The following is a 43,211-nucleotide window of genomic DNA, read 5'->3' as shown; positions in this document are numbered from 1 at the left end:
AATGGTGACGCGGGGTGGAGCAGCCCGGTAGCTCGTCAGGCTCATAACCTGAAGGTCGCAGGTTCAAATCCTGCCCCCGCAACCATGAACTTACCCCCCCCACACGCACATTACCCAACGGTCCAGGCAAGCGCGCGCCTTGGCGCCGCACACGCGGCAGCAGAAGCCAATGCGCGGAGCAGGCAGCAGGGACGGCGCAACGCGCGTACAACTGGCTTTACGCCGACGCGCCCGGCAACTGGATCTCGTCTTTCCGAACTCATCGCCGACAGAAGATACCCCGCACGCGCTGGAGAACTCTCGGAGACCCGGATCGCATCGACTCCATCGCAGGCTCGGATAATACGTGAGATCATGCTGCCATGACCGACGAACAGTTTGTTGATACCGCGGAAGGTGAAAACGCACGTAAGCGCTGGCCCCTAATCCGTCGGTCGCACGGTTTCTACCGCTCCGAGGACGGCACCATGGAGGCGTAGATCTATGATTCCGAGGCCGATGGCAAAGAGAGTTTCGTCATTGCAGAGCCCTGCTGGGGCTGCACACGTGTCTCAGGGCTGTTCAAGGGCAGCGAAGCGGCACATCGCTGATGCTTCAGCCACACTTCCCTGGCTTCGCCTCGGTCTGACGAAGACGGGATGGCCTCTTCAGTTCATCATACTCACGCCAACTTCCATGGCGGGCGTCCTCTGCAGCCGTCAACTGCGCCGGAGCCATACCTGCCGCAGTCGGCGGCGAATGGGTTCGTCCCAGAACTTGTACGCGGCCCAGGCCACCGCCAGCAGCAACGGAACCAGTGCCAGGCCGATGACGGTCATGCGCGCATCGGACGGCTTGTCGTTGGCGACGTAGTTCATCCAAACATAGAGGAACGGGAAGTGCGTGATGTAGAGCGGGTAGGAGATGCGCCCGCTGGCCTTGCAGAGGCCCATCATGCCTCGGCCTGCTTCCGAATGGCTGCCGGCGTGAACGATTACCGGAAACAGCAGCACGACGCAGAGCGCTTCGAACAGGCCGTTCATGGAAATGCCGGCCACGGGTGCCAGCGTGGGGGCCGCGGTAATGGCGGTCATGAGCGCCGTCAGCGGCAGCCAGCCCAGCCGGATCGATGGAAGGCTGGCTCTGACCCGATAGAGCCAGAGGCCCGTGACGAACGGGAAGCACAGCCGCACCGGCGCCATCCAGAATGAAGGCCATGCCGACCCCTGGTCGATGCTGCCCAGCATGGTCGTGCAGACCACCAGCAGCGCGCCGCTGAGCACGGCCAGAATCCCCAGCGAACGCGTCCCCATGTGGCGCAGCGCGAAGGCATAGGCGATGTTGCCGATGTATTCCTGAAACAGACTCCAGCACGGGCCGTTGAAAGGATGGGTGTCCCCCCAGCGATTGGGCAGCGAGGGTGACGGCAGCAGCAGCAGCCCCAACGACAGGGCGAGCAGCAGCTCTCGCACCGGAACGTTCTGCGCGGCGCCCGCGAAGGGATCGACCAGATAGCTGACGAGGCCAAGCGCGGTGCCGAGTATGACCAGCGGGTGCAAGCGGATCAGCCGCAGGGTCATGAACTGGCGTGCCGTCATCTGCCCCCAGCGATCGTCGTAGGCATAGCCGATCACAAAGCCGGAGAGCATGAAGAAGAAATCGACGGCGAGGATGGCGTGGTGCAGGATGATGCGCGCCCCCTCCCACGCAACGGTGATACCCTGGATATGGAACAGGACCACCAGGATCGCCGCGGTGCCGCGCAATCCGTCCAGAACTTCGAAATGCGCCTTGCCGGTGGCCGTGCGGTCGAGCCTGGGTGCGTTTTGCGCCTCATGCCGGGCTTCCGGTGTTGCCGTAAGCCGTGGCCTTGCCAATCGATCCAACTTGTCCGCTCCCGCAGTCGCTTTTCTTGTTGCGGTCGGACTGGGTGATTTACCGTTAAATCACAAGAGCCTTTTTCAGCCCGATCCGCGATCCGCGCGCGGTTTGGCATGAAGCGCCAAGCTCCTGCAATGGCCGGCATTCGGGCCGCCGATGGAGAGATGAAACGGCCATAGCGCTCCTTAAGCGGGGCTTCGCGGTCTTGCGGGCAGAGCCTGGGTGGCGAATAGGCCTGCACGTTATTGCATGATTGATTCTCGTTTGTGCTGGTTTCACGCCGGCCAATCCTGTAGGCGGCGCTTATGACGAAAGAGATTCCTTCCGCCCGGCGCGAACTGATCGAGTCCCGGCTTCTGGCCGGGGAAGCCGTCAGCAGTACGGCGCTTGCCAGCGAATTCGCGGTTTCCGAAGATGCGGTGCGGCGCGATCTGCGGGCGCTGGCGGCGCAGGGCACATGTCGGCGGGTCTATGGCGGCGCCGTGCCCATAGGCGCGGGCAGCACCCCGATCGCAGCGCGTTTGAGTGAGGACTCGGAAGAGAAGCGTGCTCTGGCCAAGGCGGCGATGACGCTCATATCGCCGGGAAGCTTCGTTTTCATCGACAATGGCAGCACGAATGTGCTGGCCGCGGAGTTCCTGCCGGACGATGCCGATCTCTCGGTCGCGACCAATTCCGTCCATGCGGCGGCAAGGCTGGCGACGCGCCAGGACGTGCCCTTCGTGCTGCTCGGCGGCGGCGTGGACCTGGCGATCGGCGGCTGCGTCGACGGCACGGCCATCGAAGCCTTGTCGCGTCTGAACATCGATCTCTGCTTGCTTGGGGCCTGCGCGGTCTCTGCGGAGCGGGGCGCCAGCGCTTTCGACGCGGCCGATGCGGCGTTCAAGCGCGCGCTCGTCGGGCAAAGCCGGTGCAAGGTCGTGCTTGTTTCGAACGACAAGCTGACCGCAACGGCGCCGTTCACGGTTGCCGATCTGGACAGCATCGACCACATCGTGCTGTCCCACGACGCCCCCACCTCCCAGGTTGCCGAGCTTGAGCGGGCCGGTGTAAAAATCCTGCGCGCTGCGGCACCGCAGGCGAATTAACGGAAATCACCGATCATGACACACGATGCCGGCTCCCGGTTCGCGACCCGTGCTGCCTTTCTCGTGGCCGGCTTCGGCCTTGCCTGCTGGGCCCCGCTCGTCCCGTTGGCGAAGGCGCGCCTTGGCGTGAGCGATGGCACGCTGGGGCTGCTGCTCCTGTGCCTGGGACTGGGCTCGGTCGCCGCCATGCAACTTGCCGGCCCGCTGACCTCGCGCATGGGCGCTCGTCCGGCGGTGATCGTCGGCGGAGCAGGGCAGGCGGTGCTGCTGCCTTTCCTGGCCTATGCGCCCGGCGTCGGATCGATGGCGCTGGCGCTGCTGCTGTTCGGGGGCTTTCTTGGCGTGATCGAAGTGGGCATGAACGTGCACGCGGTGGAAGTCGAGAAGCGCGCCGATCGTCCGCTCATGTCGGGTTTCCACGGACTCTTCAGTGTGGGCGGCTTTGTCGGCGCATCGATGATGACGCTTGCGCTTTCGGCCGGACTGGCGGCCGTGACCGGCGCGATCGTCGCCGCGGCGCTCATGATCGCGGCGCTGATCCTGGCGGCGCCCCGATTCATCGCGACGCCCCGCGCGCAGGAGGCACCTCTCCTTGTGGTGCCGCGCGGCATCGTCGTCCTGCTTTCTCTGCTGGCCGCGCTCACTTTCCTGACCGAGGGCGCGATCCTCGATTGGGGCGCGCTCCTGCTGAGCGGCAAGGGGCTGATGCCGGCAGCGCAGGCGGGCATCGGCTATAGTGTCTTTGCCGTAGCGATGACGTTCGGCCGCCTGACCGGCGATGCCGTGGTGGCGCGGCTCGGCGATCGGCATACCATGTTCTGGGGCGGACTGCTCGCCATTGCCGGCTATGTCGTGCTGCTGACAGCGCCGGTCGCGCCGCTTGCTTTCGCGGGCTTCCTGCTGATCGGGCTTGGCGCATCGAACACGGTGCCGGTGCTGTTCCGACTGGCCGGGGCGCAGAAGGCGATGCCGTCGGGCCTGGCCATCGCCTCGGTCACGACGGTGGGCTATGCCGGTATCCTGGTCGGCCCGGCCGCCGTAGGCTTCGTGGCGCAAGGCATCGGACTGCCGAACGCCTTCTGGATCCTTGCAGCGATGCTGCTGCTGGTGCCGCTCTGCGCCGGCCTTGCCACTGGCCCGGCTGCGCGCGGGTCCTGATCGGGCGGCCCTGAACTCGGGGTAAGTGCCCATTCCGGCGACCCGGGAATATAGCCATTCTCGAAAGCGAAATGGCCCCGCCTGCTTCCTTGTCCGGCTCACCCGGCGGCGCGTCCTGCGGTAGCCGGGAGCCGTGGGGGCGGCTCTGGATGACGGCGCTGCTCCTGCCCCTTGGGCTCACTCTTGCGACCGGGACCGCCAGCGCCGCCGGTCCGAACGACCAGATGGACGAGATCGACGAGCAGGCGACCGCGGTGGCCGAGGCTGCCAGGGCCGGCACCGGGAAGAAGGGGGACAAGGACGTGCTGGCCGTGCCCTTGCCCATCACCAGCCCGGTGCTGGGCGTCGGCCTCGTCGTGGCCGGCGTGGTGTTCTACAATCCGAACGGCGCGCCTTCGCCCTGGATCAGCGGCGCCGCGGCGATGAAGACCAACAACGACAATTGGCTGCTGGGCGGCTTCCACAGCATGTCGCTGGCAGACGACCGCTTTCGCTTCACCGCCGCCGTCGGTGCCGGCAAGCTCGTCACGGACTACTACGGAACCGGCGACGCTGCCGGAGACCGGGACGTTGCCGCCCAACTGGACGAGAAGACCGTCGCGCTGCGGCTGCAGCCCCAGATGCGAGTGCTGCCCGGGCTCTATGCCGGCGTGCGCGCCCTGGCCATGCACGTGAAAGTGAACCCGCGGGATGCGGACCCGGCCTTTCCGGATCTGGTCATTCCCCAGGACCAGCGCAACAGTACCCTCGTCCAGCTCGGCCCCGCCGTGACATACGACCGGCGCGACGACAGCCTGAACCCGCGGCAAGGCGCATTCCTGCATGCCGAATGGCTCTGGGGGATCAAGGCGCTGGGCAGCGATTACAAGGGCGGGAAATTCACGGCGGGCGCCAGCGTCTACGTTCCCTCGGGCACCAGGACGGTATGGGCGTTCCATGCCGGTCTCTGCGATGCCGCGGGCGATCTGCCTTACTTCGACTTGTGCCTCTATGGGCAGAAGAACGATCTCAGGGGGTACAAGGCCGGGCGCTACCGCGACGGCATGAGCTGGGCGCTTCAGGCGGAATGGCGGCGGCACTTGTTCGGCCGCGTGGGCATGGTGGCATTCGGCGGGATCGGTGGGATCGCTCCCAGTCTTGCGCAGCTTGGCAGGACCGATTTCCTGCCGGCCGGGGGCGTCGGGCTGCGGTTTCAGCCTTCGCGGGCCACCAACATCAACCTTCGGCTCGACCTTGCGGTGGGGAGGGATTCGCAGGCCGTCTATCTCGGGATTGCCGAGGCCTTCTAGCGCCTGGCCCGCGACGCCCGCCAGATGGCGCCAGATGGCGCCAGATGGCGTCAGAACATCACGCCGAGACCCAGGATCCCCACATTGGCGTTCGGTTCGCCGTTGCCCACGAAGAGGTGCTTGAATTCCACTTTGGCATAGAGCTTTTCGGTCAGGTTCTGCTCCCAGCCGGTTCCGAGCCCGACGGCATTGCCGCAGTCCCGGCAATCCTTGGACTGCCAGTTCAGGCCCACGAAGACTTTGCTTTGCGGCAGGACTTCCGCTCCGGCGCGGCCGCCGATACCCCAGGCGACGCGGGTGCCGTCCGTCAGCAGCTTCTCGGCCGTGCCTTCGACGCCGACGAAGAAGGTCTCGTTCAGATCGACATCGTAGCCCAGGGCCACGCCGGTGATGGCATCGGTTTCCTCGTCGTTCCAGTTCACGCCGCCCGTGACTTCGACATAGGCCTCGTCGGCCCATGCGGGCGTGCCGGCGAGCATCAGGAGGAGAGCGAAAGGAACTGCTGCGCTGCGCATGTTTCGGGACCGTCCATAGGATTGGCGGCCCCAACCCTAGCAGCCCTGTTTGGCGAACGATCTCGGGGTTTCCACCGCTATCCGGGCGGACGATGCCCCACCCCGCCTAACCGCGCGCGTGGTCACGCCAGCGTTTGCAAGGCGCCGCCCTGCGCTGCGGACGCGCGCATGGCGTCCATGATCCGCATGCATTCCAGGCCGTCGCGGAACGTCGGCGCCGCCACGCCGCCCGCCTGGGCCTGTCCGGTGATCCGCGCTTTCAGCGCCTCGGCGAGACGGGTGAAAGGCGCCAGTTCGAACGGCGGGGCGCGACCGGAGGCGGCGGGATCGGACGGGGCGGGATCGGACGGGGCCGGAGCCTGCGGGAGCGCCAGTTCGGGGGGCACCTCAAGCTGGCGGGTGCCGGTGCTGTCGGCCAGGAACACCTTGCCCCCATCGATCCAGACGGTGCCTTTCGATCCCGCGCAACGGCAGAGGCTCGCCGGTTGGCCCCAGGCGCCCGCCGATTGCTGCATCGAACCTTCGACACCGGTCTTCGTCACGAAGCGCACCGAGTAGGAATCCTCGGCCACGTCCTTTCGGTCGGACACGGTCAGGAGGTTCGCGCTCAGCGCATGGATGTCGCCCAGCCAGGCGCGGACCTGGTCGATCAGATGGGAGCCCCCGGCGCCCAGCCAGCCGCCACCGGCCTCCGCGTCGAACCACCAGCGCGGGAGCCGGGCGGCAGGATCCGCGCAAAACGGAATGAACTGGTCCATGACCAGGAAGCGCGGCTCGCCGATCAGGCCGTCCCGGATGGCCTGGCCGAACAGCGCCCGCTCGGGCAGCCAGCGGAATTCGTGCGAGACCATGTGCACGATCTGCCGCTCGTCCGCGGCGTCCAGAAGGGCGGCGCCTTCGGCCGCATTCAAGGCGAAGGGCTTTTCGCAAAGGACATGGCATCCGCGGGCGATGGCCCGGTGGGCCAGGCTTGCATGCGTGTCGGGCGTGGTGGCGATCGTCACCACTTCCGCGCCGGTGGCGGTGATCGCTTCGTCGAGATCGGTGAACCAGGCGGGAACCCCGCTGTCGGCGGCCTTCCGGGCGAGCCTTTCCTCGTTCCGCCCGACCAGCGCGGCGACTTCGAACCCAGCGGCGCGCAAGGCCGGAACATGGATGCGGCAGCCGAAACCGGTGCCGACGACGATGGCTGGGATGGTCTTCATGCACGATTCTCCGCGGAGCGGGCCGGCTCCGTAGTCTTGACGCCAGCGGCGCATTTCCGCCGCCGATTGTTCACAAGAAAGTGCGTACTGTCGATGCCGGGCAGGCCGGATCCACCGCGCTCGCGGCGCTATTCGCCGGTGCGATGTCTCCCTTGCCGCGGTCAGGGCGCTTTACCTCGGCTTGTTTCGCCGCCACCCCGGAAGGCCGCCAAGGCAGTCGGCGCTCTCATGGAGCGGCGCCCGCCTTTCACCTTCGCAGCGGCGCCGGGCGGTCCGCTGCGCACGCTCGATCGGGACCAGGATGCGGCCGGTAAGTCTTGAATTCGTCAGCACCTTCGGCCTGCCGCCCGTAGAGTCCGTGCAACTGGCGGCGCGGCTCGGCTATCAGCATGTCAGCACCGTGCTGGAACCGTTCCGCGAGAGTCTGGAGGGCCACCCGCATTTCTCGCTGCGCAGCGACGCGGCGCTGCGGCGGGACCTGCTGGCGGCGATGACCGACACCGGCGTCACGATTGCCTCCGGGGAAGGCATCGCCGTGCTGCCCGGCCGCGATGTTCGGGATCTCTACGCCGGGGACCTCGAAATCATGGCCGAACTGGGCATTCCCAGGATCAATGTGGTGAGCCTCGATGGCGACCTTGCGCGGACATTCGACCAGCTTGGGCGGCTGAGCGAAATGGCCGGTTCCTTCGCCATCGAAACCCTGATCGAATTCGTCCCCATCTTCCCGATCCGCGACGTGGAGACGGCGATGTGCGCGATCCGCCATGTCGGCCGCAGGGATTGCCGGCTCACGTTCGACATGATGCATTTCTTCCGCACAGGCGGGCGAACGCAGGACATTGCTGCAATCGACCCGCAGGCGATCGGCTATATCCAGCTATGCGATGCGCCCTTCACGCCGGTCATCGCGGACTACATGGAAGAAGCCGTGTGCGAGCGGGCCGTGCCCGGGAAAGGCGAGTTCCCCCTGGCAGAGGCACTCGCACAGCTTCCCGCGGACCGCGTGGTGGGGATCGAGGTGCCGCAACGATCGGCAGGCGCTGCCGGGGTCTCCCTCGATGCCAGAATGGCGCACTGCCTGGCGGCGGCACACCGGCTTCTTGCATGAGGAGCGGCCGGGAAATCCTTCAACGCCCAAGCGATGGTTGCGCGCCGGGGCTGCGCCTGTGCCGATGTCCGGCGGGCGGAAATTGACCCTGCGCGCGCCCCTGCGCTAAACATCCGTTCAACAGTGGAGAGGTGCCGGCAATGGATCTGGAAAGCGAAGTCGCGGCCCTCAGGCGCAGCGTGCAGCACATCAGGGACCGGCAGGAGATCCTCGATGTCATCGTCCGGGAATCGCGGGGGCGGGACCGCCACGACGAGGCGCTGACGGCAAGTTGCTACTGGCCCGAGGGTGCGGACGAACACGGCCCCGTGCCGCTGCCCGCAACGGAATATCCCGCGAAGGCCAATCGCGGGCATGCCGCGATGTTCGCGATGAACCAGCACAACCTGGCCAACCATTCCTGCGAGATCGACGGCGACACCGCCTATTGCGAGACTTACGTCATCGGCACCCTGCTTTCGCACGACGGCCTGACCTGCACGATGGCGGCGGGTCGCTACATGGACCAGATGGAGCGGCGGGACGGCGAGTGGCGGATCCTGTGGCGTCGCTCGACGGTGGAGGCCGCGATGCAGGGCGATGCCTCGTGGTTGCAGACACCGGCCGTGAAGGGCTTCCTCAAGGGACGGCGCGACCGGGACGATCTTTCCTACGACCGCCCGGTCGCAGTGGGCGCGGCGGGTACGCGCTGGTGAGGCGCGCACCGGTATAGGGGGCTGGCCAAGCAGCCCTCCTGCCGGAAATCAGCGGATAATCAGGGGGTGGTGGCGGTGCGGCGCCACCTTGTGGGTATCGCGGTATGACGGCGGCTGGCGGCCGCCCTCGTCGGTCAGCCCGTATCGCACGGCCATTTCCGCTCCGATCACGGTTTCCCCGTTGAGCGCGGCCAATTCGGGATCGTTGTAGAGCGCCCAGATCACATGGCCGGTAAATTCCGGCGTTTCGATCTGGCCGCGAAGATAGCCGTACTTTTCCGGATCGGCGGCGATCATGGCCAGCAATCTGTCGGTCGCCAAAGCCCCCATCCAGATCGACAAGGCCGCGACGCGGGTACCTGCCGCCTTGAAGTCCACCGCCATGTCGAAGGCCATCTTGTCGATCCCGGCCTTGTGCGCGCCATAGGCAGGCCCCATCGCGTAATGCGCGGCGCCCGAGGCCGAGGTGAAGACGATCAGCCCATGGTCCTTCGCGGCCATGCCCGGTGCCGCCAGCCAGCTCGCCACGTAGCTGCTGCGTATCCCGACATCGATCATGTCGGCAAGTTTGCGCGGCTTTTCCCAGAACTGCCCGGGCATGGACAGCTCGTCATAGACGGCGGCGGCATTGTTGACGAGAATGTCGATCCGGCCTTCGTCCGCCAGGACCTGATCGAACAGCGCCTCCACCTGGGTGTCGTCGCCATGATCGCAGCGCACGGCGATGCCCTTGCCCCCGGCGCGCGTCACCGCCTCGGCGGTTTCGTAGATGGTGCCGGGCAGGGCATGATCGCCCTGCCGTTCCGACCGGCCGGTGACGTAGACGGTGCATCCGTGGCTGCCCAGCGCAATGGCAATCCCGCGTCCGGCACCCCTGCTGGCGCCGGTGACGATGGCGATGGTCCGCTCTGTCATGTGCCGTTCTCCCTCAGGCCGCGCGACCGGCCAGCGAGGCTGGCTGCCCGATGGGGGTATAAGCGCGGTAGGCAAAGCGCCATTCGCCGCCCTCCCGCACGAGGCGGTCGGTATAAAGGCCGGTCATCGTCATGCCGCTTCCGGATTTCAGCGCGATGGTCTCCAGCACGGTGGAGAGCACGCTGGCGCCGTCCTGCGTGAAGGCGATCGGGCCGATCTCGTTGAAAGGCGTGACGCTGCGGAAATCGGTCCAGGTCGCGGTCCACATCTGCTCCAGCGCGGCATGGCCGGCAACTTCGAACTGGGGCGTTTTCCAGGTGGCGTCCGCGGACCAGCAGCCCAGCCAGTCGGCGCCGTCCTGGCGGACGACGGCCATGGCATAGCGCCCGTAGACTTCGCGGATGAGCAGCCGGTCTTCGATCCTGCTATCGGACATGTCCTGCGTTCTCCCGTTCCCGCCCCGGCCTGCGCGGTGTCCGCCGATTTGCGAGCGGGCGGCGCGGCTTGTCAATGCGGGCATCCCAGAGCGCGCAGGGGCGATGCCAGAGGCCGGGACCAGACCCTTTCAGGCGGCGGCTGGCGGCACCGTCAGCGGGCCTTCTCCAGGAGATCGTAGCGCTGGATATAGTCGCGGAACGGCTCGCGGGCCTGGTCCGCGGTCATGCCGAAATCGGCGATGTCATACTTGTGCGTCCCGCGCGCGAGTTCGGGTTTTTCCGCAATCCGCTTCGCCAGCCCCGGCCGGAGGGTTTCGGGAATGTCCATGTCGATGAAGGCGTAGATGCGTTCGAGGACGGCCATCGGATCGGCATGGAAGTCGGCATGGACGACATCGAGGACCTGCTCGGGAAAGCGGCTGCGAACCCGCTCGGCCTTCTCGACCGCCTCGGACCACTTGGCCACTTCCCGGATCAGCATGTTTTCCGACCGCTCCTGCCGGCGGCCTTCCTCGAAGAGCGGGTGAAGGTTCGCCATGAGCGACACGAGCGAAGGGATCGCCTTGCCGGGATCGCGGTGCGTCTGGATGATCTTCGCATCGGGGAACACCGCAAGCAGCAGGTCGAGGTTCTCGATATGCCCCGGGTTCTTGAGCAGCCACCGGCGATGGGGCTCGTTGCTGCCGATCAACTGCACGCAGGCGCGGAAGTAATCGTAGGAGGCCGCTTCGGACTGGCTGCGCCACCAGGCGTCGTAAGTCTGCGCGGAGGGCCCGGCGCAGGCCAGGATGTTCGAGGTGAAGCCGTGCCACAGGATCATGCAGCATTCGTGGACTTCCTCGGCCGCGCGGAAATGGGCGGCCTGGTGATCGGGCGCGGCGGCGTGCTGGGCATCGATGCCGGCCATGGTCTTGCGGAACTGCGGATAGTCGGCCCAGGTTTCGATCGACGGGCGGGGCATCGGGGAATCGATCAGCCAGGTCTGAAGCCCCTGGAAGCGGGGATCCACGGCCATCAGGCGGTGCAGCGCCGTGGTTCCGGTGCGCGGAACGCCAGTGATGACGACCGGGCTCACCACCGGATGGCGGTCGAAACCGGGATGCTGTTTCATCGCGCGATAGGCATGTGCCCGGCCGCGCAGGATGGCCACGATCTGGCCCCAGGCCGCGCGCCGTCCCTGTTCGTGAAAGCGGGGGTCGTAGTCCATGGCATGAAGGTAGGCATTCAGCCCGGGGCGATAATCGTCCGGGCCGAAGTCGCTGCTGCCGATCTCCGCGGCGACGAGTTCGTGCAGGGCATCGCCGGCATGGCGGAATGCGCTGGGGGGATCGTACGTCAGGTCCATTCGAAATCATCCTCGCCCGCGGCCGTTCTTGCGCGAGGCACCATGTTCGATCGGCGATTCAAGACAGTCAAGACTATCTAGCTTGGCCGGGCCGATATCCTGCCTGCGATGTGGCGGGGCTGCTCCCGCCAGAAGGCTTGCGGCGTCGCACTATGACAGTGCATGCTTTCCTCGGCGCGATGCCCGGCCCGACGCGGTGCCGGGACGGCCGCACTTCGACGGGACCGGACAACCGGACGCTTTCAGCAGAAATCCATGCCGCGAAGACCCCCGGGTGGGCGCGGAGGGAATGGGTGAGGATATCGTATGGGTCCTTCAATAGAACCGCTCGCCAGCTACCTGGCCCCTCTCGAAGAAGCGGCCGCGGAGCTGGCGAACACCTGGCACCCGGAAGACCCGGCCTATCGGGCAGAAGTCTGCCGGCAGGCGCTGATGAACCTGTCCTACGGCTATTTCGTCCATTTCAACGCCGATGCCGAGCATCCGGACTGGAGCCCGCTCTACAACCCGGTGTTCCTGTGCCAGCCCAATCCCGACGACATCTACCTCTTCAGCCCGCTGCGCGATGACCTGACCTACCGCGTCAGCGGCGACAGGGGCACCGTGAGCAAGCTGATCTTCGTCACCCAGCGCGGGATTCCCGGCACGCTCGAAACGGTGGGTGAATATGGCGCGGCCAGCAGTTTCGACGATTCGGACTTCACCGTCGGCCCCGACGGGCGGATCGACATCGTGTTCAGCGCCGTGCGGCCCGAGGGATACGAGGGCGACTGGTCGCAGCTGAAGAGCGGGGCCGACTGCATCTTCGTGCGCTATCGCATGATCGACTGGAGCTGCGAGGTCGATCCGCAGCTCACCATCGAATGCCTGGACGAAGTGCCGATGAAGCCGCGTCTCTCGCCCGAAGCGATCGCCGCGCGCCTGGGCCGTCAGGCCGCGGTTCCCCGCAACCAGAACCGGCTGTTCTACACGATGCAGAACCAGATCCTGGAGGCGGTCGGCCAGAACAGGATCCATCCGGTGCGGCTGCCCGGCCTCGACAAGCAGCTCTACTGGCCCGCGGTGTTCTCCTTTGGGGAGGACGAGGCGCTGATCGTCGAGACCGAGATGCCGGCGGTCGCGCGCTACTGGAACATCCAGCTCAACGACCCTTTGTTCAACGCGGTCGAATATGTCTACCGGCAGAGCAGCCTCAATGGATCGACCGCGATCATCGACGGCGACGGCAGGCTTCGCATCGTCATCGCGCTGACCGATCCCGGCGTGCACAACTGGCTGGACCCTGCGGGCTATACCGAGGGAACGCTTTACGGGCGCTGGTACGATTGCTCCAGCCTGCCGATCCCCACCATCACGACCGTCAAGCTGGCCGACCTGAAGGCGCACCTGCCGCCCGGCACGGCCACGGTTTCGCCCGCCGAGAGGGAGCAGGCCCTGCGCAGCCGCGTGCGCGCCGCCCAGCGCCGGCGCCGCTGGTAAGGCCCTTCCGCCCCCGAGACCGACCATTCCGACTGGAGACGCATTGTGGCCACCAAGACAACCTCGATCCTGGATTACCTGGGCGATCTCGAACAGGCGGTGGACAATCTGGCGATGAGCTGGCGGCCCGAAGACCCGGCCTATCGCGCCGATGTCTACCGCCAGACGATGACCAGCCTGTCCTATGCCTATTTCATGTATTTCCACGCCGATGCCGAGCATCCCGACTGGGCGCCGCTGTGGAACCCGGTCTTCACGCTTCAGCCCAACCCGGACGATATCTATGTGCAGAGCCCGATCCGGGGGGATTTGCGCTACCGGGTCTCGGGCAATCGCGGGACCTGCCGCATCCTCTCGTTCACCACGCAGAAGGCGCTTTCGGGCACGGTCGACGAGATGCCCCGGCCCAATGGCCATAACGAGGTGGATTGCGACGATCTGGGCATCGGACTGGGCGAGGACTTCGAGATCCTGTTCAGCGCCGTGCGGCCGGAAGGCCATGCCGGGCACTGGGCGCCGATCGATCCGGAGGCGCGGGGCATGTACTTGCGCTACCGGATGTACGACTGGGAGAACGAGACCGATCCGCAGCTCTCGATCGAGTGCCTGGACCCGGTTCCGCCCAAGCCCCGGCTCTCGCCCGAGGATATCCTGGCGCGGATCGGCGAGATGGCGCGCTTCCCGGCGCGCAAGACGAACCTCTACTACCCGATGCAGAACGGCGTGAAGGACCGCGTCGGCTTCAACGTCTTCGAGCCGGTCCGCATGCCCGGCGCGCTGGTCAAGCAGGTCTACTGGCCGGCCTGCTTCCAGCTCGCGGAAGACGAGGCGCTGATCATCGAGACCGAGATTCCCGACCGGGCGCCTTACTGGAACATCCAGCTCAACGACCCGCTCTTCAATGCGCTGGAATATGTCTACCGGCTGTCCAGCACCAATGGCGCCATGGCCAGGCTCTCGTCGGACGGACGGTTTCGGGCGGTGATCGCGCTGACCGACCCCGGCGTGCCCAACTGGCTGGACCCGGCCGGCTACACCGAAGGCGGCATCTATGGCCGCTGGTACGATTGCAGCGCGGAGCCGACGCCGACGATCCGGCGCGTCAAGCTGGCCGAGCTGCGCGATCACCTTCCCGAAGACACGCCCCATGTCACCCCCGCCGAGCGGCGCGAAGAGATCGCCCGGCGCGTGCGGGCCTGCCAGCGCCGCCGGCGCTGGTGAAGCCGCGCCTTGGCGCCAAGAATGGCCAGCGCCGCCGGCGCTGGTGAAACCGCGCCTTGGTGCCGAGAGTGGCCAGCGCCGCCGGCGCTGGTAATACCGCGCTTTGGCGCCAGGAGTGGCCAAAGCCGTGGCGGCGCTATAGGACGGCCGCAAGTGAGGCGGTGTTTGGCGGAGCAGAGTTTGGGCAGGCAGAACGACAGGCCGCGGCAAAGGCGCGCTCCCGCGCAAGTTCGGGAGGAAATTCTCCGCGCCGCGGAAGCGGAGTATTCGCGCTATGGTTTCTCGGGCGCCACCACGGCGGCCATCGCGGCGCGCGCCAATACGACCGAGACGCAGATCTTTCGCTACTTCAGCTCCAAGGCCGAGTTGTTCCGCGAAGCGATCCAGCGCCCGTTGGACAGCCACCTCCAGAACTTCATGTCGAACGTCTCCGCCGCCAGCGGCGATGCACCGCTGGAAGCGCAGGCCAAGACCTATATCGCCGAGTTGCAGGACTTCATCGCCGAGCACCAGCGCATGTTCCTCTCGCTCATCATGGCGGAAACCGGGAAGAGCGGCGAAGTGCAGGGCATGGCCGCGGTCGATGCCCTGCACGACTATTTCGCGCGCGGCGCCGAAGTGGTGCGCGGCCGTACCGGGGGCACGGACAAGCTGCCGCCCGAACTGATGGTCCGCATCAGCTTCGCCTCGCTGCTGGGCTGCGTGCTGTTCAAGGACTGGCTCTATCCCGAAGGCATGGCCGACGACGACACCCTGCGCGCGGCGACCACGCGCTTCGTGATGGACGGGATCTACGCGGACCCCGCGTAGCCCTGGGCGTCGATGGGGGTGGGATGCGGACCGGATCGGGTCCGGTCCCACGCCAAGCTGTCTTACGCCGTCCTGTCACGCCATCCTGTCACGTCATCGTGACGTGGACCTTGGTTTCCTCGTTCGGGCCGCGCAGCATCGCCATCGTCTCGGGCAGGGCCGTCAGCGGCACGGTGCTGGTGACGATCGCCTTGGGGTCGACGTGGCCCTTGTCCATCTGGTCGGCGATGTAGAGGAATTCCTTCATCGAATAGCCGACCAGGAACTGCACGTTCACGCACTTGTAGGAGGCGAGGGCGGGTATCACCGGATCGGGCGAGGTGCAGAAGCCCAGCGAGACGACCCGGCCGAACGGCCCGGCATGCAGAATCGCCTTGCCCAGCATCCCTTCCGCGCCCACGCATTCGAACACGACGTCCGGCACGCCGCCGAGCGCTTCCCGCACTTCGCCCATTTCGTCGCTTCCATAGGGAATGAAGCGGTCGGCGCCCATCTGCAGCGCCAGGTCGGCGCGGCGGGCGGTACGGGACATGACGACGATCCTGCCCGCGCCAAGACGCCGCGCCCAGTAGATCGCGTAAAGCGCCACGGTGCCGCCGCCCAGCACCACGACCTTGTCGCCGGGCTGGATCCGCGCGTGCTTCACGCCGTAGAGGCTGATCGCCATCGGTTCGATCAGGGCGCCGTCGGTCAGCGTGAGGACGGACGGTAGCCGGGTGGCCACGGCAGCCGGCACCCGCGCCAGTTCGGCAAAGCCATGCATCGCGCTGCCGGGCGAGGCCTGGCACAGCACGTTGTTCTGATGCGCGCAGCCCGGGCACTCCCCGCAGGCGACCGAGGGCAGCACGGCGATGCGGTCTCCGATCGCCAGGGTGGAGACGCCCGCGCCAAGCGCGACGACTTCGCCGGCATATTCATGGCCGAACTGCGAACCCGCGCCGAAATCCCAGCCGGCGCCCTTGGTCATCGACAGGTCGGTGCCGCAGATGCCGCAGCGGCTGACCCTGATCAGCACTTCGCCGGGCGCTGGCTCCGGATCGGGCAATGTCTCGATGACGACAGGCTGGCCCTGCCCGGGATAGATGGCCGCTTTCACGAATGCGTCTCCATGGTTGTCACCGCGATCGCGTTCAGGCGACCTCGCCTTTCATGAAGGCGGGGTTGATGGCGCCGGTGAACACGCCGCTGGCGAAGCCCTGGTCGGTGTAGAGGAAGCTGCCGGTAACCGCGCCGTTGAGCGGACTGTTGAGCAGGACCAGCGGCCAGGCCTGATCTTCCGCCGTGGCCATGCGCCCCAGCGAGGGATAGGGCCAGGCGTCGAGAAAGCCTTCTGGCAGCAGCTTTTCCTGCTCGTCCATGAAGGCGGTGCGGGTGGGACAGGGGCCGATCGCATTGAATCGGATGCGCCGGGCATTGCCGTATTCGACCGCCTTGTTGGCCACCCAGACCACCAGCATCTCCTTCGAACTGGTATAGCCGTCGCGGACGCGGGCATCGGGATCGGCCTCGCACCAGGCATAGGCTTCGTCCGGGTCGGAGATCGCCAGCATCTCCAGCGACTGGGCGAGGTTGCCCTGCCAGCCCATTGCCGCATCGGAAGAGATCAGCGCGATCCCGCCGCCGTCGCGGACAGAGGGCAGCAGTTCTTCCACGAACAGACGCGTGCCTATGTAGTTGACGCGCATGCAATACATCGGCCCCTTGATGTGCGGCGGCAGGCCGGCGCAGGGGAACACGAAGTCTATCGGCGCTTCTGCCGCCAGCGCGGCGGCGGCGGCACGGACCTGGTCGAAGTCGGAGAGGTCGCACTGCCGGAAGCTGAGGTGCGGCACTTTGGGCGGCTGGATGTCGACGATGTGCACTTTGGCGCCGAGTTCGCCCAGAATGCGCGCGACTTGCTCGCCCATGCCGGACGACCCGCCGGTGACCACGACTGTCCTGTCCCGATATCCCAGCCCGTCGAGGTTCTGCATGCTCAATCCCTTCGCCATGGTCCGGTCCGATCGCACTGCTGGAGCCGGACTCGCCTTGTGTCGAGACCTATCACCCCGGCGCGCCGTGCAGAAGGTGGATAGCGCGCACTATCCTGTTTCGCAGCTTCCTAAGGGCACTGAAACCGCTGCGGCGATGCCCGCCGACAGCCGCGGCTCCCCGCCCGAAATGCTCAGTCCAGCCTGAAGCGCGGCAGGTCCAGCTTGAGACCCGGCGTGTTCGAACGACCGCGATAGAGGAAGGAGTTCCGGGCAGTGATCTCGCCCCCTTCCTTCAGGGTGTCGCCGCCATCGGCAGGCACGGAATTGACGTAGACGTCGCGCATGTCGGCGCCCCCGAAGCGCACCTGGGTGATGGCGCCGCCCGGAGTGGGAGAGTCCGCCAGCCGGGTACCGTCGGGCGCGAGGCGGGTGAGGGCATTCGAGCGGAAGCCCGTGATCCAGAGGTTGTGATCGGCGTCGAGGGCCATGCCGTCGGCATCCTCCTTGTCGAGGATCATGCGCCGGTTGGACACGGTGAGGTCGTCCGCCACGTCGAAGGCCCAGGTGCCCCGGAACGTGTCGTTGCAGTAGAGGCGCCGGCGTCCGGCATCGAACATCAGGCCATTGGTGAAGCCGATGTCCCCGGCGACCTGGATGACTTCGCCGGAAGCGGTCATGCGGTAGATCGCCGTCGGCCGGGCAGGTTCGCCCTTGATGACGCTGGCGATGTCCAGCGTGCCGAAGAACAGCCCGCCCCGGCCGTCCGGCGCCATCTCGTTGATGCCGTTGATCGGCTGGCCGTCGATTTCGCACAGCAGCCAGCCCGATCGCCCGGTTTCGGGATCGTTCCACATGATGCCGCCCTCGCCGGTGGAGAGCACTGCGCCATCGGCGTTCATCGTCACGCCGCCGGTCCACCGCCGATCGGGGTTGAAGGACGCGACCCGGGTACCGTCGGGCTTCACGCCGTGGATGCCGCCGGCAATGACGTCGCTGTACCAGACGATGTCGCGCAGATGGTCGATCGCAAGGCCCTCGATGTAGGTCCCCGCCGCTATCCTGTCGAACCCCTCGATTGCCGCCTGCATCGATTGCCTCCTCCCGCCGGCCGTTTCATCGGCCCTGTCTTCCCGCCGGGCAGGATGTTGGCCGCGCGATACCCTGTCAAGGCGGAGGCGGGCTGGCGGGGATCAGCTGGATCAGCGCTGGGGAATGGCGGGGAGGCCTGGGGGCACTTGCCCGAATCCCGCCGCCGATCCATGCCGAAGCGCAAGATCGGTCGAGCAGGTGTCCGCGATCCGTGGCTAACGGAGGGCGTCACGGAGGAAGGAACGATGAAGGCGGCGCTCGATACCTACCATGCCCGGATGCTGCGGGCGCTGGACCATATCGACCGGCACCTCGACAAGGCGCTGGACCTCGAAACGGTGAGCGGCGTGGCCGCCTTTTCGAAGTTCCACTTCCACCGGCAGTTCACGGCCATGTTCGGGATCTCCGTCCATCGCTATGTCCAGCTGGCCCGCATGAAGCGCGCCTCGCACCGGCTGGCCTATCGCGAGGGGCAGAGCGTAACCGACATAGCGCTGGATGCCGGTTACGAGGCGCCGGACGCTTTCGCCCGCGCGTTTCGGCAGAGGTTCGGGCAATCGCCCTCCTCGTTCCGCAAGAGCCCCGATTGGGCGCCGTGGCTTTCGGCCTTCGAGCCTCTCGACACAGCCAGGAGCAAGTTCATGCACAGGACATTCACGCAGGAAGACGTCGTTATCCGCGAGGTGCCGAAGCAGTTGGTGGCGATCATGGAGCACCGGGGCGACCCGGCCGGGTTGGGAGGCACCATCCAGCGCTTCATCGCCTGGCGCCGCCGCGCCGGTCTGCATCCCTCCAGAAGCCCGACATTCAATATCTGGCGGTCGGAGCGCCGCCCCGCCGCACCGGCCGATTATGGCATCGACCTTTGCGCGGGCATCGAGGGGCCGGTCGCGGCCGATGGCGAGGCGGTGCGGATCGGCGAGATCCCCGGCGGGCGCTGCGCGGTGCTGCGGCAGGTCGGCCAGACGGATAACCTGGAGCCGGCCGCGCTCTTTCTCTATCGCGACTGGCTTCCCGGCAGCGGCGAGGACGTCCGCGATTTCCCGCTCTACTGCCAGCGCCTGCGCTTCTTCCCGGAAGTGCCGGAGCACGAAGCGGTGGCAGAGCTGTTCCTGCCGCTGAAATAGCGCGCGCGGTTCAGGCGGCAGGCCGCCATCGTTCGAGCTGGGTCAGCACGTCGTTCACGATCTGCTGTTCGGTAAGGCCGGTAAGGTCGCGGTGGCGCTCGGTGGCGACCTGCCCCGTCAGCATCCAGGTCAGGCTGCGGCGGCCTTCCGAGGCTTCCAGCGCGGTATAGGCGGGCAGGGGGCGCGACCGGGTGCCCAGGCTGTAGACGAACCGGCTCTCCGGCCCGAACGTGATGGTGAGCGCGGCCTGCCCCTCGCCCTCGGTGACATGGCTGTCGGCCCAGCCTTCCGCCAGCATGGCTGCGCAGACGGATCGCAGCGCGGGGGCGCCGCGCTCCGCCAGTTGCCGGACGATCTGCGCCTTGCTGGAAGGCACGAAGAGGCGTTTGAGCCTTTCGCTGACGGTCGCAGGCTCGTCGTCGGAAATGGTGATGCCGGCAAGGTCGGCGCTGGTCTGGCGGACCAGCCCGAAGGCGAGCAGGATCATCACGAAGCAGAACGGCAGCGCGGCCAGCAAGGTGGCGGTCTGCAAGGCGCCCAGCCCGCCGGCGATGAGCAGCGCGGTGGCCGTGGCGCCCAGCAGCAGGCACCAGTACATCCGCTGCCAGCGCGGCGTATCCTCTTCGCCGCCCGATGCCAGGGTGTCGATCACCAGAGCGCCGGAATCGGCCGAGGTGATGAAGAACACCGCCACCAGTACGATCGACAGGGTGGAGGTGAAGCCGGAGCCGGGAAGATACTCCAGGAACTTGAACAGGGCGGTGGAGAGGTTCTCCTGCACGGCATGCGCGATCTGGCCGCCGGCAGTGCCGAGGTCGAGCGCGATGGCGGAGTTGCCGAACACCGTCATCCACAGGAAGGTGAAGGCGGTGGGCACGAAGAGCACGCCGATCACGAATTCGCGGATCGTGCGCCCGCGCGAGATACGCGCGATGAACATGCCCACGAATGGCGACCAGGCGATCCACCAGGCCCAGTAGAACAGCGTCCAGTCCGCCATCCAGGCCCGCGGCTCATAGGCATAGAGCTTGAAGCTGCGTTCGAAGAAATGGTCGAGATAGAGCCCGAAGTTCTGCACCAGCGCGCGCAGCAGGAACAGCGTCGGCCCTTCCGCCAGCACGAAGAGCATGAGCAGCACGGCCAGCGCCAGGTTCAGTTCGGAAAGCCGCCGTACCCCGCGGTCCGCGCCGCTGAGCACGGATAGCGTCGCCGCGCCCATGACCAGGACGATCACGCCCACTTTCATCGTCGTGTTGTCGGGCAGGCCGTAGTTGTAGGCGAGGCCCGCGGTCATCTGCGAAACGCCGAAGCCGAGCGAGGTGGAGACGCCGAACACCGTGCCGCAGACCGCGAAGATGTCTATGGCATCGCCGATCGGCCCGCGGATGCGCTTGCCCAGGATCGGGTAGAGGCCGGACCGCAGCGTCAGCGGCAGGCCCTTGCGATAGGTGAAATAGGCAAGGCTCAGGCCCACCAGCGCGTAGATCGCCCAGGCATGGACGCCGTAGTGATGGAACGTGATGGCCATCGCCTCGCGCGCGGCGTCTATGGTGCCGGGCTGCGCTTCGGGTGGGGCGCTGTAATGCTGGATCGGCTCGGCCACCGCGAAATACATCAGCCCGATGCCCATGCCGGCCGCGAAGAGCATGGCCAGCCACGATACGTAGGGGAAATCGGGCTCGGCATCTTCCGGGCCGAGCTTCAACCGGCCGGCCGGGCCGAAGCCGAGCGCCAGCACCACGACAAGGAAACCGACGACCGCGGCGATGTAGAGCCATCCGAACGTGTCGATCGCCCAGCTTTGCGCGGCCTTGAAGACCAGGTCGGAGGCGCCGGGGGCGACCAGGGCGGCAGAAAGCATGGCCAGGATGACAGCGGAGGCACCCCAGAATACCCGCGGGTTCATTCGGCTTTCGATCATGGTTGCCCTAACGCATATCTGCAGACGAACCGGAACGCGTCGCGGCGGTCGCTGTTCCCCGCAGCCGGACCCCTACCCATAAAGAACCGAGAGCGTCACCGCCGCGCAGGCGACCACCGCCACCACCAGCGGCGCGCCCATGCGGGCGTAGTCGCTGAAGCGGTAGCCTCCCGGCCCCATGACCAGCAGGTTGTTCTGGTGCCCGATGGGGGTGAGGAAATCGGAAGACGCGCCGATCAGCACCGCCAGCAACGCCGCATCCGGACTGACGTGCAGCAGGCCGGCGGCGTCTATCGCCAGCGGCCCCATGATGATCGCGGTCGCGACGTTGTTGAGGAAGATCGAGAGCAGCAGCGTCACCGTGCAGAGCGCCGCCAGCACCGCCACCAGCGGCATTCCCGCCAGGACATGACCCAGCCACTGCGCGGCGATGGCCGCCGCGCCGCTGTCCTCGAAGCTCTGGCCGACGGGGATCATCGCCGCCAGGAGGACGATGACGCTCCAGTCGATGGAGCGGTAGATTTCCTCGGGCGGCAGCAGTCGCAGCGCCGCGATCAGCACCGCCGCGGCGGTGAAGGCCAGCGCCGGGGACATGCCCAGCCCGACGATGCAGGCGATGGCCGCGGCAAAGACCGCGAGGATACCCGAGGCGCGCCCCCGTGCGGTGGGAACGGGATCGTGGCGGTCGATCTCCAGCACGCGGGCGCCGGCGCTGAAGCTGCCGAGTTCCGCCTGCGGACCGCGAATGTAGAGCTGGTCTCCCGCGCTGATCCGCATGTCCGCCAGTTGCCGCCGCTCCCGCGCCACGCGCGGCCCCACCGCCACCACCTGCAATTGCTGGCGGCTGCGGGTGCGGACTTCGTCATAGCCCAGCCCGATCAGCGGCGATCCATGCGCAACCGCGACCCGCACGGTGACGGCATCGGGGACGTGATCGACGGAAAGATCCGAAACCAGCCCGGCCGTGGTCCCGACCGACCACTGGTTCTTGCGCGAGAGGACCAGCAGCCGGTCCTGCGCCTGCAAGGCTCCTTGCGCGCCGATCCGGTCGATGCCGCGAAAGGCGGCCAGCAGGCGTCCACCGGCGCCGCGCAGGCGCGCCCGCACTTGGGCCGCGTCCAGCCGCTCGTCGGGGACGACCAGTTCGTAGACGCGCCAGGGCGGCTTGCCGTCCGCCGCATCGCCGCGCCGCGCCGGCAGGAGCCGCCAGCCGACCACGCAGAGATAGGCCAGCCCCACCACCGTCACCGCCACGCCCACGGGGGTCATCGTGAAGAACCCGAAAGGCGCGCCCAGCCGCGTTTCGCGCACCGAGGAGAGGATCAGGTTGGCGGGCGTGCCGATCAGGGTGGTCATCCCGCCCAGGATCGTCGCGAAGGCCAGGGGCATCAGCGTGGCGCCGGCCGAGCGCTTGGCCGAGCGGGCGATCTCCGCGGCGATCGGCATGGTGATGACCAGCGCGGCGATATTGTTCATGAACGCGGAGAGCAGCGCGCCCACCAGCAGCAGGCAGGCAAGACGCATCGCGAAAGGCGCGCGGGCGGGGATGATGCGGTTCGCCACGGCCCCGGCGGCGCCGCTGAGTTCGATGGCGCGGCCCACCACCAGCACGGCCGCCACCGCGATCACCGCCGGATCGGCGAAGCCCGAGAAGGCATCGCCCGGCGCGACGAGACCGGTGACGAGGCAGGCGATCAGGGCCAGGAAGGCCACGAGATCGTGCCGCACCTTTTCGGATACGAACAGAACGAGCGCGCCCAGCAGGATGAAGGCGCTGAGGGCGGCGGGGCTCAAGGCTGGGCCTCGCCCTCATCGATGCGGCGCAGAGCGAAACGGCTGCCCGCGGCCGGGGCCGGGAGAGGCGCTATGCCGTTCTCGCGGAGCAGCGCAGCCACCGCCAGCGCGCGCCGCTGGACGAGCGTGGGCTTCTCCGGCGCCTCCTCCGCGGCTTGCTCCGATGATGCCGGGGGCAGTCCGGGAACGCCCAGGCTGCGCACGTTCCAGCGCCGCGCGGCCCAGGCACTGACCAGCACCGCTTCCCGCGCGGGGGCATCGAGCGTGTCCGCGCTGCCGGTGAAGGCGATCATCGGCGTGGCCATCTGCGGCGGGGTCAGCACCACGTCCCAGCCGTCCGCCTGCGCCGCGGCGCGTTGCTCCAGCACCCGGTAGGTGGCCAGCGAGGCGCCCGGCAGCGGCACGGCATCGGCCATGGCGCGGTGATGGTCGCGGTCCACGGTGACGCCGTCCGCCGTGGTCCCGGCGGTCAGGGCCAGCATCTGCGAGAGCGCGGCGATGCGCTGGGTCTCGATGGCGGCGGCGTCGCCCGCCTGGCGGATTTCCTCGCGCTGGGCCTCGATGGCGCCGGCGCCGGGTTCGAGCACCACCTGGTCCAGCCGCAGGCGCAGCGGCTTGCCCAGGCGGCTGGTGAGGTCTTCCTGCAGGGCCGCCGTGCGCTGCATCCGCCCGCGCGGGGTGATGACCACGGCGCGCACCACCACGGGATCGGCATCGAAGTCGATGTCAAGCTGGGTCACCCGCGCGTCGGCGCCGAAACGCTCGGACAGGAAGGAGCGCGTCTGGTTGACGGTGACTGCTTCCCCGGCGATCTGCTTGAGCGAAATGCCCAGCGGAATGGCCATGGCGACGAAGACGAACAGCAGGACGAACGTCTGCGTCCAGCTCTGCTGGCTGGTGAGATGGTGGCCGAACCCGTAGAAGCGCGCCATGGCCGTGGCGGAGAGGGCGATGGTCACGAAGTTGGTGACGAACAGGGCGAAAGCGCCGCCCAGCACGGGCATGTTCCATGTCGCCAGACCGAAGCCGACCACTGCGAGCGGTGGCATCAGGGCCGTGGCGATGGCGACGCCGACGATCGTGTCGCCGCGCCCGCGGATGATCGCGAAAGTCCCCGCCAGGGCCGCGAACAGCGCCACCGCCAGGTCGAACAGGTTGGGCCGGGTGCGGGCGATGATCTCGCTGGTCGGCGCCTGCAGCGGGGAGAGGGCCACGATCAGCGCGGTGAAGATCACCGCCGCCACTGCGCCCACCGCCAGGGCGGTAAGCGAGCGGCGCATCTCGGAGAAATCGAACAGCGCCAGGCTGAAGCCCAGCCCCAGGATCGGGCTCATCAGCGGCGAGATCAGCATGGCGCCGATGACCACGGCCGGCGACGAGAGCAGCAGGCCGAGCACGGCGATGCCCGCGGACATCATCACCATGAAGGCATAGCGCGGCGACCACCCGGAATCCTCGGTGATGCGCGCCATCACGCTCTCGTGATCGACCCGCCCGACGACCGATCGCCGCCACCAGCGATAGAGCGCGATCTGCTCGAACCGGTCCTGCATGGCGCTGTTTGGGCTTTCCGCCCCTGCTGCCTGTTCCAACCCCCGTTACCTCCTTGTCTGCAGTCCGGCCCGATCCGCGGTCCGGCAACAACCCACCGCGCGCCCTTCGGTTTCCGCCCGGCACGAAATCGGCCCTCTCGCCGTTCCGCGCAAGCCGGCGCTCAGGACATGGTGCGCGGGCAGCTGCCCAGTGCGGCGATCACCATGCGGTAATCGGTGAGGGCCTGCATCTTGCCCTCGTAGGTGGCGGAAATATTGGCGCGTTCGGCCGGGGCGGGCGGCAGGAAGCAGGCCAGGCTGTACCATTCCAGCGTGCCGCGCGCGGGTGGGCGGCCCGCCGTCGCCACCACCGCGGAGAACGAGACGCCCCAGGCGGGCGCCTGGCCCGGTTCATGGCGGACCGTGATCGAGGCGCTGCGCCCGCCCTCGGTATCGAGGAAGATCTGCGTGCGTCCCTGCCCGGCGAGGTTGCCGGGCACGTAGAGCATTTCCCGCACCCGCGTGACATTGCTGGGCGCATTGCGGGCGACCCGGCTGCGCAGGACGGCGCGCAGGCGCACTTCCTCGTCCGGGGTCCAGAGGATCTGGGCGGTGGGGGCGATCAGTTTCAGGTCCTCGGGGCGGCCCGGCACCGGGGAGGCGAACAGGATGACATCGCGGCCGGGCAGTTCCGCCGGTCCCATTCCGGTCATGACGCCGTTCGCGGGGCCGTCTTGGGGCAGGTCCACCAGATAGCGCAGCGATCCGCCGATCGGCGCGGCGCCGAACAGCAGCGCGCCGGTTGTGGCCTCGACATAATAGCGGGCATGGCCGGGCGCGGGGATGCGCTGGCTTGCGGTGGTCACGCGCGTCACGCCGGCGACTTGCGCCCTGACGACCATATCCGCCCGTTTCGCGAGCGAGACCACGTCGGCATCGGTTGGCCCCGCCTGCGCAGCAGAGAGTCCTGCCTGCGCGGCGGCGGGTGGGGGCGTCAGGGCAAGCAGGGCAGCGGCCGCCACGGCGGAGACTGCGGAAAGGCGGCGGGCGGCAGGCATGGATAAGGCGGCCTTCATGTCACGCAGGGTCCTGAACGGGAAGGGAGGGAGCGGGGGGCAGGACGGCGTCCGGCGAGGATGCCGACCGCGCGACCGCGCCTGACAGGTCGAGGCCGGTGGGCCGCTGGAAAACGCGGAGGTCGAACTCCGGGATGATCGCGATCAGGTGGTCGAGAATATCGGCCTGGATGCTTTCGTACTGGGCCCAGGCCGTAGTGGAGGCGAAAGCGTAGATCTGCAGCGGCAGGCCGTATTCGCCGGGTTCGAGCTGGCGCACCAGCAGGGTCTTGTCTTTCGCGATGTCCGGGTGCGCGGTCAGGTAGGCGTGCACATAGGCGCGGAAAGTGCCGATATTGGTCAGGCGGCGCATGTCCAGGATCTCGCCTTGCGCGTGGTCCTGGTTCCAGCGGTTCACTTCGCCGCGGCGCTCCGCCAGGTACTGGCGCAGCAGGGTGAAGCGCGAAAGCGCCTCCAGTTCCCCGGCCGTCAGGAAGCGCACGCTGTTCTGGTCGATCATCAGCGAGCGCATGATGCGCCGCCCGCCCGATTCCGACATGCCGCGCCAGTTGCGGAAGCTCTCGGTGATGAGCCGGTGAGTCGGCACGGTGGTGATGGTCTTGTCGAAGTTCTGGATCTTCACCGTGTGCAGCGCGATGTCGATCACGTCGCCATTGGCGTCGAGCTTGGGCATCTCGATCCAGTCGCCCACGCGGACCATGTCGTTGGAGGTGATCTGCACCGATGCGACCAGCGAGAGGATGGTGTCCTTGAACACCAGCAGCAACACGGCCGCCATGGCGCCCAGCCCGGACAGCAGCAGCAGCGGAGACTGGTCCATCAGCGCGGCCAGCACCAGGATCGCGGCGGCGCCGTAGACCAGCAGCTTGGCCACCTGGACATAGCCCTTGATCGGCCGGTGCCCGGCTTCCGGGCGGCGTTGGTACACGTCGTTGGCCAGGGTCAGCGCGCCGGACAGGGCCAGGGCGAGCGTCAGAATCACCACGGCCGCGCAAAGGCTGTGCACGAAGCCGACCAGCGCGGGCGGCAGGCCGGGCACCGCGCCGATCCCGCCCTGCACGATCACGGCGGGCAAGATGTTCGACAGGCGCGCGACGATGGCGCCGATATGCCCCGCCTCGACATCGAAGGGCGTGCGCCGCAGCAGGCGCATCATGCCGCTCAGGACGATGCGCTTGGCGATCCAGTTGGCCAGCCAGGCGGCGGCGGCCAGGAGCAGCAGGGCGATTCCGGTGTGCATCCAGGGCTCGGAGGCCCAGGGCGCCATGGCCCAGGGCCCGTTTGCTCCGGGGGCAGCCAGGGCGGCGAAAGCATCGGTTTTCAAAGGGAATCCTCGGTTAGGCAGTCAGACGGCGCGCAGCGGCTTGCCGGCGGTTTCCTCGGTATAATGCAGCGCCACCAGCCCGACGAGACAGGCGGCGATCATCACGTAGGCGGGGGTGAGCGGATCGCCGGTCCGGTCGATCAGCCAGGCGTTCGCCGCCGGAGCGGTGCCGCCGAACAGCGAGGTCGAGAGGTTGTAGGCGATGGCGAAACCGGCAAAGCGCACCGGGGTGGGGAAGAAGGCGGGGAACGTCGCCGAAATCGTCGCCAGTTGCGGCACGTAGAGCAGCCCCAGCAGGGCATAGCCGATCACCGCGCTGGCAAGGCCGGTATCCATGAAGTGATAGAGCGGCACCACCGCCAGCATCAGCCCGATCAGCGAGGCCATCCACATCGGCTTGCGCCCCACTCGGTCCGACAGGGCGCCCGCGAAGGGAAGCAGCACCATCATGAACAGCATGCCGGCGATGGGCACGGCCAGCGCGGCGTCGGTCGAAAGGCCCAGCCGGCGCTCCAGATATGTCGGCATATAGCTGAGCAGGGTGTAGTTCACCACGTTGAGCGCGATCACCAGCCCGCTCATCGCCAGCAGCGGGCGGCGGTGGCGGCGCATCAGGTCGCGCAGCGGCGTGGCGGATGCGTTCTGGCCGCTCTCTTCCACTTCGCGGAACAGCGGCGTCTCTTCCATGCGTGCCCGCAAGTAGACGCCTACGAAACCCAGCGGCCCGGCCAGCAGGAACGGCAGGCGCCAGGCCCAGTCGCGCATGGCGGCATCGCCCAGCAGCAGCGAGAAGCCCAGCATCAGCAGGGCGCCGCCGCAGAAGCCCGCCAGCGTGCCGACTTCCAGGAAGCTGCCATAGAAGCCGCGCTTCCGGTCGGGCGCATACTCGGCCATGAAGATCGCCGCGCCGCCGTATTCGCCGCCGGTCGAAAAGCCCTGCACCATGCGCAGCACCACCAGCAGCGCCGGTGCCCAGAGGCCGATCGCCGCGTAGGAGGGGATGAGGCCGACGCCCACCGTGGCCGCCGCCATCATCACGATGGTGATGCCCAGCACCGCCTTGCGGCCGTAGCGGTCGCCCAGCGGACCCCAGAAGAAGCCGCCCAGCGGCCGCACCAGGAACGAGATCGCGAATGTCGCCAGCGCGAAAAGCGTCGCTTCGGCGGCCTCGCCGGGGAACAGCGCGGCGGAGATATAGCTGACGCCATAGGCATAGATGCCATAGTCGAACCACTCGGTGGCATTGCCGATCGCGGATGCGGCGATGGCGCGGTGCAGTACGGCCGGCGAAGTCTGGTCGGTCATTCAAGAGTGCTTTCGTCCGAGGCCACCGGGTCGAGCGCGGCGGACATGGGCGTGGTGCGCGGCAGCACGACGTAGGTTTCCTGGAGATGGCCGGGGACCGGCTCGGAGCGGACCTGTCGCCACAGGCCGAATGCCAGCGCGGCGCCGGCGCAGGCGGCAACGAAGAGGAACAGCCCGGCCGTTCCCAGCAGGGTCATGGCCAGCGCCCCCAGCGAGGGGCCGATGGCGGCGCCCAGCGAATAGAGCAGCACCAGCCCGCCGCTGGCGGCGACGCGCTGCTCGGCCGAGAGGTGGTCGTTGGTATGGGCGACGCAGAGCGGATAGAGCGCGAAGCTGAGGCCGCCCCACAGCGCGCCGAACGTCAGCAGCGGCAGGTTGCCCTCGGTCAGGGCGATGGCCAGGCTGGCGGCCAGCGTGCCGGCGAAGGCCATGACGATCACCATGCGCCGGTCCATCCGGTCGGACAGGCGGCCCAGTGGCCATTGCAGCGCCACGCCGCCCATGATGACAACGCTCATGAACAGCGCGGTCGCGGAAAGGTCCAGCCCCGAGCGCCGGGCATAGACCGCGCCCATCGCGTAGAAGGCGCCGAGCATGATCCCGGTCAGGAAAGCGCCGACGATCCCCAGCGGCGAGACCGCGTAGAGTTCGCGGAACGAGAGCGAGGAGGCTTCCCCCGGTGCGGGTGCGGCGATGCGGGTCAGCACCACGGGCACGGCGGCGAGCGAGATCAGGATCGATCCCACCATCAGCGGCATCGTCGATGCCGCGCCGCCGAGGTTGAGCGTGAACTGCCCGATCGCCTGCCCGCCATAGAGTGCGATCATGTAGCCGGCCAGCACGCTGCCGCGCCCGGCGCCCTCGGCCCGTTCGTTCAGCCAGCTTTCCAGGCAGACGTAGATGCCTGCCAGGCAGATTCCGTCCGTGAAGCGCAGCAGGCCCCAGAACGGCACGTCGCGGTGGATGGCATAAGCCAGCGTGCTGGCGCTCAGCACGGCCACGAAAGCGGCGAAGGCGCGAATGTGGCCGATGCGGCGCAGCAGCGACGGCGCGCGCATGGAGCCTGCGACCAGCCCTGCGAAATAGGCGGTGCCGACCAGGCCGATCGCCAGGGTGCCAGACCCCCCGCGCTCCAGGCGCACGCTGACGAGCGTGTTCATGAAGCCGCCGCCCGCCATCAGCACGAAGATGGCGAGCAGCAAGCTGCGCACGGGGAGGATGGCTTTCAGCATGATCAATCAAGCGATCAGGCGGCAGCCAGTTCCTGGGTTCCGGCTGGTTCCGGGGTTCCGCCCATCGGGGCGGCGGCGCCGCCCTCGACCAGCGCCTTGTGCAGCACCCGCACCGCCTGGTCGAAAGCCTCGACCGCGACGATGAACTGCACGTCGACATTGCGGATCTGGTGCTGCATCGCGGCCATGCCGATCCCGGCCTCGGCCATCGCCATCAGCGCGCGCGGGACCAGGCCCGGCTCCGCAAGGTCGCTGCCGATCACCGAGACCATCGCCACCGGCTGCACCGTCACGGCGGCGCCGGGCCAGTGCGCCTCGATGTCCGCGACGATGGCGGCCATCTGCGCCGGGCTGGTGCCCGAAAGGTAGTGCGTGATGGTGTTGGCGTTGGAGCTCTTGCTGACGATCCACGCCCCGTGGCGGGTCAGCGCCTCCAGGATCGCGGCGTCGTAGCCCTTCTCGCCGACCATGTCCTGTTCGAACACCTGCAGCGCCTGGACCGAGGCCAGCCCGGTGACGATCTCCACGCGCGGACGGTCGGAAACGTAGTCGCCGCAGATCAGCGTGCCGCCGTCGTGCCGGTCGAACGTGTTGCGCACCCGCAGCGGGATGCCGGACTGGCGCAGGCCCCGCCCGGCCCGCGGGTGGATGGCCTCCATGCCCAGGTTGGCAAGCTGGTCCGCCACGTCGTAGTTGGTGCGCCCGATCTTGCGCGCCACCGTCTCGCCCACCAGGCGCGGATCGGCGCTGGAAAGGTGGAACTCCTTGTGGATGATCGCCTCGCGCGCCTGCGTCAGCACGGCGATGCGCGAGAAGGTCATTTCCGAATAGCCGCGCGCATAGCAGCGCACCATGCCGCCCTCGCAGCCCGCATAACCGGTGACGATGGGCATCTGCTTGGCAAGGTCGATCGGCGCCATGGCCTCGACGATGCGCTCGTCCAGGCTGCGCATGTCCGCGTGGTCCCAGAGCGTCAGGTCGACGAAGACCGCGTTCACGCCCCGGTCGCGCAGCATCAGCGCGGTGGAGTGCGCCGAATGCGCCTCGCCCAGGCCGGCCAGCATCTCGCGCACGGTGGTCATCTGGTCCTTCAGGCAGAAGCGACCATGCGCGCGCAGGCGGTCGAGATCGTCCAGGCAGGTTTCCAGCGCGGCGATGCGCATGGCCACGAAGGCATCCGCTTCCTCCCGGCTGGCGGAGCGCGCGAACATCTCGGCATTGCGGGCCCACATCGCGCCCATCACGTCCGCCAGGGCGGAGCGCCAGGCGCCGGGCACTTCGTTGCGGATGAAATGGGCATGGACGCCGGGCTCGCCCGACTTCTTGTGCTCCAGCAGCAGGTCGGTCATCCCGGCATAGGCCGAGACCACGAAGATCCGGTTGTAGAGGTCCGCGCCCTTGCGGCCGGCGACCAGCACGTTGTCGAACACCGTGGAGGTGGCCGCCATCGAGGTGCCGCCGATCTTCTCGACGGAATGGGTCCGGTTCATGCGGCTTCTCCTTCGAGGATGCCGGAAACCGGCGTGATCGTCTTCACCTCGCGCGCGGCGATGAAGTCCGGACGCGGGGTGGCGGCGGCGAAGGGCGCTTCGAGCCGGTTGCTCACGGCGTTGTAGACCAGGAAGGCATTGGCACGCGGGAAGGGCGTGATGTTGCCGTTGGACCCGTGCATGGTGTTGCAGTCGAACACGATGACCGTCCCCGGCTTGCCGGTGGGCGAGACGATGCCCTGGCGGTGCGCGAGCTGAGCCAGCGTATCTTCATCGGGCACGCCGTATTCCTGCTTGCGCAGCGACGCGCGGTAGTGGTCTTCCGGCGTCTCGCCCACGCAGGCGATGAAGACGTGCTGCGATCCGGGCATGACCATCAGCGGGCCGTTGTGAGGCGTGTTTTCCGCCAGCAGCACCGACATCGACAGCGCGCGCATGCGCGGCATACCGTCCTCGGCGTGCCAGGTCTCGAAGTCGGAGTGCCAGTAGAACTCCTTGCCCTTGAACCCCGGCTTGTAGTTCAGCCGCGACTGATGGATGTAGACCTCGTCGTCCAGCAGGTAGCTGGCGACGCCGGCCAGCCGCGCGTCGGCGGCCAGGCGGCCCATGGTCTCGCTCTGCTCGTGGATCTCGAAGATCGAGCGGATCTCGCGGCTGCCGGGCTCGGCGATGACGGTTTCGTCCTTCAGGCCCGCCGGGTTGCCCAGGAGGCGGCCGGTTTCGGCCTGGAGCGCGGCCATTTCGGCCTCGGAAAACACGTCCTCCAGCACCAGATAGCCGTCACGGTCGAACTGGGCGATCTGCTCGGCGCTGAGCGGCGCGCCGGGCTGCCATTCGCGGCGCGCGACGGGTTCGTCGCGGGGAAAGAGCTGCGGCTGCGCAGCGCAGCGGGTGGGATAATGGTCCTGCATCGTCTGGCCTTCCTCCTCAGTCCGTGAGGGCCGGCTCGCCGGCATCTTCACTGGCGTCGGCGGGATAGGCGCCGCTTTCGTCGTGAACCTCGCGTCCGGTGACGGGCGGGTTGAACACGCAGGCGCAGAGGATGTCCTCGGTGGGCCGCACGATGTGCTTGTCGTTCTGGTTGAGCGCGTACATCACGCCGGCCTTCAGCTCATGAGTCAGACCGGTGCCCAGGTCCTCGATGGTCCCGGCGCCCTTCAGCACCAGCACGGCTTCCAGGTGGTTCTGGTAGTGCATGTGCAGTTCCTCGCCCGCGAACATCGTCGTGACGTGGAACGAGAAGCCCATGCCGTCGTCCTTGAGCAGCAGCCGGTCGGAGTGCCAGCCGTTGGACTCGACGTGGCGGTCGGACTTGCGGATTTCCTTGAGTTGGCGAACGATCATATGGTCAATTCCTGTAAATCTGTGCCTCTAGTTCGAGGCGATCTGGAAGGGTGCTCAGGCAGCGACGCCGAGCGGGCGCTTCACCGGGGCGATCGCCTCGGCCAGCGCGGTTTCCAGGATGTCGAGGCCCGCATTCAGCGTGGCATCGTCGATCACGAGCGGGGCGAGCACCTTGACGATCTCGTCATGCGCGCCGCTGGTCTCGATGATCAGGCCGGCATCGAAGCAGGCGCCGGTGATGCGGGCGGCGATCTCGCCGCTGCCCACGTCGATGCCGCGCATCATGCCGCGCCCGCGGGTCGAGAGGCCATGGCGGTCGGCCATGCGCTCCAGCCGGCCTTCGAGGATGCCGCCGCGGCGGGCGACGTCGTCGGCAAAGGCGGAATCGGCCCAGAATTCGCGCAAGGCCGCCGTGGCGGTGACGAAAGCGTGGTTGTTGCCGCGGAACGTGCCGTTGTGCTCGCCCGGCGCCCAGATATCGAGGTCGGGGCGGATCAGGGTGAGCGCGAAAGGCAGGCCCATGCCCGAAAGCGACTTGGCCAGGGTGACGATATCCGGCGTGAAGCCCATGCCCTCGAAGCTGAAGAAGCCGCCGGTGCGGCCGCAGCCGGCCTGGATGTCGTCGACGATCAGCAGCGCGCCGTGCTTCCTGGCGAGCGCGGCGATCTTGCGCAGCCAGCCGGGGCTGGCGGCGTTGAGGCCGCCTTCGCCCTGCACCGTCTCCACCAGGAAGGCGGCGGGCGCATCGAGACCGCTCGACGGGTCGGACAGGCGCTGTTCCAGCAGGTCCGCGGTATCCACGCCCTCGCCATAGTAGCCGTCGAAAGGCTCGTGGCTGACATGGTTGAGCGGCACGCCCGCGCCGCCGCGCTTGCCGGCATTGCCGGTGCAGGCCAGCGCGCCCAGCGTCATGCCGTGGAAGCCGTTGGTGAAGGCCACCACCATCTCGCGGCCGGTCACCTTTCGCGCCAGCTTGATCGCGGCTTCCACCGCATTGGTGCCGGTCGGCCCGGTGAACATCATGCGATAGTCCAGCCCGCGCGGCTCCAGCACGACATCCTCGAAGGTGCGGAGGAACTCGGTCTTGGCGTCGGTGTGCAGGTCCAGCGCGTGAGTCACGCCGTCACCGGCGATGTAGTCCACCAGCGCGGCCTTGAGCACGGGATGGTTGTGGCCGTAGTTCAGCGAGGAGCAGCCCGAAAGGAAGTCGAGATAGCGGCCGCCCGCATTGTCGTGCATCCATACGCCCTGCGCCTTGCCGAACTGGCGCGGCATGGAGCGGGAATAAGTACGCACGGCAGATTCGCGGCGCTCGTAGATTTTCGTGTCGGGCGCGGCGGCGCTCGGCATGGGCATCTTGGTCATGTCAGGGTTCCCCTGTTCAGGATTGGGCGGACGGCAGGGGCGCGATGCTCGCCTGCCATTCCGTGTCGTGCGCACCGGCAAAGTGCGCGTCGCGCTCGAAGCGCGGCGATTTCGAAAGCTGCGCTCCGTGGCGGCGCGCGAAGGCCGTGAACAGCGCCCAACTGGCGGCATTGTCCACGGTGATGGTGGTGGTCAGCGTGGTGGCGCCGCGCACGGCGGGCCGGGTCAGCAGGGCATCGAGCATGCGTCCTGCCAGTCCCTCGCCGCGGGCCGAGGCTGCCACGGCCACCTGCCACACGAAGAGACGCTCGGGATGTGAAGGCGGGCGATAGCCGGAGACCCAGCCGACGGCCTGCCCATCCCGCTCCGCAAGCACGCAAGTATCGGCAAAATCGCTGCACTGGAGCAGGTTGCAATAGGCCGAGTTGGGATCGAGCGGCGGGGAAGCCGCGATCAGGGCCGTGACGGCGGGGCCGTCTTCGGCAGTGGGGCAACGCAGGCGCAGCGGCGCTTTGGCCACGTCTTCCTGCGGCGCGTTCTCGGGGCCCCCGGAAAGATCCCGGAGGCTTGCCTCGTTCGCATTCAAATCTAAGATTACTTCACCCTCCGAAGCACATCGTTGTGCTTGGCTATTGCCTCATAGTGACTGCGCTTGCGGCGAAACATACTGATTCGGCGCGGCATTGCAACAGTCCACCGGGGGAATGGTTCCAGAGACCCTGCCGTTTCGTGTCACAAATCTTCCATATCCGAAGCATATTCACACTTGGCGCAAAGCCCCGTCAAAGCTAGCTGTCGGGCATGGAATCGGACCTCACGCCAGCGGCGCTGACGGCGCTGCGAAAAATTATCGACGCCGCCGATCTGGATAACCGGAAAATGGCCGCCGCGACCGGTCTTACCCCGTCGCAGGGCCTGGTCCTGCGCCAGATCTGCGGGCACGAATCGATCACCCCCGGTGCGGTCGCCACGGCGCTGCGGTTCGGCCAGGCGACGATCACCAATATCGTCGACCGGCTGGTCGCCGGCGGCCTGGTCACGCGCACCCGCAGCCTGACGGACAAGCGGCAGATGCTGCTGCAGGCGACGGACGAGGGGCGCGAGAAGCTGCGCGCCTCCCCGTTCCCGCTGCAATTGCGCTTCAGCCAGGGCTTCGGCGCGCTGGAGCGGTGGGAGCAGGCCATGCTGCTGGCCGCGCTGGAGCGGCTCGATGCCCTGCTCACCCCCGGCCGGGGCGAAGAGACGCCGCCCCCGGCGCGCTAGGCTCCTTCGCTAGATCCGGAACGTCAGGTAGGCGGCGGCATAGAACAAGTCGCGCCCCGGCTTGAACTTCTCCGAAACATCGCCGTAGATCGTGTAGAAGCCGAGCGTTGTGAAGGGGTTGAGCGCATAGCGCCCGGCCGCCGTGGCACGCTTTCCGAAGAAGCGGGAATCGGTCTCGTCGGCGCGGCGCAGCACTTGCCCGCCCAGCGAATAGACGCCGTCGTGGATCGAGGTGCGCCAGAGGCCTGCCGCCGAGAAGTCGAGCGTCAGCTTCGCGTTCGGCTGGAGCGTCAGCATCGGCTGGAAGATCGTCAGGTTATGCGGCCCGAGGTCGCCGTTGTAAGTGAGCGGCTTGGGGAACAGCGGGCCGTAAGTGCCGGCCTTGCCGTCGCCGGGATTGCGGTCGCCCGAGCCCACGTCCACGCGCAGGGCCAGCTTGGGCTTCCAGCCGCCCTGCCAGCCGTGAGCGATGGTGCCGGTGACGTAATAGGCATCGATGTCGAGGTTCCCGAACGCGCCCCATTGCCGGATGCCCTCCACATCGACGCTCCAGGCATCGGCCTTCCCGGCATAGCGCAGCGAGAGTGTGCGGCGCCGGTCGCGCGCGGCGGGTGCGGTGGCGAAGGACACGCTGGCGCGGTCGGAGGAAACGAACAGCATTTCGGCCCGGCCGGTATGGGTTCCCGCCCCGAAAGTGCGCCCGGCGTGGAGCCCGGTCAGGTCGTAGTCGTGGTTGGTCTCGTCGTCGAAGGTGCCCAGCTTTTCCAGCACCGCGTGGCCGGTGAGGAAGCCGCCGTCCCACGGGCCCATCGTGCCCATCACGCGCAGGAGGTCCAGCGAGCGGCGGGTATTGGCGCCTTCGCGCATGTCGAACACGGTCTGGTTGCCGATGCCGATTTCCTGGCGGCCGAAGCGCGCGGTGATCCGCGCCGTGCCCACCGGCACATGCGCCTCGACGAAGGCCTGGTTGAAGTCCAGCCGGCCCTCCTCGATCGGCGCGACCACGGAATCGAGCCCGGTGCTGGTGGCGTGCTCCAGGTCCACGAAGGCGCGGAACAGGCCCTCGATCTGGAGGTCTCCCCAGACGCGGGTGCGCTGCTGGAAATTGCCGTCGTCGTCCTGCGGACCGCGTCCCCAGCGCTCCCCGATGCGCAGTTCGGGCCGCAGGCGCAGCTCTCCGCCAAGCGAGGCATACGTATTGCCCGCCAGAGGAATGTATTTGATCCGGGTCCAGAGATTGGCGTCGCGCACGGCGCGGAAGCTGGAATAGTCCTCGTCATGGTTGATCGGCTTGAAGGCCGGCTTGGGCGCCTTGGAGCGGTTCGGACTTAGCGGCGGCGCGATCTGGGGCGCGGCGGTCTGCGTTGCGGCTGGCGCCTCGGCGGGTGCTTGCGCCGATACCGGCACGGGTACTTGTGCGGGCACCTGCGCGGTGGCTGCGGTCAGGGCATGCGCCATGATCTGGAACATCGATACTCTCCCGTTTTTTCGTTTGTTCTGAAGGGGGCGACCCAGTCGCAGCCGCTATGTCATCGTCTTGCGGCGAAAGTCTGGAGCACATGCACGGCCAGCCCGAAGACCAGGCCCCAGAAGGCGGAGCCGAGGCCCGCCAGCGTCATGCCCGAGGCGCTGACCGCGAAAGTGACGAGCGCCCCGTCGCGGCCCTGCTCCGCGCGCAGGGCCGTGCTGAGCGAGCCGGAGACGACCGGAAACAGCGCCAGCCCGGCCAGCGCGGCGATCAGGGTCTTGGGCAAAGTGGCGAACAGGGCCAGCACGGTTGCCGCGAAAGCGCCGAAGATCAGGTAGGTCACGCCGCCCGCGATCCCCGCGAGATAGCGCTTCGCCGGATCGGGGTGCGCGTCCGGGCCAAGGCAGATCGCGGCGGTGAAGGCCGCCAGGTTCAGGCCGTGGCAGCCGAACGGGGCCAGCAGGATCGAGCCTATGGCGCTGGCCGCGACGATCGGGCGCGCCGGCGGGGTCTCGTAGCCCGCGGCGCGCAGGACGGCGATGCCGGGAAGGAACTGCCCGGTCAGCGCCACGACCGCCAGCGGCAGGGCGATGCTGGCGGTGGCGGCCCAGTCGAACCGGGGCGTGGTCCAGACCGGCACGGTCAGGCGGGGGGTGCCGATGGTGCCCGAAAGGCCGCCGTCCAGCATGGTCAGCACCACGCCCGTCACCAGTACGGCGACGACGGCATAGCGCGGGGCGAGCACGCGTCCGGCGAAGAAGGCGGTGATCATCGCGATCACCGTGACCGGCGCGGAGGGGACGGCGCCGATCATGTCGATCACGAAGCGGAACAGGATGCCGGCCAGCATGGCGGCGGTGATCGCGGCGGGCAGGCGCTTCATCAGCCGGTCGAACGCGCCCGAAGCGCCTACCGCCAGCACCGCGAGGTTGGCGACGATATAGGCGCCCACGGCCGTGGCGAAATCGGTCTGGGGCAGCATCGTCACCAGCAGCGCCGAACCCGGCGCCGACCACGCCACCACGATCGGCACGCGCCAGCGCCAGCTCAGCACGATGCCCAGCACCCCGCTGCCGATCGAGATCGCCCAGATCCACGAGGCGACGACCGCCGGCTCCAGCCCTTGCGCGGCCTGGAACACGATCACCAGCGGTCCGGCGTAGGATATGGTGGTGGCGATGATCCCGGCGACGATAGCCGGGATCATCGATGTCTGGCCTTGCGCCGGGAGCGTCTCGATGGTGGTGGTCATGATCGTCCGTTCACGCCGCGAGGGCGTAGGCTTCCCGGCTGCGCTGCTGGCGGCGGCTCACCATGTAAAGCGCGGTCGCCAGTACGGAGACGAGGCCCGGAATGGAGAAGGCAAGGAAGTTGAGCGCCATCGGCAGTTCCGCCGCGAGCAGCAGTCCGCCCAGCATCGGCCCCACGATCGCGCCGACCCGGCCCATTCCCGAGGCCCAGCCCAGCCCGGTGGATCGGACGGAGAGGCTGTAGAACTCCGCGACGCTGGCATATAGCAGGATCTGCGTGCCGGTGGTGCCGGCGCCGGCGATGAAGATCAGCAGGTAGAGCACCGGCATGGCGCTGTTCAGGCCGAGCAGGGCGATGCAGAGCGCGCCCAGGGCGAAATAGGCCATGACCACGCGGGGCAGTCCGAAACGATCGGCCAGGCGCCCGCCCATGATCGCGCCGAACATGCCGCCGAAATTGAGGGCCAGCAGGAACGAGAGGCTGGAGCCCAGGCTGTATCCGGCGCTGCGCATCAACTGCGGAAGCCACGAACCCAGCGCGTAGACCATCAGCAGGCAGCAGAAGAAGCACAGCCACATGGACAGCGTGCCCAGCGTGCGGTCATGCCGGAACAGTTCGCCCACCGAGGCGCGTCCCGTGTCGGCCTCGCGGAGGACCAGCGGCGCGCCGGAGGCGGCCTCGGGGGAGAGCTGGCGAAGGATCGCGCGGGCCTTGTCCTGCTCGCCCTTGCGCACCAGGAAGCCGACCGATTCCGGCAGGCCGCGCAGGATCAGCGGAAGCAGCGCCAGCGGCACGGCGGCGGCCAGGAACATCGCCTGCCAGCCGAACCGGGGCAGCAGCCAGATGCCCAGGCCCGCCGCAACCATGCCGCCCACGGCATAGCCGCTGAACATCAGCGCCACGAGCGTGCTGCGCATCCGCCTGGGGGCATATTCGTTGGTAAGCGCAACGGCATTGGGCATCAGCCCGCCGCAGCCCAGGCCCGCAGCGAAGCGCAGCACGCCGAACATCGTCGGCGTCGTCACGAAGCCGTTCAGGAAGGTCGCGGCGCTGAACAGCGTGAAGCAGAGGGTGATGCACTTCTTGCGGCCGATCCGGTCACCCATCGGTCCGAACAGAAGCGCGCCGGACATCATGCCGAACAGCGCCCAGCTTGCCAAAGAACCGGCTTGCGGTGCGGTAAGTTGCCACTGCTCCATCAGCTTGGGCAGCACGACTCCGTAAATGAATACGTCGTAGCCATCGACTATAAGCAGCAATGCGCAGGCTATAATTATCTTGAGGTGCAGATTTCCGAATCTGGCTTCGTCGACAAGACGACTTACATCGATACCTTGCATATCGATTCCTCTCCCATTTCACGTTGTGTGATTTTCCGGGAAAGTGAATGACCTGCAGGGGTTCAACAAATACCGTTTAAGTCCGATGCGAATACGCAGCGGGTATCGCCGGAAACGCGCCGGTCACAATTCCTCGCTCAGCGCGGCGGGCACGTCGTAGCCCCACTGCGCATATTGCCGCGCGATCACCGCGGCCATGAGCGCCAGTTCGGGAGAGCGGTCTCCCGGGCGGTGGCTCATGATGATGGGGGAGGTGGCCGGTTCCACCAGTTCGCGGAAGGCGACATCGTGGCTGCGCGCGCGGCGTACCGATTCCGGGACGATGGCCATGCCTTCCTCCGCCGCGACGAGGCCGATGGCGATCTGCAGTTCGCGCGCCTCGTGCACGATGCGCGGCTCTATCGAATGGTCGCGGAACAGCGAGATCACCTGGTCGGCATAGCTGGGGCGGGGCGCGCGCGGATAGATGATCTGCGGCTCATCGGCCAGGTCGCGCAGCGAGATCGGCCCGCTCCCGTTGGCCAGCGGGTGGTCGACCGGGAAGGCGGCCACGAGTTTCTCGTTGCGCAGGATGATGCGGCGGACCGAAGGGTCCTCGAAGCGGATACGCCCGAAGCCGACATCGATGCGTCCGTCCTTCAGGGCGGCGATCTGGTCCAGCGTGGTGGCTTCCACCATGACCAGTTCCACATTCTCCGCCGCCTTGCGGAATTCGCGGATCAGTTCGGGCAGGCGGGCATAGATGGTGGAGGCGACGAAGCCGATCACCAGCCGCCGCCGCTCGCTGGTGGCGGCGGCCCGCACCATGGCCTCCACGTCCTCCATGCGCGCCAGCACCTGCAGGGCCTGTTCGTGGAGCAGGCGGCCGACGGCGGTGAGCCGCAGCGGGCGCGTGCCGCGATCGAGCAGCGGCGCGCCGACATGCGCCTCCAGCTGCTGGATCGCGCGCGAAAGCGGCGGCTGGGCGATGTGCAGCCGTTCGGCGGCGCGGTTGAAGTTCCCCTCGTCCGCCACGGCCACGAAGTAGCGCAGAAGGCGCACGTCCATCACGATAATATACCTCTCAGGTATAGGCCTGTAACCGCATTGATCTTTGCAGCCGCTGCGACCGAGGCCTAACTTTCCCATCGAAAGCTAAACATTCGGGAGAGTCGCTGCAATGGCCCTGTTGAGCCAAGCTGATACCTTAATCGTCGATGTACCGACGATCCGCCCGCATGTTCTGGCCATGGCCACGATGCATTCGCAGGCGATGGTGATCGTACGCCTGACTGACAGTGACGGCGTAGAGGGCATCGGCGAGGGCACCACCATCGGCGGCCTCAGCTATGGCGAGGAAAGCCCGGAAAGCATCAAGTCCGCCATCGACACCTATATCGTCCCGGTCCTGAAGACCTGCGACATCAGCCGTGTCGGTGCGACGATGGCGAAAGTCGCCAAGTGCGTGCGCGGCAATCACTTTGCCAAGTGCGCGGTGGAAACCGCGCTGCTGGACATGGCGGGCAAGCAGCTGGGCGTGCCGGTCTCTGACCTCATCGGCGGCGGCCGCGTGCGCGACGATATGCCGGTGGCCTGGACGCTCGCCAGCGGCGACACCGCGCGCGACATTGCCGAGGGCGAGGAAATGCTCTCGCTCCGCCGCCACCGCATCTTCAAGCTGAAGATCGGCAAGCGCAGCGTGGAACAGGACGTCGCCCATGTCGGCGCGATCTGCAAGGCGCTGGGTGACCGCGCCAGCGTGCGCGTGGACGTGAACCAGAACTGGAGCGAGGCGCAGGCCAAGCTGGGCATGGCGATGCTTCAGGACGTGGGCTGCGACCTCGTCGAACAGCCCATCGCCGGGGACGACATTGCCGCGATGACCCGCCTTGCCACCACGCGCGGCGTGCCGCTGATGGCGGACGAGGCGCTGCACGGGCCGCGCACCGCGCTGCGCATCGCCTCTGCCGGTGCGGCGGGCGTCTTCGCGCTGAAGATCGCGCAATCGGGCGGTCTGTTCGCCACAGCCGAAGTCGCCGCCATCGGCACGGCGGCAGGGATCGGCCTCTATGGCGGCACGATGCTGGAAGGCGGCGTGGGCACGGCGGCTTCGGCCCACGTCTTCGCCACCGTTCCCGAGCTGGCCTGGGGCACGGAGCTGTTCGGCCCGCTGCTGCAGACCGAGGAAATTCTCACCGAGCCGCTCGGCTATGGGGACTTTTCGCTGAAGGTGCCGACCGGCCCCGGCCTCGGCATCGCGCTCGATCCCGACAAGATCGACTTCTTCCGGCGTGACCGTTCGGGTCCGCGCCTTCACGCCGTAAACGCAGGAGCCTGAGCCATGCTGTTCATGGTCGAAATGGACGTCAACATTCCGCTGGACTTCGATGCCGATGAGGCTGCGAAGATCAAGGCGGCCGAGAAGGCCTATTTCCAGAAGCTCCAGCAGGCGGGCACCTGGCGCCATATCTGGCGCAAGGTCGGGCTCTATTCGAACGTCTCGATCTTCGATGTCGAGAGCAATGCAGCGCTGCACGACACGCTGATGGGCCTGCCGCTCTACCCCTTCATGACCATGAAAATCACGCCGCTCTGCCGGCACCCATCCTCCATCCATGACGACGATCGCTGATCGCCGGAGCCACTGAATACAGTCCTTGGGAGAGAACAAAATGGACGTCAGCTTCGTAAAGACCCCGGAAATCCAGCAGCTGCTCGATCGCGCCGCCGGCGTGAACGAGAGCGGCGGCAGCCCCCGCCTCAAGACGATCATGCGCGACCTTACCGAATCGGTGATGGAGCTGATCGTCCGCCACGACATTTCCGAAAGCGAGTTCTGGCTCGCCATGAAGTACCTTTCGGACAGCGCGGGCGAGATCGGCCTGATCGTGCCGGGCACCGGCCTTGAGCACTTCCTGGACCTCTACATGGACGCCAAAGATGCCGAGGCCGGCCTCTCCGGCGGCACCCCGCGCACCATCGAAGGCCCGCTCTACGTCGCCGGTGCGCCGCTGGTGGAAGGCAATGTGAATCTCTCCGTCGACGAGGACGAGGGCACCACGGTCCTGCACATGACCGGCAGTGTCACCGGCCCGGACGGCGAGGCGGTGGAGAACGCGATCGTCCACGTCTGGCATGCCAATTCGAAGGGCTGGTATTCGCACTTCGATCCCACAGGCGAGCAGACCCCGTTCAACAACCGCCGCCGTATCAAGCTGGGCAAGGACGGGCGCTATGCGTTCCATTCCAAGCAGCCGAGCGGTTACTCGGTGCCGCCGGGCGGATCGACCGACCAGCTGATGCAGGCGCTGGGCCGCCACGGCAATCGCCCCGCCCACGTGCACTTCTTCATCGAGGCGCCGGGCTACCGCACGCTGACGACGCAGATCAACTTCGGCGACGATCCCTTCGCGGCCGACGATTTCGCCTTCGGCACCCGCGCGGGCCTGCTGCCGGTGCCCAGCCGCCAGGGCGACAGCGCCTACATCCAGTTCGACTTCCAGATGCAGCGCGCCGCCGATGCGGACGACGAGCACTTCTCGTCCCGCGCCCGCGCCGAAGCCGAGCCGCAGCCCGAAACAGAAACGGCCTGACCACAGCAAAACGGGAGACAGGATCATGTACGAACACCTCATGCACCGGGTCTCGACCGCCGTGGTCGATGACGTCGAAACCGGAGAGTTCCGCTGCCGCCGGGACGTCTTCACCGATCCGGCGCTGTTCGAGCTGGAAATGAAGTACATCTTCGAAAGCAACTGGGTGTACCTCGCCCACGAAAGCCAGCTTCCGAACAAGAACGATTACTTCACGACCTTCATCGGGCGCACGCCCGTGATCCTGACCCGGGCCAAGGACGGCGCGATCAACGGCGTGGTCAATGCCTGCGCGCATCGCGGCGCCAAGCTGTGCCGCCGCAAGCGGGGCAACCAGCCGTTGTTCGTCTGCCCGTTCCACGGCTGGAGCTTCAAGACCGACGGCAAGCTGCTGCGCGCCAAGGATGCCAGCACCGGCGCCTATCCGGACAGCTTCGACCACGAAGGGTCGCACGACCTCACCAAGGTGCGCGTCGAAAGCTATCGCGGCTTCGTGTTCGGATCGCTGAACCATGACGTTGTGCCGCTGGAAGACCATCTGGGCGAGGCGAAAGTCATCATCGACCAGATGGTCGATCAGGCGCCCGAGGGGCTGGAAGTGCTGACCGGCAATTCCA

At 67.4% G+C, this 43,211-nt stretch carries 39 protein-coding genes and 1 tRNA gene (1 of these 40 only partly in view); 15 read left to right on the top strand and 25 right to left on the bottom strand.

The genetic code is table 11. The annotated features are described in order from the left end of the window. Positions 1-8 precede the first annotated feature (8 nt). Positions 9-85, top strand: a tRNA-Met gene (locus EDF58_RS20570). 613 nt (positions 86-698) lie between these two features. Here the strand turns inward: EDF58_RS20570 and EDF58_RS20565 are convergent. Beyond that, positions 699-1,856: an acyltransferase gene (locus EDF58_RS20565; RefSeq protein ID WP_132268965.1), complete on the bottom strand. Its 1,158-nt coding sequence runs from the start codon at positions 1,854-1,856 to the stop codon at positions 699-701. 309 nt (positions 1,857-2,165) lie between these two features. Here EDF58_RS20565 and EDF58_RS20560 point away from each other — a divergent pair, with 309 nt between their 5' ends. The 3 genes from EDF58_RS20560 to EDF58_RS20550 all read left to right on the top strand — a co-directional run bounded on the left by EDF58_RS20560 (position 2,166) and on the right by EDF58_RS20550 (position 5,395). Further along, complete coding sequence (locus EDF58_RS20560) at positions 2,166-2,948, top strand: DeoR/GlpR family DNA-binding transcription regulator (RefSeq protein ID WP_132268963.1); 783 nt, start codon at positions 2,166-2,168, stop codon at positions 2,946-2,948. 15 nt (positions 2,949-2,963) lie between these two features. After that, complete coding sequence (locus EDF58_RS20555; RefSeq protein WP_132268962.1) at positions 2,964-4,106, top strand: MFS transporter; 1,143 nt, start codon at positions 2,964-2,966, stop codon at positions 4,104-4,106. 149 nt (positions 4,107-4,255) lie between these two features. Next, entirely contained in the window at positions 4,256-5,395 is a 1,140-nt protein-coding gene (locus tag EDF58_RS20550; protein ID WP_165921500.1) for a BamA/TamA family outer membrane protein, read from the top strand. Positions 5,396-5,445: 50 nt separating this feature from the next. On the opposite strand, the gene EDF58_RS20545 is transcribed toward EDF58_RS20550, so the two are convergent. Both EDF58_RS20545 and EDF58_RS20540 read right to left on the bottom strand, forming a co-directional pair. Then, a complete protein-coding gene (locus EDF58_RS20545) occupies positions 5,446-5,910 on the bottom strand; it encodes an outer membrane beta-barrel protein (RefSeq protein ID WP_132268958.1) in 465 nt (154 codons plus the stop codon). A 122-nt stretch (positions 5,911-6,032) separates the two neighbouring features. Further along, entirely contained in the window at positions 6,033-7,115 is a 1,083-nt protein-coding gene (locus EDF58_RS20540; protein ID WP_132268957.1) for a Gfo/Idh/MocA family oxidoreductase, read from the bottom strand. 301 nt (positions 7,116-7,416) lie between these two features. Between EDF58_RS20540 and EDF58_RS20535 the strand changes: the two genes are divergently transcribed. Continuing rightward, positions 7,417-8,226 (top strand): TIM barrel protein, encoded by an 810-nt coding sequence (locus EDF58_RS20535; protein ID WP_132268955.1) that lies wholly within the window; start codon positions 7,417-7,419, stop codon positions 8,224-8,226. A gap of 140 nt (positions 8,227-8,366) precedes the next feature. Further along, the gene (locus EDF58_RS20530) at positions 8,367-8,921 is read left to right on the top strand and encodes a nuclear transport factor 2 family protein (protein WP_132268953.1); all 555 of its coding nucleotides are present in this window, start codon (positions 8,367-8,369) and stop codon (positions 8,919-8,921) included. Between the two features lie 48 nt (positions 8,922-8,969). On the opposite strand, the gene EDF58_RS20525 is transcribed toward EDF58_RS20530, so the two are convergent. The 3 genes from EDF58_RS20525 to EDF58_RS20515 form a co-directional block, all read right to left on the bottom strand. Further along, the gene (locus tag EDF58_RS20525) at positions 8,970-9,836 is read right to left on the bottom strand and encodes an SDR family NAD(P)-dependent oxidoreductase (protein ID WP_132268952.1); all 867 of its coding nucleotides are present in this window, start codon (positions 9,834-9,836) and stop codon (positions 8,970-8,972) included. 13 nt (positions 9,837-9,849) lie between these two features. Further along, positions 9,850-10,272: a nuclear transport factor 2 family protein gene (locus tag EDF58_RS20520; protein ID WP_165921499.1), complete on the bottom strand. Its 423-nt coding sequence runs from the start codon at positions 10,270-10,272 to the stop codon at positions 9,850-9,852. 152 nt (positions 10,273-10,424) lie between these two features. Next, on the bottom strand, positions 10,425-11,618 hold the full coding sequence (locus EDF58_RS20515) for a sulfotransferase (protein ID WP_132268948.1): 1,194 nt from the start codon (positions 11,616-11,618) through the stop codon (positions 10,425-10,427). A gap of 306 nt (positions 11,619-11,924) precedes the next feature. Between EDF58_RS20515 and EDF58_RS20510 the strand changes: the two genes are divergently transcribed. From EDF58_RS20510 to EDF58_RS20500, 3 genes are all read left to right on the top strand, one after another. Next, entirely contained in the window at positions 11,925-13,097 is a 1,173-nt protein-coding gene (locus EDF58_RS20510; RefSeq protein WP_132268947.1) for a DUF1214 domain-containing protein, read from the top strand. Positions 13,098-13,142: 45 nt separating this feature from the next. After that, positions 13,143-14,318: a hypothetical protein gene (locus EDF58_RS20505; RefSeq protein WP_207913072.1), complete on the top strand. Its 1,176-nt coding sequence runs from the start codon at positions 13,143-13,145 to the stop codon at positions 14,316-14,318. Positions 14,319-14,498: 180 nt separating this feature from the next. Further along, positions 14,499-15,128 carry a TetR family transcriptional regulator gene (locus EDF58_RS20500; protein WP_165921498.1) on the top strand — a complete coding sequence of 210 codons (630 nt, stop codon included), beginning with the start codon at positions 14,499-14,501 and terminating at the stop codon, positions 15,126-15,128. Between the two features lie 88 nt (positions 15,129-15,216). On the opposite strand, the gene EDF58_RS20495 is transcribed toward EDF58_RS20500, so the two are convergent. The 3 genes from EDF58_RS20495 to EDF58_RS20485 all read right to left on the bottom strand — a co-directional run bounded on the left by EDF58_RS20495 (position 15,217) and on the right by EDF58_RS20485 (position 18,189). Then, positions 15,217-16,224 (bottom strand): alcohol dehydrogenase catalytic domain-containing protein, encoded by a 1,008-nt coding sequence (locus EDF58_RS20495; protein WP_132268944.1) that lies wholly within the window; start codon positions 16,222-16,224, stop codon positions 15,217-15,219. A 34-nt stretch (positions 16,225-16,258) separates the two neighbouring features. Next, entirely contained in the window at positions 16,259-17,101 is an 843-nt protein-coding gene (locus EDF58_RS20490; RefSeq protein WP_165921497.1) for an SDR family oxidoreductase, read from the bottom strand. Positions 17,102-17,292: 191 nt separating this feature from the next. Beyond that, positions 17,293-18,189 carry an SMP-30/gluconolactonase/LRE family protein gene (locus EDF58_RS20485; protein WP_132268941.1) on the bottom strand — a complete coding sequence of 299 codons (897 nt, stop codon included), beginning with the start codon at positions 18,187-18,189 and terminating at the stop codon, positions 17,293-17,295. A 246-nt stretch (positions 18,190-18,435) separates the two neighbouring features. On the opposite strand from EDF58_RS20485, the gene EDF58_RS20480 reads away from it, so the two are divergent. Then, the gene (locus EDF58_RS20480; protein WP_132268939.1) at positions 18,436-19,317 is read left to right on the top strand and encodes an AraC family transcriptional regulator; all 882 of its coding nucleotides are present in this window, start codon (positions 18,436-18,438) and stop codon (positions 19,315-19,317) included. 10 nt (positions 19,318-19,327) lie between these two features. On the opposite strand, the gene EDF58_RS20475 is transcribed toward EDF58_RS20480, so the two are convergent. The 12 genes from EDF58_RS20475 to ectA all read right to left on the bottom strand — a co-directional run bounded on the left by EDF58_RS20475 (position 19,328) and on the right by ectA (position 34,199). Next, positions 19,328-21,223: a BCCT family transporter gene (locus tag EDF58_RS20475; RefSeq protein ID WP_243654404.1), complete on the bottom strand. Its 1,896-nt coding sequence runs from the start codon at positions 21,221-21,223 to the stop codon at positions 19,328-19,330. A gap of 87 nt (positions 21,224-21,310) precedes the next feature. Next, positions 21,311-23,032 (bottom strand): SLC13 family permease, encoded by a 1,722-nt coding sequence (locus EDF58_RS20470; protein ID WP_132268936.1) that lies wholly within the window; start codon positions 23,030-23,032, stop codon positions 21,311-21,313. Further along, on the bottom strand, positions 23,029-24,585 hold the full coding sequence (locus EDF58_RS20465; protein ID WP_132268987.1) for a DUF389 domain-containing protein: 1,557 nt from the start codon (positions 24,583-24,585) through the stop codon (positions 23,029-23,031). The genes EDF58_RS20470 and EDF58_RS20465 overlap by 4 nt, the downstream gene beginning before the upstream one ends. Positions 24,586-24,746: 161 nt before the next feature. Next, the gene (locus tag EDF58_RS20460; protein ID WP_243654403.1) at positions 24,747-25,640 is read right to left on the bottom strand and encodes a hypothetical protein; all 894 of its coding nucleotides are present in this window, start codon (positions 25,638-25,640) and stop codon (positions 24,747-24,749) included. 1 nt (position 25,641) lies between these two features. Further along, entirely contained in the window at positions 25,642-26,907 is a 1,266-nt protein-coding gene (locus EDF58_RS20455) for a mechanosensitive ion channel domain-containing protein (protein WP_132268983.1), read from the bottom strand. A gap of 78 nt (positions 26,908-26,985) precedes the next feature. Then, positions 26,986-28,269, bottom strand: coding sequence for an MFS transporter (locus EDF58_RS20450; RefSeq protein ID WP_132268934.1), 1,284 nt, complete (start codon positions 28,267-28,269; stop codon positions 26,986-26,988). Beyond that, positions 28,266-29,501, bottom strand: a complete 1,236-nt coding sequence (locus EDF58_RS20445; RefSeq protein WP_132268933.1) for an MFS transporter — start codon at positions 29,499-29,501, stop codon at positions 28,266-28,268. The genes EDF58_RS20450 and EDF58_RS20445 overlap by 4 nt, the downstream gene beginning before the upstream one ends. A gap of 14 nt (positions 29,502-29,515) precedes the next feature. Further along, complete coding sequence (locus EDF58_RS20440) at positions 29,516-30,991, bottom strand: aspartate kinase (protein WP_132268931.1); 1,476 nt, start codon at positions 30,989-30,991, stop codon at positions 29,516-29,518. After that, positions 30,988-31,902 carry an ectoine hydroxylase gene (gene thpD / locus EDF58_RS20435; protein WP_132268929.1) on the bottom strand — a complete coding sequence of 305 codons (915 nt, stop codon included), beginning with the start codon at positions 31,900-31,902 and terminating at the stop codon, positions 30,988-30,990. The genes EDF58_RS20440 and thpD overlap by 4 nt, the downstream gene beginning before the upstream one ends. 16 nt (positions 31,903-31,918) lie before the next feature. After that, positions 31,919-32,335 (bottom strand): ectoine synthase, encoded by a 417-nt coding sequence (locus EDF58_RS20430; RefSeq protein ID WP_132268927.1) that lies wholly within the window; start codon positions 32,333-32,335, stop codon positions 31,919-31,921. 54 nt (positions 32,336-32,389) lie between these two features. Continuing rightward, complete coding sequence (ectB, locus tag EDF58_RS20425) at positions 32,390-33,700, bottom strand: diaminobutyrate--2-oxoglutarate transaminase (protein ID WP_132268926.1); 1,311 nt, start codon at positions 33,698-33,700, stop codon at positions 32,390-32,392. A 16-nt stretch (positions 33,701-33,716) separates the two neighbouring features. Further along, complete coding sequence (gene ectA, locus EDF58_RS20420) at positions 33,717-34,199, bottom strand: diaminobutyrate acetyltransferase (protein ID WP_207913073.1); 483 nt, start codon at positions 34,197-34,199, stop codon at positions 33,717-33,719. A 302-nt stretch (positions 34,200-34,501) separates the two neighbouring features. On the opposite strand from ectA, the gene EDF58_RS20415 reads away from it, so the two are divergent. Next, complete coding sequence (locus tag EDF58_RS20415; RefSeq protein WP_132268924.1) at positions 34,502-34,963, top strand: MarR family transcriptional regulator; 462 nt, start codon at positions 34,502-34,504, stop codon at positions 34,961-34,963. A 9-nt stretch (positions 34,964-34,972) separates the two neighbouring features. Here the strand turns inward: EDF58_RS20415 and EDF58_RS20410 are convergent, their stop codons facing one another. The 4 genes from EDF58_RS20410 to EDF58_RS20395 all read right to left on the bottom strand — a co-directional run bounded on the left by EDF58_RS20410 (position 34,973) and on the right by EDF58_RS20395 (position 40,069). Continuing rightward, a complete protein-coding gene (locus EDF58_RS20410; protein WP_132268922.1) occupies positions 34,973-36,433 on the bottom strand; it encodes an alginate export family protein in 1,461 nt (486 codons plus the stop codon). 59 nt (positions 36,434-36,492) lie between these two features. Beyond that, positions 36,493-37,683, bottom strand: coding sequence for a benzoate/H(+) symporter BenE family transporter (locus EDF58_RS20405; protein ID WP_243654402.1), 1,191 nt, complete (start codon positions 37,681-37,683; stop codon positions 36,493-36,495). Positions 37,684-37,693: 10 nt separating this feature from the next. Further along, on the bottom strand, positions 37,694-38,941 hold the full coding sequence (locus EDF58_RS20400) for an MFS transporter (RefSeq protein WP_243654401.1): 1,248 nt from the start codon (positions 38,939-38,941) through the stop codon (positions 37,694-37,696). Positions 38,942-39,145: 204 nt separating this feature from the next. Beyond that, on the bottom strand, positions 39,146-40,069 hold the full coding sequence (locus EDF58_RS20395) for a LysR family transcriptional regulator (protein ID WP_132268978.1): 924 nt from the start codon (positions 40,067-40,069) through the stop codon (positions 39,146-39,148). 112 nt (positions 40,070-40,181) lie between these two features. Here EDF58_RS20395 and EDF58_RS20390 point away from each other — a divergent pair, with 112 nt between their 5' ends. The 4 genes in view from EDF58_RS20390 to EDF58_RS20375 are tightly spaced (at most 40 nt apart) and all read left to right on the top strand, a layout consistent with a single transcriptional unit that may run on beyond the window. Further along, positions 40,182-41,339 (top strand): muconate/chloromuconate family cycloisomerase, encoded by a 1,158-nt coding sequence (locus EDF58_RS20390; protein WP_132268919.1) that lies wholly within the window; start codon positions 40,182-40,184, stop codon positions 41,337-41,339. A gap of 3 nt (positions 41,340-41,342) precedes the next feature. Continuing rightward, positions 41,343-41,633, top strand: coding sequence for a muconolactone Delta-isomerase (catC, locus tag EDF58_RS20385; RefSeq protein WP_132268917.1), 291 nt, complete (start codon positions 41,343-41,345; stop codon positions 41,631-41,633). A 40-nt stretch (positions 41,634-41,673) separates the two neighbouring features. After that, the gene (locus EDF58_RS20380) at positions 41,674-42,594 is read left to right on the top strand and encodes a dioxygenase (protein ID WP_132268915.1); all 921 of its coding nucleotides are present in this window, start codon (positions 41,674-41,676) and stop codon (positions 42,592-42,594) included. A gap of 25 nt (positions 42,595-42,619) precedes the next feature. Then, positions 42,620-43,211 carry the 5' portion of a Rieske 2Fe-2S domain-containing protein gene (locus tag EDF58_RS20375; RefSeq protein ID WP_132268914.1) on the top strand. Its footprint extends 767 nt past the window's final position, so 592 of the gene's 1,359 nt are visible here — the first part of the coding sequence; the start codon lies at positions 42,620-42,622; its stop codon lies beyond the right edge, outside the window.

The organism is Novosphingobium sp. PhB57, from assembly GCF_004342985.1.
Taxonomy (GTDB): Bacteria; Pseudomonadota; Alphaproteobacteria; order Sphingomonadales; family Sphingomonadaceae; genus Novosphingobium.
This window is presented reverse-complemented; position numbering and strand designations above follow the sequence as displayed.

What these genes read in the sequence shown, in the direction of transcription:
- EDF58_RS20560 (WP_132268963.1), top strand. Translation starts at nt 2,166, where the DNA reads ATGACGAAAGAGATTCCTTCCGCCCGGCGCGAACTGATCGAGTCCCGG.
- EDF58_RS20555 (WP_132268962.1), top strand. Translation starts at nt 2,964, where the DNA reads ATGACACACGATGCCGGCTCCCGGTTCGCGACCCGTGCTGCCTTTCTC.
- EDF58_RS20550 (WP_165921500.1), top strand. Translation starts at nt 4,256, where the DNA reads ATGACGGCGCTGCTCCTGCCCCTTGGGCTCACTCTTGCGACCGGGACC.
- EDF58_RS20545 (WP_132268958.1), bottom strand. Translation starts at nt 5,910, where the DNA reads ATGCGCAGCGCAGCAGTTCCTTTCGCTCTCCTCCTGATGCTCGCCGGC.
- EDF58_RS20540 (WP_132268957.1), bottom strand. Translation starts at nt 7,115, where the DNA reads ATGAAGACCATCCCAGCCATCGTCGTCGGCACCGGTTTCGGCTGCCGC.
- EDF58_RS20535 (WP_132268955.1), top strand. Translation starts at nt 7,417, where the DNA reads ATGCGGCCGGTAAGTCTTGAATTCGTCAGCACCTTCGGCCTGCCGCCC.
- EDF58_RS20530 (WP_132268953.1), top strand. Translation starts at nt 8,367, where the DNA reads ATGGATCTGGAAAGCGAAGTCGCGGCCCTCAGGCGCAGCGTGCAGCAC.
- EDF58_RS20525 (WP_132268952.1), bottom strand. Translation starts at nt 9,836, where the DNA reads ATGACAGAGCGGACCATCGCCATCGTCACCGGCGCCAGCAGGGGTGCC.
- EDF58_RS20520 (WP_165921499.1), bottom strand. Translation starts at nt 10,272, where the DNA reads ATGTCCGATAGCAGGATCGAAGACCGGCTGCTCATCCGCGAAGTCTAC.
- EDF58_RS20515 (WP_132268948.1), bottom strand. Translation starts at nt 11,618, where the DNA reads ATGGACCTGACGTACGATCCCCCCAGCGCATTCCGCCATGCCGGCGAT.
- EDF58_RS20510 (WP_132268947.1), top strand. Translation starts at nt 11,925, where the DNA reads ATGGGTCCTTCAATAGAACCGCTCGCCAGCTACCTGGCCCCTCTCGAA.
- EDF58_RS20490 (WP_165921497.1), bottom strand. Translation starts at nt 17,101, where the DNA reads ATGCAGAACCTCGACGGGCTGGGATATCGGGACAGGACAGTCGTGGTC.
- EDF58_RS20485 (WP_132268941.1), bottom strand. Translation starts at nt 18,189, where the DNA reads ATGCAGGCGGCAATCGAGGGGTTCGACAGGATAGCGGCGGGGACCTAC.
- EDF58_RS20480 (WP_132268939.1), top strand. Translation starts at nt 18,436, where the DNA reads ATGAAGGCGGCGCTCGATACCTACCATGCCCGGATGCTGCGGGCGCTG.
- EDF58_RS20475 (WP_243654404.1), bottom strand. Translation starts at nt 21,223, where the DNA reads ATGAACCCGCGGGTATTCTGGGGTGCCTCCGCTGTCATCCTGGCCATG.
- EDF58_RS20465 (WP_132268987.1), bottom strand. Translation starts at nt 24,585, where the DNA reads ATGCAGGACCGGTTCGAGCAGATCGCGCTCTATCGCTGGTGGCGGCGA.
- EDF58_RS20460 (WP_243654403.1), bottom strand. Translation starts at nt 25,640, where the DNA reads ATGAAGGCCGCCTTATCCATGCCTGCCGCCCGCCGCCTTTCCGCAGTC.
- EDF58_RS20455 (WP_132268983.1), bottom strand. Translation starts at nt 26,907, where the DNA reads ATGGCGCCCTGGGCCTCCGAGCCCTGGATGCACACCGGAATCGCCCTG.
- EDF58_RS20450 (WP_132268934.1), bottom strand. Translation starts at nt 28,269, where the DNA reads ATGACCGACCAGACTTCGCCGGCCGTACTGCACCGCGCCATCGCCGCA.
- EDF58_RS20445 (WP_132268933.1), bottom strand. Translation starts at nt 29,501, where the DNA reads ATGCTGAAAGCCATCCTCCCCGTGCGCAGCTTGCTGCTCGCCATCTTC.
- EDF58_RS20440 (WP_132268931.1), bottom strand. Translation starts at nt 30,991, where the DNA reads ATGAACCGGACCCATTCCGTCGAGAAGATCGGCGGCACCTCGATGGCG.
- thpD (WP_132268929.1), bottom strand. Translation starts at nt 31,902, where the DNA reads ATGCAGGACCATTATCCCACCCGCTGCGCTGCGCAGCCGCAGCTCTTT.
- EDF58_RS20430 (WP_132268927.1), bottom strand. Translation starts at nt 32,335, where the DNA reads ATGATCGTTCGCCAACTCAAGGAAATCCGCAAGTCCGACCGCCACGTC.
- ectB (WP_132268926.1), bottom strand. Translation starts at nt 33,700, where the DNA reads ATGACCAAGATGCCCATGCCGAGCGCCGCCGCGCCCGACACGAAAATC.
- EDF58_RS20415 (WP_132268924.1), top strand. Translation starts at nt 34,502, where the DNA reads ATGGAATCGGACCTCACGCCAGCGGCGCTGACGGCGCTGCGAAAAATT.
- EDF58_RS20410 (WP_132268922.1), bottom strand. Translation starts at nt 36,433, where the DNA reads ATGTTCCAGATCATGGCGCATGCCCTGACCGCAGCCACCGCGCAGGTG.
- EDF58_RS20405 (WP_243654402.1), bottom strand. Translation starts at nt 37,683, where the DNA reads ATGACCACCACCATCGAGACGCTCCCGGCGCAAGGCCAGACATCGATG.
- EDF58_RS20395 (WP_132268978.1), bottom strand. Translation starts at nt 40,069, where the DNA reads ATGGACGTGCGCCTTCTGCGCTACTTCGTGGCCGTGGCGGACGAGGGG.
- EDF58_RS20390 (WP_132268919.1), top strand. Translation starts at nt 40,182, where the DNA reads ATGGCCCTGTTGAGCCAAGCTGATACCTTAATCGTCGATGTACCGACG.
- catC (WP_132268917.1), top strand. Translation starts at nt 41,343, where the DNA reads ATGCTGTTCATGGTCGAAATGGACGTCAACATTCCGCTGGACTTCGAT.
- EDF58_RS20380 (WP_132268915.1), top strand. Translation starts at nt 41,674, where the DNA reads ATGGACGTCAGCTTCGTAAAGACCCCGGAAATCCAGCAGCTGCTCGAT.